The organism is Paraburkholderia sp. MM5496-R1 (assembly GCF_050436205.1).
GTDB lineage: Bacteria > Pseudomonadota > Gammaproteobacteria > Burkholderiales > Burkholderiaceae > Paraburkholderia > Paraburkholderia tuberum.
The window spans coordinates 3,958,109-4,013,955 of sequence record NZ_JBNDLT010000002.1 but is presented as its reverse complement, the minus strand read 5'-3'; the positions used below and the strand labels follow the sequence as shown (position 1 = coordinate 4,013,955).

The window sequence follows — 55,847 nt, the reverse complement described above, 5'->3', positions numbered from 1 at the left end:
GCAGCTTCGTTTAAGTCGAGTGCGCGCCATTCACCGAAAATTGAAAGAATATTGCCCATCGTCTCGGGGAATACCTCGATCCAGAAGATGCGCTCCAGTGTTGCATCGTCATAACCCGACTCGGCGCAACTGCGCGCGACGAATGGTACCTCCCAACGCGTCTCGGTATCGAGAAACAGGTCACTCATTGCCGCCCAAACTGGTCGGCGACGCGCAAAATTTTCGGGGGGCACGATACGATACACTCTGGCAAAATTTCACAATAAAGATTGGCTCGCAATAGTCTATTGCAAGCCGGCTATGGGATTTAATTGACAATAATGCTCTTAAAGCTTGTTAGAGCCGAATCATACCAGTCCTGTATGTGCTCTCCGACCTGACTGCCCATAGCCGCCCCGATAGACACCGTGGCTGCTGCGCATACCGGCTCTGCGGGGCCACACAAGAACGAAACCGCACCACCAGCAATAGCGCCACCAATGAAACCTGCGGCAATGATATCGCCTTGTTTTGCCGCCTCCCTAATTTTATCCTTTGCATCAATAATTGCGCCGACTGCATAGATGGCAACTACGATTATGGCCGTAACTCCAAGACCTTTTTGTATTTTTGTACCTTTGGTGACTTTTACGTTATCGCGACCAGCCGCAAGAATTGTTTCGAAATAAACCGTAGCTCGCTGATCGGCATTTAAAACTTTAAAGTCAACGCGATATTTCGCGTTTGCGTATTTATTAAGGTAGTATTCAAACCCCCTTGATTTCAGCTTTATAGCTTCCGCTCCCGCAATGCCAATGGCCGATGTATATTTACGATATTCAACGAATAATTGGTCTCGAACTTGGCTGCAATATTCAGCCGCCTCCTTTACGGACAAGTTTCCGTTTTCAACAGCCTGTCTAACCGAAGTGGAAATTCGCTTGATATGTGCCTTGTATTGCTGTCTTACGAATTCATCGGTAATAATGCCATGAGATACAAATAGCGCAGCCGCCTCAAAGGCATCTAATTGCGCTTTGAGAAAGTCCGCACCTATTTCATGACTTTGCTTGGTTTGGAATTGCCCATCGACTACGACGCTTTTCTTATCTCCTTGAATTTCTGACATATTTACCCCGCAATTGATGCAAGAATTGATTCGGTTACAGAGCCGGAAGCGTCCGCGTTATCGTCTAATACCAACTCAACGCGGTCCTGACCGTCCGGCCCTTCGATGGCGCAGTGAGGGGAACCGCCGATAATCTGGCCATTGCCGCCGCTATTAAGCGGATCGCCTTTGACAACCGGATAGTAGATGCCGGCCATGCCTATTCCGCCATCGCTGCCAGAAGAGACTCGGTAACTGAGCCCGAAATATCCGAGCCGCCGTCGAACAGGAATTCGATCCGGCTGCATGCAGTGCTATTGTTTGCACGTTCAAAACGCACCTTGTTTTTTGCGTCGAACACCCCGGCCTCCTGGCTTCCATCGGCGAAGTGGGCAACGCATTGCAAGCCCTCGCAGTTCCCCGGTTCAGTCAAAGTGAAACTGATCCAGTGATTGACGGCGGGCGAGGGGGTAGCCTGCCTGCTAATCGTGTCCGCATCTCCACGGTCGATAATTCTCCATTTCGTGCCATACATGGCGATGATGCGTGGAGGATTAGTGCACTTGCAGAGGACGATGTCACCGCCGACGGCCTGAAGCCGCCCACCATTCACCAAGTCGACCATCCGTTTGCGGTCGTTAACGCCAGCGCCGTACGTGACAGAGCCAGTGCTTTTACACTTCGCGCAATAGGCATCGTCTCCGATGAACACCATGCGGCGCGGCCGTCCGCTTTCGTCGGTGATGGTCCCCACCTTACCGCTTGCGTATACCTGGCCGCCTTCGCCACTCGTCAGTGGATCGCCATCTACTGCTGCATAGTAAATTCCCGGCATCTGTTACTCTCCAATTGCTAAGAGAAGCGATCCGGTTACTGAGCCTGAGCCGTTCGCGTTGTCGCCTGGTAATATCTCAAGGCGCGAACATGCACTGTCATTGTCAAAGCGCTCGAAGCGCACTGTATTATCTGCACTGAACGTGCCGTATTCTTCTGAACCGTCATTGAAGTACGCAACGCAGCGCAGACCCGCGCAACTTCCGCGCTCCTGTAGCGCAAAAGAAATCCAGTGACTGGCAACACCGTTCGTGCGTGCGGTGTTCGTCGAATCACTCGCCCTCGTACTGTCCGAGCCGGTGTTGAGATGAATGAACATTTCTGCATCTGCACCCGCAATTACACGGTTTTTTCCGCAAGGACATAGCACCTTGTCACCGTGTACAACGGCATTCCTGTTATTTTCTGACACGCCGTCACCGGTGCCGATGATCTTGAACACGCCCTTGCAGTTGCCACACGTCGCCTCCTCACCATGCAAGGCAATATGTTTTCCGCCATCAAACATCGTGGACGAAAGCGCGATAACGAATCCTCTGGTGGTTGTCGGGTCGCCATGTCGAACCAGTGCAAGCCTCATAGTCATTCACCCTGTTGAAAGTTTCTGGACTAGTCAAAATCGACAAAGTGCCAGTCACCCGATTCCGGGTCATAGATTGCGCACTGGTCCATAGAGGACTTGCCAAGTTCTTCCGCCGCAATGGTCGGCGGCATCCTGGCTATTGCCTGCTCAACTGCATCGTGAATCTGCGCAGTTGACCAACCATCCATTGCTTCGAGCGTTTCGGCGAAGTTTGACAAGCCTGCTTTCGTGAGGATGTCTTCAATCCGGTCAACGACGCGCCCCGTAAACCGGATGGAAAAGTGGTCCCATTGTTCACGCGGTATCTCAAACGCGTCACCGGTGTAGACCATGATGGGTTGCGCGCGCTTGCCGACGACAATCCGGCCGCGATCCGCAGCGAAAGCGTAGTTAACCGATACGTTCAGGCTTCCGTTCTGCTCAAGAAAATGACGGGTATCGACACACCTGAAATCAATCGGCCAGAAGTGATCTTCGTCATCGTGCAGGTCCATTGAGCCCAAGATCGCATCGAGCGGACTCAGATAGGTGCAGATCATGCGCCCGTGGTCTGTGCGGTGGCAAAGCATCTGCATGTCACCGCAGTAGTGACTGCCGGGAGAGACGGATGGAGCATCAAGTGGCTTGTTCACCATCGCATACAGGCGAAGCGAAGAATGTAACTGGTAGGGACAGGATTCATGTGTATCGGCAGACAAACGGATATCTCCTTGAAGTCAGGACGCGACTCAGCAAAAGGAACCTAACGCCCTCCGGTCAATGCCGGACTACGTAATCTCCTTTTCCTGAATCAGTTCGCAAAACCGATAACTGATCATTTAAATTCCAGCCGGTCAACGAAATTAAATCGAGATAACCTAGAATTAACAATCATTAACAGATGCACGATGCAATCGATTCATGATGCATGGTTCTGCATCGACACCCAGAAAAAAGGCGGCATTGAGCCGCCTTCTCCGTAAGTGATCGGCGCCAGTTAGTGCTTTGTCCACGAAGCGTCCATAGTCGCCAGTTTCCCGTTCGCGCCGTGCGCAGCGTCAGCGAGAATCGCTGCGGCGTCCTGCGGTGTCAGTTGGCGGTTAGGAAGCCCCTTGGCGTCGAGCGCAAGCACCGTGAACAGTTCCTGATCGCAGCGGTTGGTCGAGTGATAGTTCTCGCCGAGCTGGATCATCATCTCCAGCAGGTTGCGGTGTTCGTGTCTTTCCTCGACAGTCACAGCAGGACTCCTGAACATCGAGGTCGCAAGTGTAATCAGATGTCGGAGTTGCTGCCCCTGCCGGTCGCAAAGATGGAAGGCGGCAAGCGCGAGGCGTTCATACTGGACAGCGTCTACAGCGGGACGGGAGGGAGATTGCTGCTTTCGGGTGGGTTTGGTCATGCGCGGTCCTGGTTATCGTGAAGGATCGCCCGGACACATAGGGAGGTGGTGAGCGGGCACGGTGACAAGGTTGGCAGACCGGCGTGAAAGCCAAAACCGGCAGACCCGAGGGTCTCCTTGCCACGGCCCGCCCATTGACAATGGACGCGCAGAGGCAAACGCAAACCTGCCGAAGCAGGTATGCGGGCTTTCACCTTCCAGGCTGCCAAGCCTGAGCCGTCATTGTTTCGACGGCATTCCGATTATAAGCGGATGCTGGAGAATTGGCGATTATTGGGATTGTGCGCTGTCGCGAAGGCTTGACGGGACTTTCACCGTGCCCGTATGACCTTCAATGCCACTCACGGTGTTTGCGTTGCCTTCGATGTAAATCACGGTGCAGGCCGTCAGCATCGGGACCGCGAGAACGATCAGGGTCATTGCAACACGTCGCATGATGCAGTTCTCCTGCGCGGCAGGTAGGCGTGTACCGTCCGCGCCGTGGTCCTTATCAACTGTACTCACACATGACCAGCAGCCCGTCGCTGCCATTGCCAGCGTTGTACGAACCTGGCAGTCCGGTTCCACCCCCGTCGCCCGCTCCCCGACCCGAAGCGTCATGAACCGGGGTCGCCCCTGATGGACCATATAGGCCGCCCATCCCTCCAATGCCGTACATGGATTTGCCCCCTGGGGTGTAGTTCGATATCGTCGTGCTGACAACCGGCAGGGAACCCTCACCGCGCACGTTCAGGTCTCCGTTGACGCCGGTCCCACCGGGCGCACCAGGAGGCCGGCATTTGTCGCCGAACCGGTGCCACCCGCACCACCGGTCGCGTAGGCAACGGGTGATAGCGGCTCGCCCAGATAGGTATTCGCGCCCTGGCTACCCGAGTTACCCGAGGCCGGTACGATGCCGCCCGCGCCGATAATAATTGGAAGCTCGTCGGGCAGACTGGCAGCCAAGCGGCGCAGCCACCCATAGCCGCCCGCGCCGCCCCCTGTCGCCGTACCCGCGTTGGACGTCCGGCTCGCAATGCCGCCTGATCCGCCACCGGCCTGAATCGCGGTCTCCACAACGGCCGGACCGTGATCCGACTTGCGCCACGGCGGATTCGCAATCGAGTGCGTACCCGTCCCCGCGTCGGTCATCGATATGGCCGCGCCGCCCTGATCAGTGCCGATCTGGAACGTGCTCTGGTCGGCGGACACCTGAACCACGAAATAGGTCGCGCCCTGCGCAATGCTGCCCGGTAATGAGTCCGTACTGCTGAACGTCACCGGCGATCCGGTGAGAGGCGAATGGAGCGAGCATGTGATGACCGGCGAGCCGGCCGAGAACGTGACGCTTTGAGCTACGACGGAATAGACGGTGACCGCGAGCAGCGTCGAGCCGCGCTGCGGAGCCGGAATGTCCGGCCTGTTGAGTATCGCGGCGATGCCCGAGTCTGCATTCCAGTCGGCATTGACCTGACCAGGCGGAATGACAGGCTGGTCCCTCAGGTCGTCATAGCTGCCAGTGGTGGCAACCGTTGCAAGGCTGCGGGTAATCGTGCTGACTGTTGTGGCGAACGACTCAACGAGAACATCCGCAAGCTGGTTGACCTGCGTGAAGTCCGGTGTTCCACCAAGCGCGATGATGGCGTTGCGCAGTTCCTCGGTAACCGCGTGATACCACCATTCGCCGGGGACGGTCCCGGTAATACCCGCTGCCGGATTGCCATTGGCCGGAAAGCCCCCTGTATTTTCTGCGGGTGTTTCGGGCGCATTCTCGACCGCGTTGGCCTGCCAGTAGCGATCCATGTCATTCCCCGTCACCCGGTACAAAGTCGGCGATATCGCCAAAGTCCCCCGCGAGGCACGCCTCGAAAATGTCGCGACCGTGCTCGTGCGGATCGTCCGGCATGGCGATGAATGGCATGAAGTTGTCGAAGCGCTCGAAGTGGACCTCGCAACGAATGCCGGTGTGTTCCGCGTCGGCCCATGCGGGATTCCTGACAGCAACAATGTCCATCACGCGATCCTCGTCCATACGCACCAATAGTCGCCTGCAGCGGCCGCATTGCCGCTGCTAAGCCACGTTCCGGGGCGCCCCGGCAGCGCTGCGACCGTACCTTCCGGCGCGGACTGGCTGCTATCGCCTGCACGCACAATGAACGCTACCCACCCGATTCCATTTCCGCTGAGCGGTTGCAGGTTGGCCGGTGTCCATGCGCCGCCCACCTGGCCCCGCAGATCGTTCACCGCGTTGTTCACGTTGTTGATGTTGTTTTGCAGGTTGCTGACGTTGCCCTGCAGCTCAGCCTCGAAGACCACGTTGCCCTCGTCGGTCTGGTCAACCGTGACACCCAGGCCGCTACCGTTGGTTCGCCATCCGATATGCACCTTGTTTGCCCCCTGGCTCACGCCGCCGCCTTGCTCCACGGGCGTGAATCCGAGCGGTGCAGGCGTCCCGATCACGTCTTCATATCTGATTAGAAACGGCGAGATGCGCGAGCGCCGCAAGCAGCGCCTGCGCGAGTTGATCGACCTTCGTATAGTCGGGCGATGCGCCGAGCGCGACGATGGCATTCGCGAGTGAATCCGGCGAGCCTATCCAGTGCATAAAAAAAATCGTTTGCCGCCGTGCTCAAGGCGGCGCGCATCGAAGCATTCCGCTGGCATGATCTGCGCCATACGTTTGCATCGTGGCTCGCACAAAGTGGCGTTGACCTCTATATCGTGCGCGATCTGCTCGGCCATGCGTCGCTCGAAATGACGATGCGTTACGCGCACCTCGCGCCGAACAACAAGTTACGCGCCGTCGCCGCGCTGCAACTCGGCGGGCCGCAGATGACCCAGATTACGCAGGTTGCGAGCGTGCCACGGCTTGCTGCGTAGGCGCTTCGACATGGCTGAAGTAACGCGTGCCCGCCGTCCAACGTAGGCGTTACTGCGTCTGTGCCAAATTTTCCTGGTCGCGCTCGCACCAAGGTTGAATGCTGATAAATTCATTGGTTCGCTAACAATCAATTTTTATGCCACATGAATAATCCATTCGCCCATATGCAAAACGATACGGTCTACGTTCAGTCTTCCGACGGGGAGCGGTTTGGGCCATATAAGACGGCGGTCGGTTCGAAGAACTCGACCCATGTTGCGAGTATTTACGACACGTCCTTCCAGGGCCGCGAAGGCTGGACATTGATTCGGATGTTGCCAGGCTTAGGCGAGGAAACATACTTGATTCTGGAGTCCAACTTCTCGCACGGACTGGCCGCTATCGGACCTCACTGGTCGCTTAAGCTGCGAAAGGATGCGTCGCTCCTGCACAAGTCTCAACCGAAGGCCGCACCGAACATCACAATCAACAATTCACAGGGCATCCAGATTGGCGATCATAACGTCCAGCACATTGCGGGCAGCCTTCAGGGCCTTGTACAGATGATCGAACAATCGTCGGCGGCACATGAAGAAAAGGAAGCGGCCAAAGGGCTCCTCGTGAAGTTGCTGGAAAGCCCGGTCGTTGCCAGTGTTCTCGGCGGTGTTACGACCGGGGTCATGGCATACCTGAAGAACCCTAACTGAGCTAAGGCCGGTGGCACAGGCTCCCAACTGTCGAAAGGCCCGCGCGAAGCGGGCTTTCTTTTGGGCCGTACAATGTCCCCACAAGTTACCGGGTTACTTACTAAGCCGAAACAAAGTAACCGGACATGGGTCAAGCCGCGTAGCGGACTGACGGATGTTGAAACATGGATCGGACCAAAGCCGGAATCTTTTGCAACGAGCGCAGAACCGCTCGAACACGCTGCTTGAGATGCCCGGGACCTTTGATGGCAAGCTTGCCGATCTTGTGATGTTTGAGATAACCCCATACCAACTCGTCCGGGTTCAGGTCTGGCGAGTAAGCAGGAAGGAAGAACAGACAAAGGCGCCCATCTGATTCCGCGGCAAGCTGCCGGATCGCTTTGCAACGATGTACCGGATGACCATCGGCAATCAGGAAGACAGGCGCATCGGCGGTGAGCATCAGCCGTTTGACGAAGTCGACGTATACGGAGATCTTGAAGCTGCCTTCGAAACACATGAAGCGAAGTTGGCCACGCGGGCTGATCGCTGAGATCAGGTTCACCTTGAAGCGCGCGCCAGTGACTTCGACTACCGGAGTTTGACCGACCGGCGCCCAGGTCGTGCCGCTGTGATAGTCCGATCGTACCGTCGATTCGTCGACGAAGAAGATCTGTGCCCCGACGTGTTTGGCCTGCCCGACAATGGCCGGGTATTCGTCCCGCATCCACGACTCGACCAGTTCAGGGTCGCGTTGGTACGCACGCGCAAGCGGTCGCTGGGGCGAAAGCCCGAGCTTGCGCAGCAGTCGACCGACCGACACCTCGGAGAGCCTGACGTTGAAATGTTCGCGAATCAACTCCCGCACCATGTCTCGCGTCCACAATGCAAACTCGAACTTCATCTGCATGGGGTTCTTCGTTGTGACCGTCTGATAGACGAAGCGGATAGCCTCGGACGACAGCTTCATCGGTCGACCAGGGATTGCCTTGGCTCGTAACGCCTCGATGCCCCCTTCGCGCCAGGCCGCCAACCACTCGTAAATACGCGCCCTCGAGAATCCGAGCGTGCGGATCACGTCCTCCGGCGACTCGCCAGCTTCGACGCGCTTGACCGCACGAATACGGATCTCTTCAAGCGTTGCATGTGAAAGCTGCCGGCCGTCGTCCTCTCGCATCTCGCCTCTCCCTAAACCCCTTAAAGCTTAGACCATGGCGTCGATTTATGTTCGCTTACTTACGCACTGGTTAGTATGAATTGGTTAACACCGCTTGCATCGCTACTTGGTGCTGTCGTTGGTGCCAGCGTTGGCGCGTCGCTAACACACTTTTTGATCGCGAGGCGTGAAGCGGCAAAAATCACACGTGATCTGAAATATCTTGCTCTTCGGATCGCCTTTCTACTAGAACACTTCACCGTAGCGTGTGCCAGTAGCTTGCTGGATGCAAAGAATTACGATGGTTCGAACGGCGCAATAGGAACGAAGCTGGAAAACTTGCCGGAACTCGCGGCCTTTCCCCTGGACGGCGACTACTCTGTGTTCGAAAGACCGCTACTCACCCAGGTTTTGTCGTTTCGCCTCAAGGTTGAATCCGCGAATCACTCCATTGCCTTCGAACAGAACCTAAGCGGCGAACGTGAGGCACACGGCGCTTGCCAGGCTGTTTGTTTGCGAATGGGTTTAGAAGCAAGCAAGCTAGCTGACGCGGTGAGAAATGCCTACCATCTCGCACCGTTCGAACTCGAAACTACTCTCTGGGACTACAAAGCATATCTGAAGCGCCAACGCGGGCTAAAGAGAACAATAGACCTCGCGAACAGCGCTACAGATGCCTAACGCATTGAAGCCTTGCGCCACCAGTAAAAGCCCGCGCGATGCAAGCTTTTTTTCGTGCGTGGCATGGCTAGCCGTTCGCCTGCGCCGCTCGCGCGCCTTTCTGCTCCAAGGCTATCCGCCGTTCCCATACGCGGGCACTGGCGGCTGTTATCACGATCTTGCGCCCGACGCGGATTTCGGCGGGTGTTCGCCCCTGGCGTTTCAACTCGAAGTAATGCGAACGGCTCAGGGCGTAGCGCTTGCAAAATTCGTCTATCGTTAGTGTTGGCGCGTCCTTCGGCGGCGTTTTCTTCGGCGGCGGCTTCACGGCGGGCGGGAAAACATCGGCACGCGCGGCGGCGTTCATGGTGGCCCCCGCGCATCTTCAATAGCCGCTACCGATCGCGAGCGGCGCCGAGGCATCGGTATCGAGGCATTCGGCGCAGTGCGTCGCCTCGATAACCACAACGCCGCCGCTCACGCCAGCCATGCAAGGCGTTTGCCCGCACGCTTCGCAATTCTTCCCCCAGTCGGGCCGCCACTCGATTACCTCTTCGCCGTCTTCGTCAGGCGAAGGCGGAACCCCCATGCGCAGTGTTTCGCGCAACTTTGCATTCCTCGAAGACATCGCAGATTCTCCAGCGCAGCGGCCGGACTCGCGCGCGAGGCGCGGCCCTGTATCGCTTCGCAACATGGTGACTACTCGCCGGCCTCGCTTTCGTCGGCTGCCTCGCTCGCGTCAAGCGTGGCCGGTACTTCGTGTTTGAGTAGCGCGGCGAGTTTCGCCGTTACCGCTTCCGTACGCGGATGCAACTGGGCCCGCGCATCGAATGCAACCGTGCCGCCTTCGCGCGGGCGCATCGCGATGCTTGCCGAACGTGACGCCATCGAACGCCAGATCGTCACGCGGCTTTGCGCCCGTGTGCAGGTTAAGGCGCATCGCGTGCCACGTTTGCGACCATCGCAACACGCCCAGATGTGGATGCCGTACACGCGTAAGCGGTGGGCTATTTCGCGCATCTCGATCCGTGCCCGATGCTGCTGCTACAACCGAAGGAAGACGCGGCGGAACAGTTTTCCAAAGAGCGTATCGCGCCGATGGTGCGCGCCACGCCTGTACTACGTGACCTGATCGGCACTCGCCGCATGCGCAACAGCGAGGAAACGCTTCTCTTCAAGTCGTTTCCGGGCGGGTTCCTTGCGCTGGCCGGTGCCGGTTCGCCTGATAACCTCGCGCGCCGCCCCGTGCGTGTCGTGCTCTCGGATGAAATCGACAATACCCGCTGACGCGCGATGGCGAGCCGATCGCGCTGGCTGAAGAGCGCACCGCGACTTTCAGCAACTGGTTAAGCATTCGCGCGTGTTCGCCAACTATCTAAGAGCAAAGCCGCATCGCGAGCGCGTACAGTGAATCGGATCAACGGCGCGCGTCGGTGGTGTGCCCGCATTGCGGACATAGGCAGTTTCTTTCGTTCTTCGATCACGTCAAATGGTCCCGCGATCCGGCCGACGAATCGCGCCACCTGCCGAAGACCGCGCGCATTTACTGCGAGGCATGCGGGGCTGCGTGGAGTGAAGCGCAGCGCCTGCGTGCGCTCGCTACCGTGCGCTGGCATCAGACCGCGCCTTGCGTATGTTGCGGCTTGGCGCGCGAACCGCTCGAAGACTACAAGCGCGCATGGCGCGTTCGATGCGAACGCCGACCCCGCCGCGGCGATTTCGGCTGTGTGGGACTGGTGGGCGTCGGACCTGTACGCGGTCTATCGCGCACGGTGCCCGCAGTGTGGCGCGTGGGCGGTAGAGAACAGGCACGCAGGGTATACGGCCTCGAAACTCTACAGCCCGTGGGCGAAAGACCGGCCCGCCGAAATCGCCGCGAAATGGCTACGCGCGCGCGTAGACGAAACGCTTAAACAGGTGTGGTGGAACACCCAGGCCGGGCTACCGTACCGCGTGCGCGCGGGTAAGGAAGTCAAGCTCGAAGTACTCGCCGCGCGTGCGGAACGCTGGGCCGGTGAAGTGCCGGCCGGTGTCGGCGTGCTATCGGCAGGCATCGACGTTGAAGGCGACCGTGTAGAAATGGAAGTGGTCGGCTGGGGCCTCGATGAAGAGTCCTGGAGCATTGCCTACGAAGTCATCGAAGGCGATCCAGCTACGCCCGATCTGTGGCGCGAAGTGGATCTGGCATTGATGCAGAAATACCGGCGCGATGATGGGCGGCCGTTCTCCATCATGTGCGCGTGTATCGACTCAGGCGGGAACGCAACGCAAGCCGTGTACGCGTTCGCGAAAGAACGCATTGGCCGCCGCATCTGGGCAATCAAGGGCGAGTCGGCACGCACGGGGCAACGTTCGCCCGTGTGGCCGAACAGGAAGCCGACGCGCCGCGCGAAGGCGAGCTATCGGCCGGTGATTCTCGGCGTTAACGCCGCCAAGGATTCAATACGTGACCGCCTGGCGATCGACAAGCCCGGACCCGGTTACATGCACTTTCCCGCCGATCGCGATCTAGGTTACTACGCGCAGCTAACGGCGGAACGGATCGTGGTTAAGGAAGTCGCGGGGCATCGGTTCTATGTGTGGGAGTTGCCGCCCGGTCGCGCGAATGAAGCGCTCGACGCACGCGTGTACGCATACGGCGCACTATGCGGGCTTCTGCATTTCGGTTTGCGCCTGAACATTTTCGCGCAGCGCGCTGCCGCGCTCTATGGTGACGCGGCACGGCCGTACAATCCGGCGAGTCTCGCGGCTCGCGTGCGCTGCTTTCGCAGCTTGCCTAAGCGAGATCGTCACTAGCGCATCATCACTACAGGGAACTATCTAGCCAATCGATAACCTCTTTGCTGTGCCAGCCAAAGTATGGTCGCGTGGCCGTAAAGATAAGTAAATGATCGCGCTCGTGAAGAAACGGTTTTACTTGCTCGTAGACCGTCTGAGGCGTCTTGTCAGTACGAATTGCATAGCACGACTCGGAAAGTCTGGCCCAATTGCCTTCCTTTTTAATCACCCCCAATATATTCTCGTAATTTTCCTTGTGGGTTTCCTTTATCAGATCATATGTCACGATCAAAACGCTCATTTCTTCTTCACCTTTCTTTTCGTGTTTCTAATTAGAGATAGAACGGATTCCAAACGAACTGCTTGCAGCGCGCATGATATTGACCGAAATCACTTCAATTTTCAAGGCGGCCGATGCCACGTGCATCAATGAATGCAGTCTGAAATCGCTTCGTTTATGCCGACTGTATATTTTCAAAGCTACCGTGCTGCGGCTTGTCGCAGATGTCAGGCTCAATGCGCGTTCCAACCGTCGCCAAGTTGATCGCGCCCGCTCGTTCACGTAGTTGATTACTCTAGGTAGGGAGCAACCATCATGCGCGCCGGTAGTTGCTACGACTCGTCGCAATCCATCTTTGCGCGCATGACAACCGAACAGCTACAGGCCGCACTCGCGACGGCGCAGGCAGCATATGTGAAACTCATGGCGGGCGGGCAAGGCGTGTCATTCAGCTATACGCAGGGCGACGGCACGCGCAGCGTTACCTACGCCGCCGCGAACCCGGCGAACCTCGCGGCCCTGACACGGCAATTGCAGCAACGGCTAGGGATTGTTTGCAGGGGCCGCGCGCCGATCCATTTTCTTTATCGTTGACGCGTGTATTCGCCGTGGCTCTTCTAGGCGTTTTGAAGGTCTGAGTAAATTAGGTCGCCGCCGAACACAGCATCTGAATAGCCGGGCACAGTCACGTTACGCCGTGCAAACCAGTTATTAACGATACTCGCAACATCAGGATGCTTTGCGCGGTAGCCGTCAAACACCGTACGCGTCATCAAAATCGGGGGGGTTGCAGGTGTTGTCTGAACGTTACGAGCAGTGGGAATCGCCGCAAATACGTATGAATTGTTATGTCGGAAGCACTGGTTGCCGGGCAAACCTTCCACTTTGAGACTTCCCAAAAATTCGCTTACCGACACTGTTTGCCACTGGAACTCGTTTACTGCTGCAAAGTGATAGCCAACGCACACCGCTGGTTCGGACTGAAAGGTTGCATCCTTATTTGCAACGTCTGTTAGCTTCGACGCAACGTTTGCTGGTCGTCCCAACCACACAAGAGACCGGTAGTTATGTCGCTGCACCCCGTGCCGTCTAAAGCCAGTCTTTGTAACAAGCATCCGTCCAAAGTCGATTCCGATGCCACAGGAAACTTCGCCACGGCTAAAGTGCCGGTTAATGATGTGCTTCGAAACCGTGTTCATTGCGATAGCCGTATGAACGGCGTTGCTGAAACAATGGTGAGTATCGAACACGACCATAACCCGGTCGCCAATGATGCCGCGAACGTGCCCGTTGAACTGCTCTGCGCACCTCACCATCGCCCGGACAAAGGATGAATAGAGGCGGGAAACGGTTGATGGACGATGTTGTAGGTTCAATTGGGTCGAGCGGCGTATGTCGATGTACAGCACGCACGTTTCGATGATCTTGCATGACTGCCGCATGTCATCAAGGTTAGGAAAGGTGATCGCTGCGTCGTCCGAGTGAGGGACGGTTTGCGTATTGGTTACGCCAATAGCGAAATCCGATGAGAGAATTGCTTCTACCTCTGCCGCGATATCCGCACGAAGTTCTTTTAGATTCATGTCTTGAACTCAAAGTATCTGACCGATGGCTGGCGCAACCAGCATGAAAAGCGCCAACATGACGCAACGCGCGCCCCACGCGAACAGGCGAATTTTCCGCAGAACTATCCGGCTGTTTACCGCGATCTGTACCGATAAATCTACGATGTACTCGTCGCTAAAAGAACGGCTTTCCACCGGACGATAACGATCAATTGAATCGCGGGCGAATTGCTCTATTGACATCGCCGCAATGTCACCAAAGAAAAGCATGTTCGAGCCCGCAGGTGGTGACTTGACGAAAGCACGAATCGAAGTTTTCGGAAGAAATGAAATGATCGCGAACAGTGCGCCTAGTGCGAAGAAAATGAACGATAAGCGGAATCCGCTATCGACAAACAACGGAATTTTCTTGCCGGATGACAAGAGGTTGCCTATACCAAGAAGCCAAGCAGAGCAAAACGTAAGCAGAGCGGCATTCTTTGTTTCCGCGAACTTGAGGAAATCAACAGCGCGGGCCAGATTGGCCGACATCAACTTTTCGAACTGCTCTTCCTGATCGTTCTTTGCCATAAGTTTTCCGGGCGGAACGTTCCGGCTACTTGTCGCGCTAGCGAAATAGCAACCGGCCCTTTGGTTGGAGTCAACACAGCAGGATCGCAGAGCATCAATATCCGTGTCAACAGTCCAGATACTCGACGCCAACGGGCGGCCGATCCCTGAGCGCTCGCGCGTGGTTTCGATGCTCGCGGGCTCAGGCATGGTGCCATATGACGCGGCCGACGCGACTAACCCTGAACTAGCCTTCTGGACACCCTGGCTCGGCTCGCCTGATATCGAGCTAAACCCGTACCGCGATCGCATCGTATCGCGCGTGCGCGATCTGGTCCGCAACGACGGCTGGGCATCGGGCGGCGTTACACGGATTCTCGATAACGCGATTGGCGCAAACTTCCGCCCCGTATCGAAACCGGATTTTCGCGCTCTCGCGTACCTGAGCGGCAATCCCGCTTTTGATTCGAGCTGGGCCGATGAATTCGGCCGCGCACTTGACGCGCGCTGGCGTGCATGGGCGAACGACGTAGGGCGCTATTGCGACGTGCAGCGCAATCTGACTATCTCGCAGATTTTCCGGCTCGCGTTCCGCCACAAGCTCGTGGACGGCGACGCGCTCGCCATGCTGCACTGGCTACCCGATCGTGTGGAACCAGGACGCGCGCAGTATGCAACCGCCGTGCAACTGATCGACCCTGACCGGCTCTCGAATCCGTACATGATGTTCGATCAACAGACCACGCGCGGCGGCGTGGAAATCGATACGCGCGGCGCGGCCGTGGCCTACTGGATTCGCGAGGCGCATCAATCCTCCTGGTTCGAAGGGCCGAATGTTATGGAGTGGCAACGCGTACAGCGTGAGACCTCCTGGGGCCGACCCGTTATCGTCCACGACTTCGAACACGACCGCGCAGACCAGCATCGCGGGGGCGCCGGTATTTTTACGCCCGTGATTGACCGGCTAAAAATGCTCATCAAGTACGACGCGACCGAACTTGAAAGCGCCATTGTCAACGCTATCTTTTCGGCCTACATCGAATCGCCGTTCGATCCGTCGTTCGTGCAAGACGCTCTGGGCGACTGCGTGGAACTCAAGGGCTACCAGAAATTGCGCGCCGACTTTCACGACCAGCGGCGGCTTCTGCTCGGCGGCGTGCGTATTCCCTCGCTCTTTACCGGCGAGAAAATCAACACCGTTAGCGCAGTTCGTCCGACCTCGAATTTTCGCGACTTCGAAGGCGCAGCGCTTCGCAATGTCGCCGCGTGCCTGGGTGTGAGCGCGCAACAGCTTTCGCAGGACTGGAGCGATGTTAATTATTCGAGCGCGCGAGCCGGATTGCTCGAAGCGTGGAAGACGCTGAACCGTCGCCGCACTGACTTTGCGAACGGCTTCGCGTATCCGGTTCGCGCCGCCTTCGTGGAAGAAGTGCTCGAAGTAGACGATTTGCCGTTACCCAATAACGCGCCCGCGTTCATCGAGGCACGCGGCGCATACTCGCGCTGTACATGGATCGGCCCCGGCCGTGGCTGGATTGATCCGGTAGCGGAAAAACAAGGCGCGGTACTCGGCATGGATGCGGGTTTGTCTACCCTCGAAATGGAGGGCGCCGAAAATACGGGCGAAGACTGGGAAGACATTCTTGACCAACGCAAGCGCGAAGTCGATGCTTTCAGGGAACGCGGCCTGCCGCTTCCACAATGGGCGGGGCCGCTTCCCGCGAACACCGCCGCGAAATCACCCATAGCCCCGCAACCGCAGTAACGCGCGCTCATGGCTCGCACGGTTCATCCGCGCTTCGCGTTCCTCGCGCAACGGCTCTTTAATACCCCGCTCGCGATACACCCGGCTAAAGCCGAAATGCTGCTGGCCGTGCTTGCGGAACGCCTGGGCATCGTGAGTCTGCGCGGGCTCGAAGGCGAAGCGCGCGCGGCGGGTGCCCCGATGCTTCTGGCGTCAGACGGGGATATGTTGCGGCACGTCGCACCCGTGGGTTACGACGTGCTCGCGGGCGTAGCCGTGATACCGGTCTACGGCACGCTTGTTCATCGGCTCGGCACGTTGCAGCCTGAATCGGGAATGACCGGTTACGACAGCATACGCCAGAACTTTCTAACCGCGCTCGCAGATAGCGCGGTGCGCGCAATCGTGCTTGATATCGACTCGCCGGGCGGCGAAGTCGCGGGCGCGTTCGATCTTGCCGACGCGAGCCAGGCAACGCGCGGCACAAAACCTGTGTGGGCAATCCTGAGCGAAAGCGCCTATAGCGCGGCCTATGCGATCGCGAGCGCGGCCGATCGAATCACCGTGCCACGCACTGGCGGCACGGGTTCAATCGGTGTCGTATGGATGCACGTTGACTGGTCGCGCGCACTCGATAGCGCGGGCCTCGCGGTGACGTTCGTCACGTGGGGCGACCGCAAGCTGGACGGCTACCCCGAATTACCGCTATCGCCCGAAGCGCGCGAGCGCGCCCAGGCGGATATCGACGCAACCGGCGAGCTATTCGCCGCGACGGTCGCGCGCAATCGCGGGCTATCAGTTGACGCCGTGCGCACGATGCAGGCCGGAACCTTCGGGGGCTCGCAGGGTGTTGCCGTGGGCCTCGCGGATGAAGTGCAGGCACCCGACGAAGCCTTCGCGTCATTGCTTGAATCTCTCGCACAGTAAGGGGGACATCATGGGCTTGAATCTCACTGCTTCGCGCTTCGCGCATCTGCTGGGGCCGCTTGCGCGACCGCTCGCCGCCGCGCGTGCTGACGACAAAGACGACGACAAAAAGGACGACGACGGGCGCGCCGACGATGACGACGACAAAGACCGCAAGGACGACGACAAAGACCGCAAGGGCCGCAAATCAAAGCGCTCGAAGAAAGCCCGCGCCGAAGATGACGACGACGAAGCACGCGCCGAAGACGAAGGCAACGACGAAGCGAGCGCGGCCGACGATGACGAAGGCGACGACGACAGGAAAGACGATGCGCGCAAGGCACAGCATGCACGGCTCGCCGAGCGCGCGCGCGGCGCGCAGATTTTCCGGTGCAGCGCAGCCGGTGCCCGCCCCGATGTCGCGGCGCATCTCGCCTTCGAAACCGATATGCGCGGCCCCGATGCCGTGAACCTGCTTACCGCGATTGCATCAGGTGACGGCACGCGACTTTCGCGGGGCGATACGCTGCGTAGCCGCATGGCGGGCGTGAGTCTGCCCGCGCTCGGCAGTGACGGCGGCACGGCCGAAGATCGCGACGGGCCTCAGGCCGCCGCCTCGATGATCCTCGCCGCCGCACGTCGCGCGCGTGGCGAAGCGTAAAGGGAGTGCCGCGAAATGACTACGACCTATAGCGATAACCCGTTCATGCCGGGCATGGTGAGCGATGCCTACGTACCGGATCAACTCATAGCAGGCGATTTCAAGCTCGTCACCGAAGGGCAGGCGCAATTCCCAACCGGGCTCCAGCTCACGCGCGGAACCGTGCTGGCGCAGCAGGCAGACGGCACCTATGCCACCGCTACTTCGAGCGGTGCAGCGGCTAATGCAATCCTTGCCGATGACGTGGACACGACAGGCGGCCAGCCTGCGACGGGCGGCGTGTATTTCACGGGTGAATTCAACGCGCGCGCGCTGATTCTCGATGCGTCGCTCACGCTCGCCGCCGCAACAATCGCGCTGCGTCCGTTTTCGATTTTCGTGAAACCCAGTGTATCCGCCGCCGATCCGACGTAAGCCCGTTGCGTCGCTTGCCATTCCTTTTCTAACGTAGCGCGTTTCTCCCGAAGGTACGCCGCCAAATCGCGGTCCTCGTAAGCCCGCCCGGTTTCGACCGGCGCGGGCTTTTTTGTGCGCGCCGCCAGGAGTACAGCAAATGAATATCTACGATACGATTGCGCTGATTCTCGTTGTGCCGAATCTCAAGCGCCCGCAAAAATTCCTCCTCGATCGCTTCTTTACGAACGTCGTAACCAGCGATACGGAACAGGTGAGTATTGACGTTGACGTTGGCAAACGGCGTATGTCGCCGTTCGTCTCGCCCCTGCTCGAAGGGCGACTCGTTGAACAGCGCCGGTATCAAACCAACATGTTCCGGCCCGCGTATATCAAGGACAAGCGCGCGCCCGATCTGCGCAAGCCGATTCGCCGCATGATCGGCGAACGCATCGGCGGCGCATTCAGGGGCGAGGAACGCGCCGCCGCGAAAATCGCGGCCGAAATGACCGATCAAATCGATCTGCTCGACCGACGCCTCGAATGGATGGCCGCGCAGGCGTTGATGACCGGAACTGTATTGATTGAGGGTGACGGCTTCCCGTCTGCACTTGTCGATTTTGGCCGCGATCCGACGCTTACCGTTGCGCTCTCGGGTTCCTCGGCGTGGGACCAGCCGAACGGCACGCCAACGCACGATATCGAAGTATGGCAACACGCGATTCTGAAAAAGAGCGGCGCACAGGTCACAGACCTCATCTTTACGACCTCGCCGTGGGAATACTTCATTGCAGACGAACGCGTAAAAGCCGCCGTCTACTATCCGAAGCTTTCCGATTTCGGCAACGCGGTGGACCCCGGCGCGCGGATCACTACGGGCGCGGTGTACAAGGGCCGCTGGGGTCAATATTCGCTCTGGGTCTATAACGACTGGTACGTGGACGACAACGACGTGGAACAACCGATGTTGCCCGATGGGGTGGTCATCATGGCCGGTCCCGATTTGATGGGTACACGCGCATTCGGCCAGATCATTGACCCGAAATTCAATTATCAGGCGTTGCCCTACGCGCCGAAAATGTGGATTGCGGACGATCCGCCGCAGCGCTTCCTCATGATGCAGAGCGCGCCCATTGTCATTCCCTCGCGCGTCAATGCCGCGCTTTGTGCGACCGTATGCGCTGCCGAAGAGGACTGAGCCATGAACACTCCGAACACGACTTCGAAAGCCGGTGCGGGCGCGAGCGGCGCGCAGCCTCTGGCCGCAACGCAGGATAGCGCCAAAGGCGGCGCAACCGGAACGGTAACGGTTGCGCGCGGGCGCTCGATCCGCCACGACGGCAAGACCTACACGGCGGGCCAGTCCGTCACGCTTGCGGCCGCAGACGTTGCGCGCCTTCGCGCGCGTGGCTTCATTGCGCCAGATCGTGACGCGACGCAGGCCGAAGACGAAGAGAAGGCACGCACGCAGGGGCCAACCTTCGAAAGCACGGACGGCCCTGCCGTAAAGACAAAGCGCTAACGGTTTGCCTCGATGTCGCTTGCCGTTCCCGATGACTTCGACGGCCATATCCTCTCGCCCCTGTTCGATCAATTCGCCGAAGGCGTCACCTATGCGCACGCGAGCGGCGAAACGCTCGCGATTAACGGCATCTTTGATGAAGCGTATCGCGAACTGATCCCGCAAGGCGGCGTGCTTGCGTACACGACCGAACGCCCCGTGTGTGGGGTGCGGCTCGTTGAATTCGGCGACTCGCCGCCGCAACAGGGCGACGCGCTCACAGTGGATCGAACGGGCAACGTGTACGAAGTGCAGGAAGTGAGACTCGATGGGCACGGCGCGGCAATGCTCATGCTTAACTGGATCGACGCCGCCGCGTTGTAGCCGCTTTGTACCGCTCGCCATGCTTTACCGCTCGTTGCTGCGCGACATCGCGGCCGACGTGCTACGCCGCGCGCAGACCACCGCCGCCGATCGCGTGTACACGCCGCGCGACTGGCCTACAACCGCATGTTATCCGTGCATTCTCGTTGACTGGCTGAGCGACCGGAAGGAAGCGCTCGGACAGGAACCGCCCGCATTCACCGCAACAGCGACGCTCGACGTTACCGGCCGGGTGCAGGAAACCAGCGTGGCCGCCGCGCGCGATACCTGCGAGGCGCTATGCGACCAGATCGAATGCGCGTTACTGACCTGCCGCGATCTGCTCGCGCACATTCAACGTGTATCGACCATCGAAAGCACGATGGAGCTGAACGCTACCGGCCGCGTGCATATCGCCGATATGCGTATGGCGTTCGAACTCGAATATTTCATTACTTTCGATCCCTTCGCCGATACGCCGCTCGCGCTGCAACGCGTCGCGGTGCCGCTTGAATCGCTCGGCATCCACGCCGACACCGTGACGCCCGCCGACCCCTCTGGCACCTATCCGAATCCGCCATTTTCTGACGCCGTGACACCCGCGCCGCGCATGCGCGGCCCCGATGGTCGCGACGAGGGAACGCTCGAAATCACGCCTCAAGACCCGCCCGGCAGGAACCTCCGGCCCGTGTAGGTCCAGCGCACAGTCACCTTGCCGCTAGTTTGCCTGGCGCGTGCCATACTGAGGAAAGCACTCTCTGATGCGAGTTGCCATGCAAGACTGCCCCTTGAAAGATGATTTTCCCACCGGGTTTCATGAGGAACTCGGCGGCCTGCTCGTTGCGTGGGGCGGCGTCGAATATTTATTCAAGCTTTGCGGTAAGGATTTGTGCGGTGAGGGATTCACCGCAGGCATGCGCATCCAGATCGTCAAAGAGAAGAAATTCAATGATTTCTGTAAGCACTACGAGCCGCTCGCACAAGCCAAGCTTTCCGAGGAGCAAGCAAGCGTCTTTTCCGAGCTACTTGCTGAGGCACGCGAACTTCTGACCCTTCGCAATGACAACATCCATGCACTGTGGACCACAGACGACCGTGGTGAGCCGGTACGGCTGCCGCCCAAAAAAAATAAGCATAGGGACGATGTGGACTGGTTTAAAAACGTTGTGCCAGTTTGCCAAATCCGCGATACGCGCAAGCGGATTGAAAACTTGTTTCTGCGAATCGACAAAGAGCGGCGCACCTGGTCGATTCCGCGCGCGCACTAGCTATTCGATGGTGTAACAGAGAAATGCCGGGATGGGAGCCTTGGATCAACAGGCAACAAAAAACCCGCACAGGGCGGGTTCCAGTTTGATACGACTTCGCCTAAAATCAGCCGGTCTTGCCCTCAGTTTGCCCTAACGGTGAAACGGGGCAACGCACACGGGATACACAAACCGGCTGGAAGTCTTGATGCGTTTGGTTGCGGGGGTAGGATTTGAACCTACGACCTTCGGGTTATGAGCCCGACGAGCTGCCAGACTGCTCCACCCCGCGTCAGAGAAAAAAGAGTATATCGGATCGCTGACACAACGTCAAATGTTGGCGCGAAATACATATCGAGTGCGGTCGAGCAAGCGGCACATTCGCGCGGCGCGATGCGTCGCACGCGCTACGAAACATCGCAACGGCAAGTTGCACACTCCCCGCTCGCGCACGCGATAAGATGCGGGACTACCGCGAATCGGAGCAACTGGCCGGGACTTCATTCATCGAGCCTCGCCCGCGCGAACGCAACAACGCAAGAAGCTATCTTCATCGTTGAGCGGAACTTGATATGACGTATCCACCCGATGCAATTCTTGCTGCGCTGCCCGTGAAAACCTCTTTGCTCAAGTTGCGCAGGCATCGGCACCCATGCACGAGGAATCAACACGGCATTTAAATTTTTCTGCCGGGAGCACGGTCGCCCATGCTCATGCGTATTGCGCCATGAGTCGTCCCTTCGTGCTTCCAATCGATCATCTATTTGCGTAAGCAGGGATACCCGTTCACGCGATACACCATTTCTTTCAACCAAGACGGTCCATCTTGCTGCGCGCGGTGTGCGGCTTTCCTGCTCGGACGAACGCATCTTCCTGCGGCGGGTGCCGATAGTTGCCACATCAGTGAGACCGCCATGACACTTCTATCTTTGATCTCGCATCCTTCCAGGCGCGTCATCTCAGGTTCCCGGTATCGCGGCGCTTCGAAGGTCGCGGCTTCGCGCGCGAAGGGTTGAGCAACGCAATCGACCACGTCTTTAGCACGCTGCAACTGCATCGCGTAATGGCGAATTACCGGCCCGACAATCTGCGCAGCGCGCGACTCCTCGAGCGGCTCGGCTTCGAAAACGAAGGCCTCGCGCGTGCGTATCCGAAGATCGACGGCGCGTGAGCCGATCATGTGCTGACATCGCGAATCAACTCGCGCGACTGACGCCGATAGCCATGCAAGCGCCGCAGCGCGCCGCGCGGCCCTTGCTGCGCGACCACCGCCACCGCCTGAAACGCGACCGGCGCAAACACCAGCCCGAGCAAGGTCGCCGTCACGACGCCGCCGAACACGCCCGTACCGATCGACCGGCGGCTTTCCGCACCGCCGCCGCTCGCCAGCACCAGCGGCACGACGCCCAGCAGGAACGCCGACGACGTCATCACGATCGGGCGAAATCGCGCGCCCGCCGCGCGTATCACGGCGCGCGTCAGCGGCACGCCGCGTAGGCTCAGGTCGCGCGCGAATTGCACGATCAAAATCGCGTTTTTCGCGGACAAGCCGATCACTGTGATCATCCCAACCTTGAAGTAGACGTCGTTCGGCATGCCGCGCATCAGCATCGCCGCAATGGCGCCGACTACGCCAAGCGGTACGACCATCAACACCGCGAGCGGAATCGTCCAGCTTTCGTATAGCGCGGCCAGCGCCATGAACACCGCCAGCAGCGACAGTCCGAGCAGCAACGGCGTCAGCCGCGCCGCCGCGCGTTCTTCGCGCGCCGCATCGACCCAGTCGAACGCGATGCCCGCAGGCAAGCTCGCCGCGAGCCGCTCCATTGCCTCCATCGCCGCCCCCGAACTGACACCGCTCGCCGCACGGCCGTTCAGATCGAGCGACGGATAGCCGTTGTAGCGCGTCAATGCGACTGGCCCGATGGTCCAGCGGCGCGTCGCAACCGACGACAGCGGCACCATCGCGCCCGACTGGTTCGGCACCGACAAGGCCAGCAGATCGGTTTCCGTCATCCGCGTCGACGCATCGCCCGCCACCAGGACGCGGCGCATCCGGCCACCCGCCGGAAAATCGTCGACATAGTGCGAGCCAAAGGTGCTGCCGAACACGTCCGCAATCCGGTCGAACGATAAGCCGAGCGCGTACGCCTTCGCGCGGTCCACGTCGAGTTCGATACGCGGCGCGTCGGGCAGATCCTCGAAATGAATCGACGCCAGCGACGGATCGGCCTTCGCGCGCTCGGCAAGCTGGTCGCGGGCGGCCTTCAACGCGTCGCGGCCCAAGCCGCCGCGATCTTCGAGCCGGAACGTGAAGCCGTCCGAATGCCCGACGCCCGGCACCGACGGCGGCAATTGCGCCTGCACGTTGCCGTCGAGAATCCGGCTGAACGACCGGTTCAACGTGTCGCGCAGCGTCATCGCATCAACGCCGCGCCGGCCCCAGTCTTTCAGCGTGACGAATGACATCGCTACGTTCTGTCCGCTGCCCTCGAAACTCCAGCCGATCACGCTTGTCACGTTCGCCACCGCCGTTTGCATGCGCAAAATCGACTCGGTCGTTTCGACGACGGCGAGCGTGCGCGCCTGCGTCGCGCCGGCCGGCAACTGGATCATCACCTGCAGCTGGCCCTGGTCTTCGACGGGCAGGAAGCCGCCCGGCATCCGCCAGTACAACGCGCCGCACAGCAGCAGCAATACGGCATACACCGCGAGCAGCGGCCCGACCCTGCGCATCGCGGCGGCCGTCATGGCCCGGTAGGCGCGCGACGCGCGATCAAAGCCCTGTTCGAAACGCGTCGAGAGGCGCGCGGCAACGCCACGCAAACCGCGTCGCGCGTCACGCTGACGGACCGATTGCGCAGGCGCGCTCAGCAGGTTCGCGCACAACGCGGGCGTCAACGAAAGCGCCATGAAAGACGAGACCAGCATCGACGCAATCATCGCGACCGCGAATTGCCGGTAAATCCCACCGACGCCGCCAGGAAAGAACGCCATCGGCACGAACACGGCGGTCAGCACCGCCGTCACGCCGACGATCGCACCGCCGATCTGTTTCATCGCTTTCAATGTCGCGTCGCGCGGCGCCAGGCCCTCTTCGTCCATCACGCGATGCACGCTCTCGACCACCACGATCGCGTCGTCGACCAGAATGCCGATCGCCAGCACGAGGCCGAACATCGTGAACACGTTGATCGACAAGCCGAATGCGTACATCGTGACAAACGCACCCATCAGCGTGACCGGAATCACCACTGTCGGCACCAGCGCGTAGCGCAGATCGCGCAGGAACAGCCACATCACGAGAAACACCAGCAAGATCGCCTCGGCCAGCGTGATCAGCACTTCGCGAATCGCAACGTTGACGAAGCGCGCGCTATCGAACGGCACCTGAACCGCGACGCCCGGCGGCAAACGGCTCGCCAGTTCCGCGAGCCGCGCCCGAATCGCGTCCGATGTTTCGAGCGCGTTGCCGCGCGGCCCGAGTTGAATCCCGACCGTCGCCGACGGCTTGCCGTTCAGGCGCGACCAGAACGTATAGTTGTCGCGGCCGATCTCGACCCGCGCGACGTCGGCAAGCCGCACTGCCGAGCCATCGGGGTGTGCTTTCAGCACGATCTGGCCGAATTCCTCCGGCGACAGCAACTGCCCTTTGACGTTCACCGACGCGGTCAACTGCTGGCCGTCCACCAGCGGCGCGTCGCCGAGTGTGCCTGCCGCGACGCTCGCGTTTTGCGCGGCAATCGCGGCGTTGACGTCGGACGCGGCGAGGCCGAATTCGCGCAGCTTCATCGGATCGAGCCAGACGCGCAACGCTTCGTCGGCGTCCCACAGTTGCGCGGAACCGACGCCCGGCGCGCGCTTCAGTTCGCGCATGATGTCGCGGCTGAGGATGTCGCTCAGTTGCGCGGAATCGCGCGTGCCATCGGTGGACGTCAGCGCGACCAGCATCAGGAACGTGTTGGCGGCCTTGAAAACGCTGATACCCTGCTGCACCACCTGTTGCGGCAAACGCGGCTCGACCTGCTTGAGCCGGTTCTGCACGTCCATCATCGCGATATCGGGGTTGGTGCCGGGCGCGAAGGTCGCCGCGATTTCAAGGTTGCCGAGGCCGTCGCTGGCGGTTTCGTAGTACAGCATCCCGTCGGCACCGTCGAGACTTTCTTCGATGATGCTGCCAACGTTCGCATCCACGGCTTCCGTCGATGCACCCGGATAGACGGCGTCGATCACGATACGCGGCGGCGCGAGTCGTGGATATTGCGCGACCGGCAGTTGCGTCAACGCGAGCGCGCCCGCGATGATTACCGCAAGCGCCAGAATCCACGCAAAGACCGGTCGGTCGATAAAAAAGGCGGCCAAGGCATGCTCACGCGTGTGGGTTCGGTGCGAGCGCGACCGGCGAAGCGAACACCGGCGCATCGGCGAAACGGGCCATATGGAATGCATCGACCAGCTTGCCGTCGCGCATCGCGAACGCTGGCGAGCGTCCTTCCTCGACGAAGCCGAAGCGCTGGTACAGAGCGATCGCGCGGTGGTTGTCGACGAACACGGTCAACTCCAGCCGACGCAGGCCGAGCAGCGTATCCGCGCACTCGACGGCCGCCGCGAGCAGCGCCGTGCCGACGCCGCGCCCGACGTAATCGTCATGCACGCAGAGACCGATTCCCGCGCAATGCGCCATCCGGTGCATGCGCGGCAACACGTCGATCATCCCGACCACGCGACCGGCCGCCTGCGCGCACAGCCCGAGCGTGTTCGCGGGCATTTTTTCGAGCCAGCTCCCGACCGTCGCGTTCGAGCGATACGGCGTCTGCAACGTGCCATGCCGCGCGCCGGGGCAGTTCATCAACGAAGTGATCGCGTCGAGGTCGGACACTTCGCGGGCGCGGATAATCACATGCGCCGTGTCGGGTTTCAACGAGACGTTCATACGGCCGCCTCGATTTCCGCTTGCAGATGACCCATCGGCGCGCGTAAGCGGCCCATGAACACCGAGTCGATCAGCATGCCGTCGCGCAGCACGGCGCCGCGAAAGGTCGCTTCGTGCGAAAAACCGAACTTGCGATACAGCGCAATCGCGCGATGGTTGTCGGCGAACACGTTCAGCTCGAGACGGCGCAGCCCGTACCAGTTGTCGGCGGCATCGATCAGTTCGGCCATCAGCCGCGTGCCGACGCCCTTGCCCTGCCAGTCGTCGTGCACGCTGATACCCAGCCAGCCGCTATGCGCGCGGCGCAGCGTGCCCGGATGCAGATCGGCCGAGCCGACCAGCGTATCGCCCACCAGCGCTGCAATCGCCATCGACGGCGCCGCGAGCTTCGCGAGCCAGCCTTGAGTCTGCTGCAAGGTCGGATACGGACGCATCGGGTTCTGGCGCATCACACCGGGGCATGAACGCAGCGCGTGGAATTGCGCGGCGTCGTCCGGATCCAGCGGCCTGATGCTCATCTCGACCGGTTCGGCCCCGAACCGTGTCGTGCTCTCAAATATTGTCTTTGGTTCCGTCATTGTTATGGCCTTCAATCTGTCATCGGAAACTCACTCACAGCGTCAGTTCGAACGAGCGTGCCAGCAAGCCGGGTAGTTTCCAGCCGCCGGTCTGCCGCTCGCCCTCCGTTCCATCGTTCAGCAGCAGTTCCGGCTCGGCGTCGAGACGTTCGAGTTCGCTCGACAGCAAACGGTACAGGCTGTCGTCGAAACGCATCGCGTCGACCGGCGCGACGATCTGGCCGCGTTCGACCCAGAACGTCGCGAAACGCGTCATGCCGGTCAACCGGCAATTCATCCGGTCAGAAAAATTCACGTACCAGAGATTGCCGACATACAGCCCGGTATCGAGTGCGGCAAGGATATCGGCGGCGTCGAGATCGCCGCCAGCCATCGCCAGCGACTCGGGCGTTTCGCCGGCGAGCGCGCCGTTCGGCGTCAATCCGTATTCGCGCGCGCTACGGGCGTTGGTCAGTTGCCCGGCGTTGCGGCCGTCGTGAATCAACGGCACGCTGTCGCGCTGATAACCGTCTTCGTTGAAGCGCGGCGTGATATTCAGGCTCAGGTCTTCGGTCATCGACACGCGCGGATCGAGCGCGACTGCGCCGCTGTGCAGCCGGTAAAACGGGCTGCGCGCGGTGGCGTTCGCGCGCGCGGAAAACCCGCCCCACGACGCCGTGCCGACCAGTTCCAGCATCGCCGCCGGCGCCAAATACGTGCGATACCGCCCCGGCGACAACGCGCGCGGCGTGTGTCCGAGCACCGGCAAACGTGCGGCGGCCTGTTCGACCTTCGCGGCGAACACGCTGTCGTCCCAGTGGTCGCCGGTGTACGTGCTTTTGATCGCACGGCCGCTCGGGTCGTACAACGACCAGCTAAAGCTGAAGTTGCTGACTTCGTACCAGCCGCGACTGCCGCGCGACGACGCGAAGCCGCGCACCATCGAGCCACCGGCATAGAAGCCGACGAAATCGAGTCCGCGCGCGCTTTCGGTGGCGATCCGCAACAGTGCGTCGGGCGCGGGCAGCTTGCCGCTGCGGCGCGTCGATTGGGTCCATTGGGTGGCGTCGTACAACAGATGCGGGTCGTCGGGCGCATCGCGCAAGCCGTCGCGCAACGTATTCAGCGCATCGGCGATATCGCGCAGGTCCGTCGCCGGATCGCCGCATACCGTGAAGCTCGAATACGCCTGCCTGGCGCCGTCGATCAGGCGGACGGTCAGTTTGCCTTGCGACACCTGGCCGATCTGCCTAACCTTGCCACCGTTGAAGCGGATAAAGTCGGATCGCTCCGCCGACAGCCGCGTCAACGCCACTTCGTCGCCGCTGAGCAACGTGTCGATCGCATCGGCAAGCAGCGCGAAATGCGCGTGCCAATCCGGCGACTGCGCGTTCGAGGCGAAATCGAAGCCGCTCGATGCATTGACTGCATTGACTGCATTGGTTGTAGTCATCGCGCGCCTCCGAATACATCGACATGCGTGAACACGCACGGCGGCGACGCATGGCCGACGCGCACCACCTGCGTCGGTTCGCCTTTGCCGCACATCGACGTGCCGAACACTTCGCGCGTGCCGGCATTGCCGACCGCGCTCAGACTGCGCCAGAAATTCGCGGATATGCCGCGATAATTCGGTTGCCTGACGATTTGCGTGAGCTTGCCGTTTTCGATCAACTGGCCGAACTCGCAGCCGAATTGAAACTTGTTGCGGTGATCGTCGATCGACCACGACGTATTGGTGCGCATCAGGATGCCGTGTTCGATGCCGGAAATCATTTCGCCCAGCGTGCTGGTTCCCGGTTCGATATTCAGGTTCGCCATCCGGTCGATCGGCGCGCGATTCCAGCTCGACGCACGCGAATTCGCGACGCCCGCCATCTTTGCGCGCTGTTGCGACAGCGCGCCACCGAGCGGACGTTCGAGCACGCCATCGCGAATCAGATACTGTTTGCGCGCTTCAGTGCCGTCGTCGTCGAATGCGTACGACGCGGCTTCTTCGCGCAACGACGGATCGAATGTCACGTTGAGCAGTTCCGAGCCGTAACGGTAAGTGCCGAACATCTCCGGCTTCACGAAACTCCATCCGGCGAAGTTGCGTTCGTCGCCGAGAATCCGGTCGAGTTCGAGCGGATGCCCGATCGATTCGTGAATCTGCAACATCATCTGATCGGGCATCAGCAGCAGGTCGCGCGGACCAGCCGGACAGTTCGGCGCGGCCAGCAAGGTCAGCGCGTCGGTGGCGAGCCGCACGCCTGCGCCGTCGAACGCGTAGCGGTCCAGCACTTCGACGCCGCCTTGCGCGAGCGTGCCGTAATTGCCGCCGAGCGTGCGCACCTGCGTGTCGCCGTTCGCGTGCGCCGCGACGCTCATTTCCGGCATCACGAGGCAAAAGCGCTGGTCGATTCGCGCGCCGTCGCTGGTCAGATAAATCTGTTCGGTGCGCGTGATCTGCACGGATGCCGTGCGCTCGACAATCCGGTCGTCGATTTTCGCGGCGGCGCATTCGTGCGCGAGACGCGCGAGCCATTCGCCGCGCGTCGGCAGCGGTCGGTCGGCATTGGGCGAGACATACGCGCCGCTGAGCGCTTCGCGCGACACCGCGCGATGGTCGATCAGCGATGCGCCGGCGCTCGCCAGCGCACGTTGCGTCGCGATATCGAGCGCAGCCTGCAAGCCCGCGATGGACAGATCCGTGGTTGCCGCATAGCCTGCGCCCGCGCCGGCCCACGCGGTCAGCATGGCGCCGCGTTCGCGCTGCGTGCGCAGCGGCTGCGCGACGTCGTTGCGCACTTCGTGGTCGTCGATCTGTTCATCGACAATCCGTAAGGACCAGAACGCCGCGGTGCTCTTCAACGCGCGGGCGGCCTGCGTCCAGCGCGATTCGCTCATTGCAGCACCTCGGGTTCGTCGTGCTCCGGCGCGATCATCGACGCGGCGAGCAACGACTGCGTATAAGGATGTGACGGCGCATGCAGCACGTCGAGCGTGTCTCCCGCCTCGACCACGCGGCCGTTCTTCATCACGATCACGCGATGCGCCATCGCACGCATCACCGCCAGATCATGGGTGATCAACAGATAGCTTAACCGGTACTTCTTCTGCAAGCCCGCCAACAACTTAAGCACCTGTTGCTGGATCGACACATCGAGCGCGCTGGTCGGTTCGTCGAGAATCAGCACTTCCGGTTCGACCGCCAACGCACGCGCGATCGCTATGCGCTGCCGCTGCCCGCCGGAAAATTCGTGCGGATAGCGCAGCATCGATTCGTGCGGCATGCCCACTTCTTCGAGCATCGTCCCCACCCGCGCGCGGCGCGTGCGCGCGTCGATTTCCGGCCGGTGCACCTCGATCCATTCCCCGACGATCTGCTCGACCGTCATACGCGGCGATAGCGACCCGAACGGGTCCTGAAACACCACCTGCATCCGCGAGTACAACGCGCGGCGCGAGTTCGCGCCACGCAAAGCCGACAACGGCGCGCCGTCGACATGGATATGACCGGCGGCGGGCCGTTGCAGACCGAGCAGCGTCGCCGCCAGCGTCGATTTTCCGGAGCCCGATTCGCCGACCACGCCGAGCGTCTCACCGCGACGCAGCGTCAGATCGACGTCGTGCACTGCGCGAAACGTCGAACCGCTGAACAGCGAGCGCCAGCCTTTCGCGGCCGTCCGGTAATCGACCGCGAGGCCTTGCACCTCGAGCACCCGACGCGCGTGCGGTTCGATCGGCCCGATCTCGCGATGCGGTTCGCTGTCGAGCAATCGCTGCGTGTAAGGATGCTGCGGCGCTGCGAACAGCGCCTGGGTCGTATTGGTTTCGACCAGCACACCCTTTTCCATTACCGCCACGCGTTGGGCGAAGCGGCGCACGAGATTCAGGTCGTGCGTGATCAGCAGCACCGCCATGCCGCGATCGGCGGCTTCCTGTTCCTGCAACTCGATCAGCAGATCGACGATCTGCTGACGCACGGTGACGTCGAGCGCGGTAGTGGGTTCGTCGGCGAGCAGCAGGCGCGGACGGCACGCGAGCGCCATCGCGATCATCGCGCGCTGGCGTTGTCCGCCGGATAGTTGATGCGGGTAGCTGTCGATCCGCCGTTCCGGCTCGGGAATGCCGGTACGGCGCAGCAGTTCAATGCCGCGGGCGCGCGCCGCGTTCGACCGCAAACCCTCGTGCAGACGCAGGCTTTCGGCGATCTGCTGACCGATCGTGAACAGCGGATTGAGCGCGGTCATCGGCTCCTGAAACACCATCGCGACGTCGGCGCCGCGAATCCCGCGCATCTGCTGCTCGGTTTTCTGCAATAGATCGACGCCGTCGAGACGGATCTGGCCGCTGGTCTGCGCATGTTCGACGAGGCGCAGGATCGACAGCGCCGTGACGCTCTTGCCCGAACCGGATTCGCCGACCAGCGCAACCCGCTCGCCGCGCCCGATCGTCAGATTCAGTTCGCGAACCGCGACCTTGTCGCCGAAACGGATCGAGAACGTGTCGATTTCCAGCAAAGGCTTGTGCAACGTTGCATCGCTCATCACTTTCCCCCGCCGAACGCCGACCCGCGCGAACGCGTGTCGAGCGCATTGCGCAACGCGTCGCCCATGAACGTCAGCAGCAACAACGTGATCACCAGCGCGGCAAACGCAGATACCGAAATCCACCATGCGTCGAGGTTGTTCTTGCCTTCCTGAAGCAGTTCGCCCAGGCTCGGCGTGGGCGGTGCGACACCCAGCCCCAGAAAGTCCAGACTCGTCAGCGACAGAATCGCGGCGCTCATCCGGAACGGCAGGAAGGTGATCACCGGCGTCATGCTGTTCGGCAGCAGATGACGCCAGATGATCTGCCAGTTGCTCAAACCCATCGTGCGCGCGGCGCGAACGTAATCGAGCGAACGGTTGCGCAGGAATTCGGCGCGCACATAGTCGGACAGCACCAGCCAGCCGAACATCGACAGCAGGATAAACAGCAGCCACAAACTCGGCTCGAAGATCGACGCGAAGATGATCAGCAGATACAGGTCCGGCATCGAACTCCATACTTCGATCAGGCGCTGCCCGATCAGGTCGGTGCGGCCGCCGTAAAAGCCTTGCAACGCACCCGCCAGCACGCCCAGCACGATACCCGACACCGTCAGCGCAAGCGCCATCAACACCGACAGCCTGAAGCCGTACAGCAATCGCGACAGCACGTCGCGGCCGTATTGATCGGTGCCGAGCCAGTTGGTCGCGGACGGCGACGCCGGAAACGGCCGCGTCGCGAAGTAATCGATCGTGTCGTAGTGGTAGTGATTCGGCGGGTAGATCGCGAAGTTGCCTTTCTCCGTCAACTGCTTGCGGATAAACGGATCGAGATAGTTCGCGCGGGTCGGAAAATCGCCGCCGAACATCGTTTCCGGATAGTCCTTCACGATCGGAAAATAGTCATGGCCGTCGTAACGGACCATCAGCGGCCGGTCATTCGCGAGCACTTCGCCGAGCAGGCTCAGCACGAACAGCGTCGCGAACACGATCAGGCTCCAGTAACCGAGCTTCTGCCGGCGAAAACGCTGCCATACGCGTCGCCCAGGCGACACGGACACCGGCAACGCGCCAGGCGGCAGCTTATCGGTCCAGGCTGTTGAACTGGATGCGGGGGTCGACGAGGACATAGCAGACGTCAGCAATGAGTTTGGTCACGAGACCAATCAGCGTGAACAGGAACAGCGAACCCAGCACGACCGGATAGTCGCGGCGGATCACCGAGTCATAAGACAGTTGGCCCATGCCGTCGAGCGAAAACAGCGTTTCGATCAGCAGGTTGCCGTTCAGGAAGGCGCCGATAAACGCGGCGGGCAGTCCGGTCAGCAGCGGAATCGCGGCGTTGCGCAATACGTGCTTCCACAGCACGTCACGCTTGGGCGCGCCTTTCGCCCGCGCGGTCAGCACATATTGACGACCAATCTCTTCGAGAAACGTATTCTTGGTCAGGATCGTGACGATCGCGAAGTTGCCCACCACCGACGCCGTCACCGGCAACACGATGTGCCATAGATAATCGAGCACCTTGCCGAACGCGCTGAGTTCGTCGAAGTTATCGGACGTGAGGCCGCGCATCGGGAAGACCTGCCAGAACGTGCCGCCGCCAAACAGCATCAGCAGCAGCACGCCGAACACGAAGCCCGGAATCGCGTAGCCGGTCAGCACCATCACGCTGGTGGCGGTGTCGAAGCGCGAGCCGTTGCGCACCGCTTTCGCGATCCCGAGCGGCACCGACACGATGTAGGTCAGCACGACCGTCCATAACCCGAGCGTGATCGACACGGGCAGTTTCGAGCGGATCACCGCCCATACGCTCTGATGGTGATAGTAGGACTGGCCGAGATCGAAACGCGCGTAGTCCCTCAGCATCTTCAGATAGCGCGTCAGCGGCGGTTTGTCGAAGCCGAACTGCTTCTTGATCTGCTCGATCTGCTGCGGATCGACGCCCTGGCTGCCGTGATACGCGCTGCCGCCGCCTCCGCCTTCGCCGCCGCGCTGCTGGCCGTGACGCAACTGCGTCATCATCTGTTCGACCGGGCCGCCCGGCACGAACTGCGTCACGAAGAACGTCAGCGTAACGACGCCGATCAGCGTCGGGATCATCAGCAGCAGACGTTTGATGATGTAGATAAACATAAGCCCCTCACTTCGCCTCGGCGGTGTTGGCCGCAGCGGACGGCGTCTTGCGATACCAGTAGCTGACGATCCAGTCCTCGCCCTGGAAACTGACCGGCGTCACCGACGGGTAGCCGAGGGCGCTTTTGTACGCGATCCGCGTATCCGGCGCGAAATATTCGGGCACCAGGTAATAGCCGTTGATCAGCACGCGGTCGAGCGCATGGGTCGCGGTTTCGAGTTCGTTCAGCGTGCTCGCGCGCATCACCGCGCGCACCAGCGCATCGACCGCCCGCGACCTCACGCCCGGATAGTTCTCCGAGCCGACCTGCGATGCCGATGCGCTGCTGAAACGACGCTCCAGTTCGGAACCGGGAATCGTCACGCGCAGATAGATGAACGTCGTCATATCGAACTCGAAGTTGTCGATCCGCTTCTGATACAACGCACTATCTATCTCGCGCATATGCGCATCGATGCCGAGCAGTTGCAGGTTGCGCATATACGCCAGCAGTACGCGATCCATGCCAGGCTGATCGTCGATGATTTCGATCGACATCGGGTTGCCGTGCGCGTCGCGCAACTGGCCGTCGCGCACCGTCCAACCCGCTTCGGCGAGCAGGCCGCGCGCTTCGCGCAGGTTCTCGCGCAACGTGTGCGGCGCAATCGTGTCGGCCTGCCTGACCATTGGACCGAACACGGCCGCCGGCAAACTCGCGCGATACGGCTCGAGCAGCTCGAGTTCGGCATCGGTGGGCGCGCCTTGCGCGGCGAACGGGCTATCGTCGAAGTAGCTGTTGGTGCGCCGGTACTGGCCGTAAAAGGTCATCCGGTTCAGCCAGTCGTAGTCGAACGCGAGTGCAAGGGCGTGCCGCACCCGCACATCCGAAAACATCGGCCTGCGCGTGTTGAACATCAGCCCCTGCATCTGCGCGCCGTGATCCGGAAAGAGTTTGCGCTGCAACGCGCCGTTATCGAAGTTCTTGCCGATATAACGGCGCGCCCATTGCATCGAACTGTATTCGACCATCACGTCGGTATCGAGCGCTTTCAGCGATTCGAGCTGCGTGTAATGATCGTGATAGAGCTTGAACGCGACGCGCGCGAAATGGTACATGCCGCGCCGCGACGGCAAATTTGCGGCCCAGTATGCCGGATTGCGACTGTAGACGATCTGCGTGTCGTTCTTGCGCTGCTCGATCAGATACGGGCCGCTCGACACCGGCGGCACGTTGGTCAACTGATCGAATGCGATGCGCGTGCCGTTGGCTTGCATTGCCCACTTGCGCGAGAAAACCGGCAGGTCGCCTGCGATCAACGGCGCGTCGCGTTCCACGTGCCTGAAGTCGAAGCGCACCCGCGACGGGTCGAGCACCGTGGCGCGGCTGATCACCGCGAACTGCGAGTTGAACAGCGGCGATGCCTGCGGGCTGGTCAGCGTATCGAACGAATACTTGACGTCGTCGGCGGTAATCGGATCGCCGTTCGAAAAGCGCGCTCGCGGGTCGATATGAAACACCGCTGATTTGCCATCCGGCGCCACCTCGACGTCGTCGGCGATCAATGCGTATTCCGACGCGAGTTCGTCCCAGCTGCGCTGCATCAGCGTATCGAACATCAGATGCAGGATGTCCGGCGCCGGCGCACCACGCGTCAGGAACGGATTCAGCGAATCGTAGCTTTGCGCTTCGTCGTAGTTCTGGAAAACCAGCGTGCCATCGGTCGGCGCATTCGGGTCCGCGTAATCGAAATGCGTGAACCCGGATGGATACTTCGGCACGTCGTACTGCGCGATCGACGCCCTCGCGAACACGGGCGCGGTCGTCAACGGCACGACCAGCAGCCCCGCGACGAGCGTCACCGCAACCCGCGCCGCGAGCATCTTAACGACGTGCGCGCGCGGGCTTCGAAACCTGTCGGTTGTCATCATGCGTGTCTGGACGCAATCGGCTCGTAGCCGATGCGCGATGCTTCGAAACCGCGCGGGCGGCGGCGGGTAGCCACCGCTCGCGCGGTTCCGGGTTGAAGGCCGGATGGGTAAATTGCGAAGGCCGGAAGTTCGCGTCGAAGCTGAGCTTATTCGTCGTCGTTACTCGTCGTGGTTACTCGTCGTCGGACGGTGTGGTCTTGAACGAGAACTGAACTTCGCCAACATACGGCTCGGCATTCTTCTCGCACTTGTACGCCTTGCCTGCGGCAATCACGGCTTCGTTGAACACCGACGTCGGCGGCGTGACGCGCATGATCTTCACGTCGCTGACCTTGCCGTCCGTACCGATCGTCAGATGCGCGATCACGTCCGCCGAAATACCGTCCGTCAATGCCTTGCGCGGAATCACCGGCTGCACCGACTGGCAATGACCGCGGCCGTCCACCACGCCATGCAGCGCGGGCGGCGCCGGCGGCGCGGCCGGTGCCGGAGCGGGTGCCGGCGCAGGCGTCGGCGAGGCGATCGCCGGAGCGTTCGGAGCCGGATTCGCCGTGGGCTGGATCACCGGCTGCGGCGTCGGTCGCGGCGGCGGCGGCGTCGGGGTCGGCTTCGGTATTTCGTGCTTCGGCTGCGCTTTGGGCGGCGCCGGCGGCGGCTCCAGCTTCTTGACCTCGGGCGGCGGCGGTGGCGGAGGCGGCGGCGCAATCTGCACGCGCATCTCCTTCGGCGGGGGAGGCGGCGGCGGCTGGAACTTCATGTGCGACACGCCCAGAATCACCAGCGCCTCGACCAGCACCGCAACGCCGATCGCCAGCTTCATGGGCATGCGACCGTGATGCGCCGGCGTCGTCGATGCCCAGAGTGCACCGTCCAGGCGGTTTTGCGGATCTTTCATGTCGATGGCCGGTGAACTCATGTCGTCGGGTTCGTGGCCAATGCAACCGAACTGATGCCCGCCGCGCGCACCAGGTCCATCACCTTGACGATATTCTTGTAGCTCGTGCCTTCGTCGCCGGCAATCGCGACATCTACTTTCTTCGAGTCGTGAACCAGACCTTGCAGACGCGCGGTCAGTTCGTCGGGCGTCACGGGCTTCGAATCCAGATAGATTTCATCCGTCTTCGTCACGCCGATCGATAGCTTGACGGTCTGCTGCAACTGCTCGGCGGTGCTCGATTGCGGCAGGTCGAGCTTGATGCCTGTGCCCTGGATCATCTTCAGCGTCGCGAGCATGAAGAACACCAGCAGGAACATCATGATGTCGATCATGGGGATGATCTCGATGCGCGCTTTCTCTTCACCGCCGAGGTAATGGCTGCGATGGTTTCGCATGGTCCGTCTCCTTGAGTGCGGGCGTCAGACTGCGAAGCGCGATACGAGCAGCGACTTGATGAGGTCGAACTGGTTGACCGTCATCCGGATACGCTTGTTGAAGTAGTTCAGGAAGATCACGCAGATGATCGCGATGGTCAGGCCGCACGCGGTGGCCGTCAGCGCGTGACCGATGCCGCCCGTCACGCCGTTCGGGTTCGCGGTGCCGCTGGTGCCGAGCACGTTGAACGATTCGACCATGCCGATGATCGTGCCAAGCAGACCCAGCAACGGGCCGAGCGTCACGGCCGTGTCGAGAATCCACAGGTTACGGTCGAGACGCGGCAACTGGAACATGATCGTTTCCTCGATCTCGCGTTCGACCACGGCTTCACTCTTGCCCTTCACTTTCATCGCCGACTTCACGAGTTCGCCTTGCACGGTCTGCTTGTAGTGCTCGGCCACTTTGGCGGCATCTTCGGGATTGGCTGCATCGACGAGTTTCAGGTCATGTTCGAGGGTCTTGCCGGCACGCACGGCACGCGAGAAGAACATGAATCGTTCGATGATGATCGCGATGCCGAGCAGGAAGATGAACGCGAGGAGAGGGATCAGACCCATCGACTGGATCGAGTAGTTAATGAGGGTATTCAGCACTGCGGACTCCGGTTAGTACAGGCTCAAGCGGCCGTTGAATAACGGTAGGTTTCGAGATGCCGGCTGCCTTGTGAGTCGCCGGCTAAAGGCCCGCCACCTATGCAAAGCCCGTACCAGGTCAGGCGACTGGTTTCTCCGTAACGAGCGTCGCCAGTCCTTTACACGGGACGCTTTGCCTTTTATTTCATGGACTTGCCGAGCGCGACAAAGATCTCGCATGCCCGCGGCTTGCGTGGCGCCCGCGCACGCATATAGCAAAATAAATTGGTTTTTGTAATTGGAGTAAGTCCGCTTTCCAAGACTTATTCTGCCAAAGCCTTTAATTTCCTATTGCATAAATGGTGCGAAAAGTCGCACTTGAAGCGTTTTGGTGCAATCTCAGAATACCTATAGACAATTTCATTACATCTACCTTTCATATTACTTTCGATCTAGTATGATAATAGGCACCAATTGAAGACCAGCTACCAGCCAGAAATGCCTACACGTAGCGCGAAGCAAGCTTACAGAGTCAAGTTCTTACATTTATTACTGTTCATTTCAACGGCATATTGATCGCCCCGAATTAGGGAATTTAATTGCAACGGACCATTTGTTATTTAATGCACCAATTCTGTAATTAAGCATTCTTACGGTGCGTAAGCTGCACCAAATCGTAATTAAAATAAGCCGACTAACTTTATTTTTTTCTAATGGAAACTTTCCTGCGTTCTGTTACGCGCGAGGAATGCTTTATTTCCAGGCACTACCCGCGCGACACAATTTTTCGTAACTCTGAATTCCTAAGCAAATCAATCGCTTCGATGCATTTGCGGAGGCCGCTCAAGGCCTTTCCGACGGTCCGCGACCTCACACATGGCATATCTCGTGCTCTTGCTGCGCTCGCTTCAAGACCAAGGCGCGCGTCCGACACGATCGGCGACGCACCCTGGACGGGATGTGCGGGACGGCGCGGGGATGCGCCGGACAGCGAAGAACTCGCTGACGTCAACGCACTGCAGCGCACGCGCAACTCGCGCCTGCGTTTGCGTGATCGTTCAACGGAAGTGGCCTTAACAACAAGAAGGAGCGCAAGTGAAACAAAAGCGATTGGCCTCAGCCATCAAAAGAATCATCGGAGCCGAGCTGGTGTTGACAGCGGCGTTCGTCCCGCTGGCACACGCACAAAGCCAACCTGATACAGCGGCCGTTCCGACGGCCGCAAGCACGCCAGCGGCGGCTCCCCCCGCCGTCAGCAAGCTCGAAAAAGTAGAAGTCACCGGTTCGCTGATCCGCACATCGGACAAGACCGGCAACGTCGAAGTCCAGACCGTTACAGCAAGGGAAATCCAGCAAAGCGGCTACACGACCGTGGCCGATTTCCTGCGCGGCATGTCTGCCAACTCCGCGTCCAGTTGGGGTTCCACCACGATGAACGGCACGGCGCCGGGCGGCTCGGGGATCGCATTGCGCGGTCTGTCCGAGAAGTACACGCTGGTGCTGGTCGACGGCCAACGCGTCGCGAACTACGCACAGGCGGTGAACTTCACCGACACGTTCTTCGACGTCAACACGATCCCGCTGAACATCGTCGATCACATCGAAATCGTGAAGACGGGCGCCGTGTCCGCATACGGTTCCGACGCGATTGCCGGCGTGGTCAACATCATCACGAAGAAGAACTTCCAGGGTCTTCAGATCGACGGGCAGCTCGGCAAGGCACAGCATCCGGGTAACGCTCAGGGCAACTTCAGCGTGCTCGGCGGCTTCGGCGACCTGAACTCGGATCGTTTCAACGTGACGGCAGCCGCCAGCTACTATCGCGATTCCGGTTCGACGCTCGACCAGCGCGACATGACCAAAAACGAAGACTTCAGCCAGTACCCAGGCGGGTCGGCTGGTCCTCTGGGTCCGAACCAGCAGTCATTCTGGCAACTGCCCGACGGCTCGACCGCCGCGTTGAGCCCATGCCCTCCGGGCAGCACTAACGCGGCGGGCGCATCGTGCGTGTACAAGAACGCGAACACGTACTCGCTGATTCCACAGACGACGCGTCTGAACGCGAAGGTGCGTGGCACCTTCAAGATCAACGACGACATACAGGCTTACGCCGACCTGTGGGCGAGCCGCAACGAGACGGTCCAGTACTTCGGCAGCCCGGCCATCAGCAGCGTGTCGAACGTGTTCAATCCAGTGACCGGCTCGGTGTCGCAACTCGACCGCACGGTGTCGGCGCTGAATCCGTACAACCCGTACGGTGTCGATACGCCGATCAACCTGACCTTCCCGGGCATTGCGCAGCGCGCAGACACGGTATCGACGTTCTGGAAGGCCTCGACGGGCGTGAAAGGTTCGTTCACCACGCCGAAGGCCGGCGACTGGGACTGGTCGGTGGACTATGGTCATTCGCAGAGCACGGTCGACACGACGTACTCGAACATGATCAACACGGCCGCGCTTGAAAACCTCCTCGGCCCGAACGGCGGCTACAACTTCGCGAACCCGGCATCGACGCCGAACGGTCTGAACGGCCTGTTCCAGAACGACTACCAGCAGGCGATCTCGAAGCTCGACAGCGTGACGGCGAAGACCTCGACCGGCAATCTGTTCAACCTGCCGGCTGGCCCGGTCGGCATCGGTTTCGGTACGGAATTCCGTCACGAAAGCTCGCTGATCAACCCGCGCACGTACTCGTCGCAAGGGATCGTCGTGCCGGCGAACGTTCAGTCCGTCGACGGCGAACGCAACATCGCGGCCGTGTATTACCAGATCGATATTCCGATCATCCACAACCTGACGTTCACGCAAGCGGGCCGCTATGACCACTATAGCGACTTCGGCGGCGCGTTCTCGCCGAACTTCGCACTGCGCTTCCAACCGGTCCAGATGCTGACGACGTACGCGTCGTACAGCCGTGGTTTCCGCGCGCCGACGCTGATCGAAAACTCGCAGGCAACCTACCTGGCTCACCAGAACCTCGTCGATCCGAACGACCCGAGCGGCGTGCCGACCAAGCACTTCACGACGGAACAGATCAACGGCAATCCGAACCTCCAACCGGAGCACACCAAGAACTACAACATCGGCTTCGAACTGTCGCCGGATACGTCGACCGATATCGGTGCAGCGTTCTACAAGATTCATATCGACGGCGTGATCGGTACCGACGATCCGAATGCCGTGCTGGATGCCAACGACCCGTCGAGGGTCGTGCGCAATCCTGACGGCACGATCCGCTACATCTCGCAACAGTTCGTCAACCTCGGCTCGCTGGATACCGACGGCTTCGACATGAACTTCCGCAAGTCGGTCGGCACGAAGTACGGCACGTTCACGCTGTCGGGCGACTGGGCGTACGTGTGGCACTTCAAGCTGAACAGCCCGGGCGCTGCAACGCAGGACTTCGCGGGTAACAACCTCGCGCTGCTGCAACCGTTCGGTGCGTCGAATCCCCGCTGGAAGGGCAACACGAGCCTGACGTGGGATTACCGCAAGATGACCACGACGCTGAGCTGGCAGTACACGGGTCCGTACACCAACGCAGTGGCAGCCGAGTTCGGCGACGGTGGCACGGGTTCGGTGGCGTCGTATAGCCAGTTCAACCTGATGATGACGTATCGCGGCTTCAAGAACTGGACGATCTATGGCGGCATCCAGAACATCTTCGACAGGCAGCCGCCGTTCGACGTCGAGTGGCAATCAACGCCGGACATCACCGGCTACGACCAGTCGCTGTACACGAATCTGGGCCGCTTCTTCCAGATCGGTGCGACCTACCGCTTCTGATCGTCGCAGCGGGCTTTATCGCAGGACCGTAGGTCTCCTCTTGCCTCTTCTTCGTTGTTGAAGAGGATTGGCGGCGGTGCCTCGTGCACCGCCAGCTTTTTTGCTATTCGGATGCCACTTGAAATACGCAATGAAACCGATTCACGCCACTCGGGCGGCGTTGGCCGCGTTGGCGCTCGCCCTTCTCTCTCCCGCCCACGCCGTGACGATCCCGCCCGGCGTCACGCTCGCAGCCACCCAGGAACTGACGCGGCAAACACCCGTCGAGGCAGAATCGATCGACCCCGCGCATATCGAATCCTGGGCCGCTAATACCATCGGCCTCGACCTGTTCGAAGGCTTGACGCGAATCGCCGCCGACGGTGCGGTCGTGCCGGGCGTCGCGCAATCGTGGAGCCGCAGCGCGCCCGATACATGGATCTTCAAGCTGCGCCACAACGCGCGCTGGAGTAACGGCGAGCCGGTCACGGCCGCCGATTTCGTCTATTCATGGCAACGCGTGGTAGATCCGAAGACCGGCTCGAAATACACGATCCTGGTCGAGTTCGTGAAGAACGCGAAGGCGATTCTGGCGGGCAAGGCGCCGCTCTCCAGTCTCGGCGTGCGCGCGGTCGATCCGTACACGGTAGAGGTCAAGACCGAAGACCCGACCGCGTTCTTTCCGCAACTGACCGCAATGTCGACGATGGCGCCGGTGAACCGCGCGACGGTCGCGAAGTACGGCGACGAATGGACCCGTCCCGGCCACATGGTCAGCGACGGTGCGTATGCGTTGAGCGACTGGCAACCGGGCAACCGTCTCGTGATGGTGAAGAACGACAAGTACTGGGATGCGAGCCAGGTCGCGATCACGAAAGTCACCTATCTGCCGATCGAAAGCGACGAAACGGCAATGCGGATGTATCAGGCCGGCCAGTTCGATTACACGTATTCGATTCCGTCCGGCATCTATAACCACGTCAGCAAGCAGTTCGGCTCCGAACTGAAGACCGGGATGTTTATCGCCACCTACTACTACTCGCTGAACAACGCCGACCCGGCCTTCAGGGACAAGCGCGTGCGCGAGGCGCTATCGATGGTGATCGACCGCAACCTGCTGACGTCCAAACTGACCGCAAGCGGCGAGTTGCCGCTGTACGGCCTGATTGCAAAAGGCACGCAAGGCGCGGCGCAATTCCAGCCCGACTGGGCCGCGTGGCCGATGGCGAAACGCATCGAAACCGCGCGAGACCTGCTGAAACAGGCGGGCTATTCCGCTGCAAAGCCGTTGACGTTCACGCTGACATACAACACCAACGACCTGCACAAGAAGGTCGCGCTATTCACGACGTCGGAATGGCGCACCAAGCTCGGCGTCAACGTGAAGCTCGAAAACGTCGAGAACCGCGTGCTGCTGAAAATGCGCCACGACGGCAAGGTGCAGGCGTCGCGCGACGGCTGGTTCGTCGACTACAACGATGCGATGTCGTTCTTCGACCTGATCCGCTGCAACAGCGTGCAGAACGACCAGCACTACTGCAATCCGAAGGTCGATGCGTTGATCGATCAGGCGAACCAGCAGATGGACGAAGCGAAGCGTACCGCGATGCTAACGCAGGCGCACGACATCGCGATGAACGACTATCCGCTGATTCCGATGTTCCAGTACTCGGCGGTGCGGCTCGTGAAATCGTATGTGGGCGGCTATTCGCCGACCAACTACGTCGATCAGCGGCAGTCGCAGGACATGTACATCATCAAGCACTGAGCGCAAGGAGCCTTGCCATGCTGGCTTATACATTGCGCCGCGCGTTATGGGCGATCCCGACGATTCTCGCCGTGATCACCGCGTGCTACCTGCTGCTGCACCTGACGCCCGGCGGCCCGTTCGATTCGGAGAAGCATCTGTCGGCGGCCGTGCTTGCCAATCTCGACGCGAAATACCACATCGATCAGCCGCTGTGGAAGCAGTATTTGCTGTACATCGACTCGCTGCTGCACGGCGACCTCGGCGCGTCGTTCCGTTACACGGACTGGTCGGTCAGCGAACTGGTGTGGAAAGCCCTACCGGTCAGCCTCGGCGTCGGCGGCATTTCGGTGCCGATCGCGCTGGTGATCGGTGTGGCGCTCGGCACGGTTGCGGCGGTGCGCCGCAATGGCGTGATCGACTACGGCGTGATGTTGCTCGGCAATCTCGGCAGTGTGGTGCCGCCATTCATCCTCGGCCCCGTGCTGGTGTGGGTCTTCGCGATCCTGATCAAGCGCGGCGAGCATGGTCTGCTGCCCGCCGGCGGCTGGGGTGACGGCGACTGGCACTACCGCGTATTGCCGATCGTACTGCTCGTGATCATCAACGTATCGACGATTGCGCGCGTGATGCGCGGCAGCATGATCGAAGTGCTGTCCGGCAATTTCATCCGGACCGCGCGCGCGAAAGGTCTGGCCGGCCGCACCATCGTCTTGCGTCATGCGCTGAAACCGGCGCTGATGCCGGTCGTATCGCTACTCGGCTCGCTGTGCATTTCGTCGATCACCGCCGCGGTCGTCACCGAATCCGTATTCGCGCTGCCCGGTCTCGGGCAACTGGTCGTGAACGGCGCGATCAATCGCGACTACACGCTGGTGCTCGGTCTGGTCGCATTGATTACGGCATTCGCGGTCCTGTTCAATCTGCTGGTCGATCTTGCTTACGCATGGCTCGATCCGCGCATCCGGTACTGACATGAAGATTCGTCGATTCAACCTGGCCGCGCGTGCGTTCGTCGCGCCGCCGGCCGATGCGGCGTCCGCAGGCGGCTGTCTGTCCGGCGGCATCGTCACGAAGGCTTCGCGCGGACCGTTCGCGATTGCCGGCATGCGTTTTTTGCGTAATCGCGCGGCATTTGCAAGTCTCGTGATCCTGCTGCTGATCGTCGTCGCATGCTTTGCGGGGCCGCTGTTTCTGCCCAACAATCCGGTCGACAGCGACTGGGGATCGATCAGTCTGCCGCCGTCGTGGCTCGGCCTGCATCTGTTCGGTACCGACGAACTCGGTCGCGACCTGCTCGCGCGCACGCTGGTGGGCGGGCGCGTATCGCTCGAAGTCGGGTTGCTCGGCACGCTGGTGTCCGGACTGATCGGCGTCGCGTGGGGCGCGACAGCCGGCTTCATGGGCGGACGCGTCGATGCCGTTATGATGCGCGTCGTCGACGTGATGTACGCGATTCCGTACATGCTGATCGCGATCATGATGATGACGCTGTTCGGCCGCGCGTTCTATCTGGTCGTGCTGACCATCAGCGCGTTTTCGTGGCTCGATATGGCGCGCGTGGTGCGCGGTCAGACGCTGTCGCTGCGTTCGCGCGAATTCGTCGACGCGGCGCGTGCGACTGGCGTCAGCACCCGCGCCATCATCGCGCGGCATATCGTGCCGAACCTGATCGGCGTGGTGGTGGTGTATGCCACGGTCACAGTGCCGACGATCGTGCTGACGGAATCGGTGCTGTCGTTTCTCGGACTCGGCGTCCAGGAGCCGATGACGAGTTGGGGCGTGCTGATCGAAGACGGTGCCCAAAAACTCGAATCGATGCCGTGGCTGCTGCTCTGCCCTGCCGTCATGCTGTGCGTGACGCTGTATTGCGTGAACTTCGTCGGCGACGGTTTGCGCGACGCTCTCGACCCCAAGGATCATTGACATGGCGCTACTCGAAGTGAAGGACCTGAGTGTGCGCTTCACGCGCCGCGAAGGACCGCCGGTCGATGCGGTCCAACGCGTGTCGTTTTCGCTCGACGCGGGCAGCACGCTGGGCATCGTCGGCGAATCGGGGTCGGGCAAGAGTCAGACCGTGATGGCGCTGCTCGGTTTGCTGTCGTCGAACGGCAGCGTGTCGGGCACCGCACTGTATCGTGGCGAAGACGGCGGCGATCTGCTGACGATGAACAACGCAGCGCTGAACAGGATTCGCGGCAACCGGATCGGCATGGTGTTTCAGGACCCGATGACGGCGCTCAATCCGTTTTTGACCATTGAACGGCAGATGACGGAATCGCTGCAATTGCACAAGAAGCTGTCGCGTCGCGAAGCGCGTCGGCGTGCCATCGAGGTGCTCGACACGGTGCGGATTCCCGATGCCGCACGCCGCATCGGCATGTATCCGCATGAGTTTTCCGGTGGTATGCGGCAGCGCGTGATGATTGCGATGGCGTTGCTGTCCGAACCGGACATTTTGATTGCCGACGAACCGACTACCGCGCTCGACGTCACCGTTCAGGCGCAAATCATCGAATTGCTGCGCGAACTGAATCGCGAGCGCGGCACGGCAATCGTCCTCATCACGCACGACATGGGCGTGGTCGCCGGATTGTGCGACACCGTGATGGTGATGTATGCAGGGCGCACGGTCGAGCAGGCAGACGCGCGCGCGCTGTTCGCGGCGCCGACCCATCCGTACACGATCGGCCTGCTGAACGCGCTGCCGCGCATCACCGACGACGACCGCCCGTTGCAAACCATTCCGGGCAATCCGCCTTTGCCGGGGCAAATCGGCGCGGGTTGCGCGTTCGCACCGCGTTGTTCGTTTGCAGACGATACTTGCCGCACCACAGTGCCGTCGCTCGATGCGCGTAGCGATCTGGCGGGTGCATTGCGCGCGTGCCACCGTCCGGTTTCAGCCATTCTGGAGGCCGTTCGATGAACCAGCATTCCGCTTGCAACAGTACCGAACCGCTGCTGTCGGTGAACGAACTGAAGGTGCATTTCAGCGTGCCGCGCGGCAAATTACCGTGGTCTGGCAAGGCCACGCTGCGCGCTGTCGACGGCGTGTCGTTCGATGTACGGCGCGGCGAAACCGTCGGGCTGGTGGGTGAATCCGGCTGCGGCAAGTCCACGCTCGCGCGCGCGATCGTCGGTCTTGCGCCTGCGTCGGGCGGCAGCGTCAAGCTTCATGGCGTCGAAACCGTGCAAGGCGCGAAGCGCGATCTCGGCATCTTGCGGCGCGACGTGCAGATGATCTTTCAGGACCCGCTCGCGTCGCTCGATCCGCGCATGACGATCGAGCAGATCGTCGCGGAGCCGTTGATCACGCATCGGCCCGATGTCGCGCGCGCCGATGTGCGCGCTCGCGTGCTGACCATCCTCGAACGCGTCGGCCTGAATGCGCAGCATCTGCGGCGCTATCCGCATGAGTTTTCGGGCGGGCAATGTCAGCGCGTCGGAATTGCACGGGCATTGATCAGCGAGCCGCAACTCGTGATCTGCGATGAACCGGTGTCCGCGCTCGACGTGTCGATTCAAGCGCAAATCGTTAATCTATTGCGCGACTTGCAACGCGAACTGTCGTTGTCGCTGCTGTTCGTCGCACACGATCTGGCCGTGGTGAAAGCAATCAGCCATCGCGTGATGGTGATGTATATGGGGCGCGTGATAGAGTTCGGCGAAAAACGCGCGCTGTACGCGGCACCTGCGCATCCCTATACCCGTGCATTGCTGTCGGCCGTACCGGTTCCCGACCCGACCGTCGAGCGCGCGCGACGGCATCTGCTGCTTCAAGGCGAGATTCCGTCGCCCTTGCAACCGCCGTCGGGATGCGCGTTCCGCACGCGCTGCCCCGCCGCGATCGACGCATGCGGCGATGCGCAACCGCAAGCGGTTTCCCAGCAAGGTGATGCACGGCGGGTTGCGTGCATCCGGGTTCCCGTTCCTACCGAATAGCGCCTGTTTCATGGGCGGGAGTTCAACAACCGGGACAGCGGCGAAAGCCCACGCTCGACCGGCCCGAGCTGACGGCCTGGTGATGGGCCAAAAGCAAAGCCCGTTCAAGTTCCCATGAACGGGCTTTGTCCGGCGGAGTGGACGGGACTCGAACCCGCGCCCCCGGCGTGACAGGCCGTATCATATAGGCTGCGAGGCCGGACTGGCATGGCGTGTGACTCCTGAGTAACGGAACACCACTCGCGGAACACCACTCGCGAAATGGTATATCGATACGTATATCACGACCACATCAAGTCAAATATTTATTGAAAATCAACAAGTTGTGCAACTGATGAAAATCGCCACCTGGAACGTCAACTCCCTCAAAGTCCGCCAGCAACACGTCATCGACTGGCTCGCGAGCAGCGGCACCGACGTGCTGTGCCTGCAGGAACTGAAGCTTCCCGACGAAAAATTTCCGCGCGCCGAACTCGAGGCGGTCGGCTATCGAAGCTGGTACGCGGGTCAGAAAACCTATAACGGTGTCGGCATTCTGGTGCGCGAAGGTTTGAACGTCGACGAAAGCAGCATCGTGCGCAACATCCCCGGTTTCGAGGACCCGCAGCAGCGCGTGATCGCGGCAACCATCGACGGCGTGCGCATCATCTCCGCGTATTTCCCCAACGGCCAGGCGCCCGGCACCGACAAGTTCGCGTACAAGCTGCGCTGGCTCGACGCGCTGCACGACTGGCTCGCAACCGAGATGACGCTGCATCCGAAGCTCGCCTTGCTCGGCGACTACAACATCGCGCCCGACGATCGCGACGTGCACGATCCGAAGGCATGGGAAGGTCAGAATCTGGTATCGCCCGAGGAACGCGCGGCGTTCGTGCGGCTGATCGGCCTCGGTCTGCTCGACGCGTTCCGCCAGTTCGAGCAGCAGGAAAAAATCTATTCGTGGTGGGACTACCGGATGATGGCGTTCCGTCGCAACGCGGGACTGCGCATCGATCACATCCTGCTGTCGAAGGCATTGGCCGACATCTGCTCGGCGTGCGACATCGACAAGGTGCCGCGCAAGTGGGAGCAGCCGTCGGATCACGCGCCAGTGTTCGCGCAGCTGGGCTGATCCGGCATACAGCGACGAAACGAGGCAGCGCTGCCTCGCGTCCCTATTGCTTCAAGCGCCGCCCAGCACACCCCACAAGAACCCGAACACCATCGCATCATGCTCGGCCTGCTCCAACTCATCGGAGCCGCCGTGGCCGCCTTCCGTATTCTCCCGATACCACACGTGCTGCGCGCCCAGCGCCTGCATGCGCGCGGCCATTTTGCGCGCATGGCCGGGATGCACGCGATCGTCGGCGGTCGACGTCGTGAATAGCACCGGCGGATACGCGACACCCGCCGCGAGGTTGTGATACGGCGAATACGCGGCGAGCGCACGCGCTTCATCGGGTTCGTCGGGGTCGCCGTACTCGTCGATCCACGAGGCGCCCGCATGCAGCAGGTGATAGCGGCTCATATCGAGCAACGGCACCTCGCAGACGACCGCGCCGAATAGCTGCGGCCGCTGCACCATGCAGGCGGCCACGAGCAAACCGCCGTTGCTGCCGCCCTGAATGCCGAGCTGTGCGGCGCTCGTCACGCCGGTCGCGATCAGCGCCTCGGCGACCGCGATGAAATCATCGAACGCGCGCTGGCGATGCTCGCCTTGCGCCGCCGTGTGCCAGCGCGTGCCGAACTCGCCGCCGCCGCGAATATGCGCGACCACGTACACGCCGCCGCGTTCGAGCCAGCCGATGCCCTGCCCCGTCAGATAGCTCGGCAGCAGCGGAATCGCGAAGCCGCCGTAGCCGCTCAGCAGACATGGGCGCGTCGGGCTTTCATCGCCCGGCGATGACGGCGCTTCCTTCGGCCCAATCACCGTGTAGGGTACGCGCGTGCCATCGGCCGATACCGCATGTCCGCGCGTCACCGCGACGCGCGTCGCGTCGAACTGCGTCGGCCAGCGGTCGAGCAACTCCCATTCGCCGGGCTCCTCGAGCGCGAGATCGGAGAGCCAGTAGGCGGGCGGTTGCAGATAATCGTCGGTGTCGACAAACACCTCGTCGTTCAATGTCGACTCGACCGGCGACACGTCGATCTGCGCATCGCCGCGCGACGCGAACACGCGCTCACGCCACTGCCAGGTGCCGTCCTCGCGCCGCGACGGCGTCCAGATCAGCGTCTTGCCGCGCACGTCGTCGAGATACGACACGATCATATGATGGCGCGTATGCGACCACTCGCAGGCCGAGGTCAGCGGCGTCGGCGTGAAGAGCGGCGTCACGTCGCGCTCGCCGCGCAGAAACGCGTCCTCGCGAATCGCGAGCAGCGCGCCGCCCGGATAGCGCGCGAGATTACCGTCCCACTCGCACTCCCAATCGAGCCGCGGCTCGAGCAACAGCCAGCCCTGCCACGCCCCCACCGCGACGTGCGACGGCACTTCGTAACGATGCCAGGCGTCGCTAGCGTCGTCGAGGTAATACGTGTGCGAATCGAAAAAGTCGACGCTGCTCGTCACCGTATGCCGGCGATCGACCGGATCGTAATGCGCCTCCACGCCGATGTCGCCAAACTCGCCGCGAAACACGACGGGCGCATCGGCGAGCGCGGTACCGCGGGTCCAGCGCCGCACGTCGCGCGGATAACCGGAGCGCGTCAGCGTCTTGCGCCCATTGTCCCAGCCGAGGTACAGCGTATCGCGATCGATCCACGACACCGTGTGCTTGCCCGCCTTCGCAATCGCGAAGCCATCGTCGACGAAACGCCGGGCGTCGAGATCGAACTCGCGCACGACGAGCGCATCCGAACCGCCCGGCGACATCGTGATCAGCGCGCGGTCGCCGTCCGGATAAAGGATATCGAGATCGACGCACACCCACGGCGTGCCGTCGGCCGCGCCGAGCGCGTCGAAGTCGAGCAGGTTCTGCCACACCGGTGCGCCGTTGCGCCATGCGGCCCACGCAGTGCGTCGCCAGATACCGCGCGGATTGCGCTCGTCCTGCCACAAATCGTAGGCCCAGTCCTTCCAGCGATCCGGAATCACCGGACGCTCGCGCGGCAGATAGGCATCGGCGAGCCGCCGTCTGAGCGCGTCGAACGACTCGCCGCTGCACCACGCCACGCGGGTGCGCGCATTCTGCGCGTCGACCCATGCGAGAGCGTCAGCGTCGTACAGCTCTTCGAGCGACAGGAAAGGATCGGGGGAAAGCGGCCACTCGAACGGGGCGGGAGAAGCTGAAGAAGCTGGCATCGTCGGCTGTTGGATCGGAACAGCGTTGATTATGCCTCGTGCGCGGTGGTTGACGGTTGCCGCGGGGCGCGACGCAACAACGACGAAGGCGGCCTGAGCCGCCCTCGCCTGCCATGCAGCATCGCTCAGAACGAGCGTGTCAAGGCTCCAGATTGAGCTCTTGAATCTTGCGCGTAATCGTATTGCGCCCGATGCCGAGCCGCTCGGCCGCCTCGACCTTGCGGCCGCGCGTGAAGTCGAGCGCCTCGCGGATCACGGCCGCTTCGAAGCGGCGCGCGAGTTCGTCCATCACGTCGGCCGCGTTTTCGCGCAGCATGCGCGCGACTTCGGTGCGCAAGCCGCCTTCCCATGCGCTCAGCGCGGTGGCGACCGACGCACCGGCCGCCCCACCCGGATGCACGAGCGCGCCGCCGTTCGTGCCAGCGAGCGGCACGCCGCCCGCGATTCCCGCATTGGTCACCACGGTGCCATCCGTCGTCGCTCCGGCAGCGGCGCCCGCACCAAGCTCGCTCCCGGCGCCGTGCGCGGGACCGAGATCGGGCGGCAGATCCTTGGTTTCGATCGTCTGCGCGGGCGCCATCACCGTGAGCCAGTTCGCGAGGTTCTCGAGTTGCCGCACGTTGCCTGGAAACGGCAGCGACGCGAGATACGCGAGCGCCTCCTCGGACACGCGCTTCGGTTCGACGCCGAGATCGCGCGCACTCTTTTGCAGGAAATGCCGCGTCAGCAGCGGGATATCCTCGTTGCGCTCGCGCAACGCGGGCAAGCGCAGACGGATCACGTTCAGACGGTGATACAGGTCCTCGCGAAACAGTCCTTGCCGCACGCGCGATTCGAGATTCTGGTGCGTCGCCGCGATCACCCGCACATTCGCGCGCAACGGATTGTGGCCGCCTACGCGATAGAACTGCCCGTCCGACAGCACGCGCAACAAACGCGTCTGCAGATCGAACGGCATGTCGCCGATTTCGTCGAGAAACAGCGTGCCGTTCTCGGCCTGCTCGAAGCGTCCCTGGCGCATCGCCTGCGCGCCGGTGAACGCCCCGCGCTCATGACCGAACAGTTCGGACTCCAGCAAATCCTTCGGAATCGCGGCCGTGTTCAACGCGATGAAGGGGCCGTTCGCGCGTGGGCTATGTCGGTGCAGCGCGCGCGCGACCAGTTCCTTCCCGGTGCCTGATTCGCCGGTAATGAGCACGGTGGCCGCCGAATGCGACAGGCGGCCGATCGCGCGAAACATGTCCTGCATCGCGGGCGCCTGGCCGAGCATCTCGGGCGCTTCGGCGACGCGGTCGTCCCACGTCTGCTCGCCGCGCATGCTTTCGTCGACCGCGCGGCGAATCAGCTCGACGGCCTTGTCGACGTCGAACGGCTTCGCCAGATACTCGAACGCGCCGCCCTGGAATGCGGCGACCGCGCTATCGAGATCCGAGAACGCGGTCATGATGATGACCGGCAAGCCCGGCACCTTGTCGCGTACGGTTTGCAGCAGCTCCAGCCCGGAGCCGCCGGGCATGCGGATATCGGAGACCAGCACCTGCGGGCTGTCGTGATCGAGCGCGGCCGACGCTTCGCGCACGTTCGCGAAGCTGCGCGTCGCGAAGTTCTCGCGCGCCAGCGCTTTCTCGAGCACCCAGCGAATTGATTGATCGTCGTCTACTATCCAGATCGGCTTCATATAGGTCGGTCAGAAGTCTTGAGGTGCTTGTGTTATCTAGAGGTCGAGCGGCAGCAGAATCTGAAACTCGGTATGGCCCGGCCGGCTGTCCACCTCGATCAGACCTTCGTGCTGCTGCACGAAGGTCTGCGCTAGCGTGAGACCGAGACCGCTGCCGTCCTCGCGCCCCGACACGAGCGGATAGAAAATGCGGTCGCGAATCTCTTCGGGAATGCCTGGGCCGTTGTCGATGATATGCAAGTCCAATGCCAGCTTGCACAGGCGTTTTGAAATCGTGACCTTGCGCGCGATGCGCGTGCGCAATTCGATGCGCGCATCGCCCTGCGAGATCCGCTCGCGCAACGCCTCGGCCGCATTGCGCACGATGTTCAGCAGCGCCTGGATCAGCTGCTCCTTGTCGCCGCGCAGATCCGGCACGCTGACGTCGTAGTCGCGCTCGATCGTCAGGCCGCGCGGAAACTCCGCGAGAATCACCTGACGCACGCGCTCGCACACCTCGTGAACATTCACATCGCCGACGATATGCGGATGCCGGTGCGGTTCGAGCAAGCGGTCGACCAGCGTCTGCAGACGGTCCGACTCCTTGATGATGACCTGGGTGTACTCGCGCAACTCGTCGCGCTCACGTTCGCCGAGTTCGAACTCGAGCAGTTGCGCGGCGCCGCGAATGCCGCCCAGCGGATTCTTGATTTCGTGCGCGAGATTGCGGATCAGATGCTTGTTGACGGCGGTCAGGTCGTTGATGCGCTCTTCGCGGTCGGTGCGCAGATGCCGCTCGTTCTCGAACAGTTCGAGCAACACGTAGTCCTGCGCGCTTTCCAGAAAACCGACGATCGCATGCACGTGCAGCGGCTCGTGGCCGGGACGTTCGAGCACGGCGTCCAGATGCGTCGCGTGAAAACGGTGTGCGGCGATCGAGGTGATCGTCGCGACCAGTTCGTCCGCGTTCGAGAAGATGTCTGGCCACGCCATCTGCGTGAGTTGCTTGCGAGACATCTCCAGCATCGACTCCGCCGACGGATTCGCGAACGCGACGCGCAGCGTGCGCTTCTCGAGCACCAGCAAGACGGTCGGCAGCGCCTCGAAGCCTGGCAACAGGCCAGAACTCACGAGCTGCATGTCGTCCGACAGCGTCTGTTCGTGTCCTTTCCTTGCCTTGATCAGATTCTTGAGAACCATCTTGCAGTCTGGCCGGTAGGAGATGGTGATAAATCAGGAGTGCTGCTTTATTGTGCTGCACCGAATGCCGTGTTGCCCGCGCGCGGCCGGCCGTGCGTACGGCCTAACGAAAAAGGGACGGCGCCGCCGTCCCTTCGTGACCGATCGCGAGCGTCGGGCAAAGCGCTTCGCCGGGTGAAGGGCGAAGCGCCATGGCCCCTTACAGCGAGTAATACATTTCGAATTCGATCGGGTGCACCGCCTGACGATAACGCTGCAGTTCCGTCGTCTTCAGTTCGATGTACGCGTCGAGCATCGCATCCGTGAATACCCCGCCGCGCGTCAGGAACTCGCGGTCCGCGTCGAGCGAGTCGAGAGCCTGGTCGAGGCCCGCGCACACGGTCGGGATCTTTGCATCCTCTTCCGGCGGCAGGTCGTACAGGTTCTTGTCGGCGGCTTCGCCCGGGTGAATCTTGTTCTGCACGCCGTCCAGACCCGCCATCATCAGCGCGGAGAAGCACAGGTACGGATTCGCCAGCGGATCCGGGAAGCGCGTTTCGATACGGCGGCCCTTCGGGTTCGACACGTGCGGAATTCGGATCGATGCCGAACGGTTGCGAGCCGAGTAAGCGAGCTTGACCGGCGCTTCGAAGTGCGGCACGAGACGCTTGTACGAGTTCGTACCCGGGTTCGTGATCGCGTTCAGCGCGCGAGCGTGCTTGATGATGCCGCCGATGTAGAACAGCGCGAATTCCGACAGACCTGCGTAGCCGTTGCCCGCGAACAGGTTCTGGCCGTCCTTCCAGATCGACTGGTGAACGTGCATGCCCGAACCGTTATCGCCGACGACCGGCTTCGGCATGAACGTTGCCGTCTTGCCGTACGTGTGCGCGACGTTTTGGATGATGTACTTCAGTTGCTGCGTCCAGTCAGCGCGCTGCACCAGCGTCGAGAACTTCGTGCCGATTTCATTCTGGCCCATGCCCCCCACTTCGTGGTGATGCACTTCGACCGGAATGCCGATCTGTTCGAGCAGCAGACACATTTCCGAACGGATGTCCTGGAACGAATCGACCGGCGCGACCGGGAAGTAGCCGCCCTTGGTGCCCGGACGGTGGCCGGTGTTGCCGCCTTCGAATTCCTTCGCCGACGACCACGGTGCTTCTTCCGAACCGATCTTCACGAAGCAGCCCGACTGGTCCGTGTTCCACTGGACCGAGTCGAAAATGAAGAATTCCGGTTCCGGACCGAAGTACGCGGTGTCGCCGAGTCCCGAGCTCTTCAGGTACGCTTCGGCGCGCTTCGCGAGCGAGCGCGGGTCGCGCTCGTAGCCCTTGCCGTCAGCCGGTTCGACGACGTCACAGGTCAGCACGAGGGTCGATTCTTCGTAGAACGGGTCGATGAAGGCCGTGTTCGCGTCCGGGACCAGCAACATGTCCGATGCTTCGATGCCCTTCCAGCCGGCAATCGACGATCCGTCAAACGCATGGCCGCTTTCGAACTTGTCTTCATCGAATGCCGACACCGGCACCGAAACGTGTTGTTCCTTGCCGCGCGTGTCGGTGAAACGGAAGTCGACAAACTTGACGTCTTCGTCCTTGACGAGTTGAATGACGTCGGCCACGGATTTACTCATAACCTATCTCCTGATTAACAATTTCGGCGGATTCAGCCGCCGCCCAATCTAGCTGACCCATCCCGGAACGTCCACTTATATGGCGTCGCGGGCGGAAAATTCTGCCGGGATAAATCGATCGGCACCTATAAAGCAGATAGTGTGCCACCTCTGGGCCTCGTATGGGCAAATCCGGCGCACACCATTACGCTGCTTACGTTTGCCGGCCACGCACGAGGCGCGAGCAGCCTCGCAAACAAACGTGCGGGCATCGCAACGCACCAATTTCGCTCATTCACCGCTTTGGAAATGACGATCCATACCATTTTGGTGCATTCAGCAGGAAATGCACCATATTTGAGCATCGAGGTTGGGACGGCCGCCCGCGACTGCCTGGCGCCGTCCAGTCTACACAGGTCTGTGCGCTGCCTGCAGCGCGCTAGAATGATCATTTGGTCCGAAGGAGATTGACACTCATGAGCACGCTCGAACAGCTTTACGCGAAGGCGGACGCCCGCCGCACCGAGAACCAACTGCCCTACGCGGGCGCGGTATCGCCGGCCGAGGCGTTCGAACTGCTGGAACTCGATCCGCGCACGCGTCTCGTCGACGTGCGTACCCGCGCCGAACTCGACTGGGTCGGCCGGCCGGTGATCGGTGATGGCCAATACGCGCATGTCGAATGGACGCGCTATCCGGGCGCGGTGCCCAATCAGGAGTTCGTGCAGCAACTCGCGAAGGTCGCCTCGCCCGACACGCCGGTGCTGTTCCTGTGCCGCAGCGCCGCGCGCTCGAAGCTCGCCGCGATCGCCGCGACCCAGGCCGGCTTCACGAAGGCGTATGACCTGCTGGAAGGCTTCGAAGGCGACAAGGACGGCCAGGGGCATCGGAAGACGGTGTCGGGATGGTGTTTTCGCGGCTTGCCGTGGATCGGAGCCTGATGGCGCGTGCCGCACTGCCCGCGTCTGCGGAAGCCCGTGGCGCGGCGCTGAAGCACGCCGATTGAAACGGTTCGCGCCGACCACGCATTGATTGCAATGCGTCGGCGCGGGTTGTGACACTGCGATGTCGCGGTTCGCGCCAACCTAACCCTCAGGCGCGGACCGCTTGTTTCGTCGAGCGCCGCGCGCGGCGCTCCATTGTGTTCAGCGCGCGGCCGAAATCCCGAACCCGTGCAACTTGCCCGCGCTGACCTGTTTCGGCAGCCCGACGCTCGTCACGAGCTTGCCCGGCGGCATCGCGATGGTCTGCCCCACACCGCCACCGCGTTATCGAGCGGGCCGCCAGACAAGACGCAGCTCGCGCCGCCGAATGAGAACGGTTTGCCCGGCGCCGCGCCCGCCGCCGTCAAGGCCTGCGACGAGTAGCTGAACAGCGAGCCGTCGAAGTCGGGACCCTGACCATCGGTATCGGTGCTGCCGTCGCTGCCGATGCCGTGGTTGTTTGTACTGCCCGG

Annotated in this window: 59 protein-coding genes, 2 tRNA genes and 2 pseudogenes (2 of these 63 running past the window's edge); 25 read left to right on the top strand and 38 right to left on the bottom strand. The window is 61.3% G+C overall.

Going from position 1 to position 55,847, the window contains the following annotated elements:
• The 12 genes from OKW38_RS25765 to OKW38_RS25710 form a co-directional block, all read right to left on the bottom strand.
• Positions 1 to 233, bottom strand: the 5' portion of a protein-coding gene (locus tag OKW38_RS25765) for a DUF7079 family protein (RefSeq protein WP_429363634.1). Its footprint begins 376 nt before the window's first position; only the first 233 of its 609 coding nucleotides appear in the window; the start codon lies at positions 231 to 233; its stop codon lies off the left edge, out of view.
• Between the two features lie 74 nt (positions 234 to 307).
• A complete protein-coding gene (locus tag OKW38_RS25760) occupies positions 308 to 1,108 on the bottom strand; it encodes a hypothetical protein (RefSeq protein ID WP_429363633.1) in 801 nt (266 codons plus the stop codon).
• Between the two features lie 2 nt (positions 1,109 to 1,110).
• Positions 1,111 to 1,305 (bottom strand): hypothetical protein, encoded by a 195-nt coding sequence (locus OKW38_RS25755; protein WP_187617059.1) that lies wholly within the window; start codon positions 1,303 to 1,305, stop codon positions 1,111 to 1,113.
• 2 nt (positions 1,306 to 1,307) lie between these two features.
• The gene (locus tag OKW38_RS25750; RefSeq protein WP_429363631.1) at positions 1,308 to 1,922 is read right to left on the bottom strand and encodes a hypothetical protein; all 615 of its coding nucleotides are present in this window, start codon (positions 1,920 to 1,922) and stop codon (positions 1,308 to 1,310) included.
• A 3-nt stretch (positions 1,923 to 1,925) separates the two neighbouring features.
• Complete coding sequence (locus OKW38_RS25745; RefSeq protein WP_429363630.1) at positions 1,926 to 2,501, bottom strand: PAAR domain-containing protein; 576 nt, start codon at positions 2,499 to 2,501, stop codon at positions 1,926 to 1,928.
• 29 nt (positions 2,502 to 2,530) lie between these two features.
• Entirely contained in the window at positions 2,531 to 3,202 is a 672-nt protein-coding gene (locus OKW38_RS25740; protein ID WP_429363629.1) for a hypothetical protein, read from the bottom strand.
• 278 nt (positions 3,203 to 3,480) lie between these two features.
• Positions 3,481 to 3,882, bottom strand: a complete 402-nt coding sequence (locus tag OKW38_RS25735) for a hypothetical protein (protein WP_429363628.1) — start codon at positions 3,880 to 3,882, stop codon at positions 3,481 to 3,483.
• 270 nt (positions 3,883 to 4,152) lie between these two features.
• Positions 4,153 to 4,317 carry a hypothetical protein gene (locus OKW38_RS25730; RefSeq protein ID WP_429363626.1) on the bottom strand — a complete coding sequence of 55 codons (165 nt, stop codon included), beginning with the start codon at positions 4,315 to 4,317 and terminating at the stop codon, positions 4,153 to 4,155.
• A gap of 294 nt (positions 4,318 to 4,611) precedes the next feature.
• A complete protein-coding gene (locus tag OKW38_RS25725; protein WP_429363624.1) occupies positions 4,612 to 5,664 on the bottom strand; it encodes a hypothetical protein in 1,053 nt (350 codons plus the stop codon).
• 1 nt (position 5,665) lies between these two features.
• On the bottom strand, positions 5,666 to 5,893 hold the full coding sequence (locus OKW38_RS25720) for a hypothetical protein (protein ID WP_187617054.1): 228 nt from the start codon (positions 5,891 to 5,893) through the stop codon (positions 5,666 to 5,668).
• Positions 5,875 to 6,285 carry a hypothetical protein gene (locus tag OKW38_RS25715; protein ID WP_429363623.1) on the bottom strand — a complete coding sequence of 137 codons (411 nt, stop codon included), beginning with the start codon at positions 6,283 to 6,285 and terminating at the stop codon, positions 5,875 to 5,877. Before OKW38_RS25715 ends, OKW38_RS25720 begins: the two co-directional genes overlap by 19 nt.
• Positions 6,286 to 6,325: 40 nt before the next feature.
• Positions 6,326 to 6,466, bottom strand: a complete 141-nt coding sequence (locus tag OKW38_RS25710) for a hypothetical protein (RefSeq protein ID WP_429363622.1) — start codon at positions 6,464 to 6,466, stop codon at positions 6,326 to 6,328.
• Between the two features lie 20 nt (positions 6,467 to 6,486).
• Between OKW38_RS25710 and OKW38_RS25705 the strand changes: the two genes are divergently transcribed.
• Together OKW38_RS25705 and OKW38_RS25700 are read left to right on the top strand one after the other, a co-directional pair.
• Positions 6,487 to 6,741, top strand: coding sequence for a tyrosine-type recombinase/integrase (locus OKW38_RS25705; protein ID WP_311734944.1), 255 nt, complete (start codon positions 6,487 to 6,489; stop codon positions 6,739 to 6,741).
• A 144-nt stretch (positions 6,742 to 6,885) separates the two neighbouring features.
• Positions 6,886 to 7,428, top strand: coding sequence for an RIP homotypic interaction motif-containing protein (locus OKW38_RS25700; RefSeq protein WP_184069062.1), 543 nt, complete (start codon positions 6,886 to 6,888; stop codon positions 7,426 to 7,428).
• 130 nt (positions 7,429 to 7,558) lie between these two features.
• On the opposite strand, the gene OKW38_RS25695 is transcribed toward OKW38_RS25700, so the two are convergent.
• Positions 7,559 to 8,584 (bottom strand): IS630 family transposase, encoded by a 1,026-nt coding sequence (locus OKW38_RS25695; protein ID WP_429359560.1) that lies wholly within the window; start codon positions 8,582 to 8,584, stop codon positions 7,559 to 7,561.
• 75 nt (positions 8,585 to 8,659) lie between these two features.
• On the opposite strand from OKW38_RS25695, the gene OKW38_RS25690 reads away from it, so the two are divergent.
• On the top strand, positions 8,660 to 9,244 hold the full coding sequence (locus OKW38_RS25690; protein ID WP_184069059.1) for a hypothetical protein: 585 nt from the start codon (positions 8,660 to 8,662) through the stop codon (positions 9,242 to 9,244).
• A 67-nt stretch (positions 9,245 to 9,311) separates the two neighbouring features.
• Here OKW38_RS25690 and OKW38_RS25685 read toward each other — a convergent pair whose 3' ends face one another.
• The 3 genes from OKW38_RS25685 to OKW38_RS25675 all read right to left on the bottom strand — a co-directional run bounded on the left by OKW38_RS25685 (position 9,312) and on the right by OKW38_RS25675 (position 10,111).
• A complete protein-coding gene (locus OKW38_RS25685) occupies positions 9,312 to 9,590 on the bottom strand; it encodes a hypothetical protein (RefSeq protein ID WP_429363621.1) in 279 nt (92 codons plus the stop codon).
• An 18-nt stretch (positions 9,591 to 9,608) separates the two neighbouring features.
• Positions 9,609 to 9,851: a hypothetical protein gene (locus OKW38_RS25680; protein ID WP_184069053.1), complete on the bottom strand. Its 243-nt coding sequence runs from the start codon at positions 9,849 to 9,851 to the stop codon at positions 9,609 to 9,611.
• Positions 9,852 to 9,922: 71 nt separating this feature from the next.
• Entirely contained in the window at positions 9,923 to 10,111 is a 189-nt protein-coding gene (locus OKW38_RS25675) for a hypothetical protein (RefSeq protein ID WP_429363620.1), read from the bottom strand.
• Between the two features lie 114 nt (positions 10,112 to 10,225).
• On the opposite strand from OKW38_RS25675, the gene OKW38_RS25670 reads away from it, so the two are divergent.
• From OKW38_RS25670 to OKW38_RS25660, 3 genes and pseudogenes are all read left to right on the top strand, one after another.
• Entirely contained in the window at positions 10,226 to 10,510 is a 285-nt protein-coding gene (locus tag OKW38_RS25670) for a phage terminase large subunit family protein (protein WP_429363618.1), read from the top strand.
• Between the two features lie 146 nt (positions 10,511 to 10,656).
• Positions 10,657 to 10,776: pseudogene (locus OKW38_RS25665) on the top strand (hypothetical protein); the annotation flags it as partial.
• Positions 10,777 to 10,813: 37 nt separating this feature from the next.
• Positions 10,814 to 12,019, top strand: a complete 1,206-nt coding sequence (locus OKW38_RS25660) for a terminase gpA endonuclease subunit (RefSeq protein ID WP_429363617.1) — start codon at positions 10,814 to 10,816, stop codon at positions 12,017 to 12,019.
• 10 nt (positions 12,020 to 12,029) lie between these two features.
• On the opposite strand, the gene OKW38_RS25655 is transcribed toward OKW38_RS25660, so the two are convergent.
• Positions 12,030 to 12,302, bottom strand: a complete 273-nt coding sequence (locus OKW38_RS25655) for a hypothetical protein (protein ID WP_429363616.1) — start codon at positions 12,300 to 12,302, stop codon at positions 12,030 to 12,032.
• Between the two features lie 342 nt (positions 12,303 to 12,644).
• Here OKW38_RS25655 and gpW point away from each other — a divergent pair, with 342 nt between their 5' ends.
• On the top strand, positions 12,645 to 12,875 hold the full coding sequence (gene gpW, locus OKW38_RS25650) for a gpW family head-tail joining protein (RefSeq protein WP_429363614.1): 231 nt from the start codon (positions 12,645 to 12,647) through the stop codon (positions 12,873 to 12,875).
• Between the two features lie 23 nt (positions 12,876 to 12,898).
• On the opposite strand, the gene OKW38_RS25645 is transcribed toward gpW, so the two are convergent.
• Positions 12,899 to 13,864 carry an adenylate/guanylate cyclase domain-containing protein gene (locus OKW38_RS25645; protein WP_429363612.1) on the bottom strand — a complete coding sequence of 322 codons (966 nt, stop codon included), beginning with the start codon at positions 13,862 to 13,864 and terminating at the stop codon, positions 12,899 to 12,901.
• Between the two features lie 9 nt (positions 13,865 to 13,873).
• Positions 13,874 to 14,416: a Pycsar system effector family protein gene (locus tag OKW38_RS25640; protein WP_429363611.1), complete on the bottom strand. Its 543-nt coding sequence runs from the start codon at positions 14,414 to 14,416 to the stop codon at positions 13,874 to 13,876.
• Between the two features lie 169 nt (positions 14,417 to 14,585).
• On the opposite strand from OKW38_RS25640, the gene OKW38_RS25635 reads away from it, so the two are divergent.
• From OKW38_RS25635 to OKW38_RS25595, 9 genes are all read left to right on the top strand, one after another.
• Complete coding sequence (locus OKW38_RS25635) at positions 14,586 to 16,160, top strand: phage portal protein (RefSeq protein ID WP_429363817.1); 1,575 nt, start codon at positions 14,586 to 14,588, stop codon at positions 16,158 to 16,160.
• Positions 16,161 to 16,169: 9 nt separating this feature from the next.
• Positions 16,170 to 17,066, top strand: coding sequence for a S49 family peptidase (locus tag OKW38_RS25630; protein WP_429363609.1), 897 nt, complete (start codon positions 16,170 to 16,172; stop codon positions 17,064 to 17,066).
• A 10-nt stretch (positions 17,067 to 17,076) separates the two neighbouring features.
• A complete protein-coding gene (locus OKW38_RS25625; RefSeq protein ID WP_429363607.1) occupies positions 17,077 to 17,706 on the top strand; it encodes a hypothetical protein in 630 nt (209 codons plus the stop codon).
• A 15-nt stretch (positions 17,707 to 17,721) separates the two neighbouring features.
• The gene (locus OKW38_RS25620) at positions 17,722 to 18,120 is read left to right on the top strand and encodes a head decoration protein (RefSeq protein WP_221309400.1); all 399 of its coding nucleotides are present in this window, start codon (positions 17,722 to 17,724) and stop codon (positions 18,118 to 18,120) included.
• Between the two features lie 139 nt (positions 18,121 to 18,259).
• The gene (locus tag OKW38_RS25615) at positions 18,260 to 19,297 is read left to right on the top strand and encodes a major capsid protein (protein ID WP_429363605.1); all 1,038 of its coding nucleotides are present in this window, start codon (positions 18,260 to 18,262) and stop codon (positions 19,295 to 19,297) included.
• A 3-nt stretch (positions 19,298 to 19,300) separates the two neighbouring features.
• Positions 19,301 to 19,621 (top strand): hypothetical protein, encoded by a 321-nt coding sequence (locus OKW38_RS25610; protein ID WP_429363603.1) that lies wholly within the window; start codon positions 19,301 to 19,303, stop codon positions 19,619 to 19,621.
• A 12-nt stretch (positions 19,622 to 19,633) separates the two neighbouring features.
• Positions 19,634 to 19,984: a head-tail joining protein gene (locus OKW38_RS25605; RefSeq protein ID WP_429363602.1), complete on the top strand. Its 351-nt coding sequence runs from the start codon at positions 19,634 to 19,636 to the stop codon at positions 19,982 to 19,984.
• 19 nt (positions 19,985 to 20,003) lie between these two features.
• Positions 20,004 to 20,657 (top strand): hypothetical protein, encoded by a 654-nt coding sequence (locus tag OKW38_RS25600; RefSeq protein WP_429363600.1) that lies wholly within the window; start codon positions 20,004 to 20,006, stop codon positions 20,655 to 20,657.
• 79 nt (positions 20,658 to 20,736) lie between these two features.
• The gene (locus tag OKW38_RS25595) at positions 20,737 to 21,231 is read left to right on the top strand and encodes a hypothetical protein (RefSeq protein WP_429363599.1); all 495 of its coding nucleotides are present in this window, start codon (positions 20,737 to 20,739) and stop codon (positions 21,229 to 21,231) included.
• A 194-nt stretch (positions 21,232 to 21,425) separates the two neighbouring features.
• Here OKW38_RS25595 and OKW38_RS25590 read toward each other — a convergent pair.
• Positions 21,426 to 21,502: transfer RNA gene (locus tag OKW38_RS25590), tRNA-Met, on the bottom strand.
• Between the two features lie 633 nt (positions 21,503 to 22,135).
• Between OKW38_RS25590 and OKW38_RS25585 the strand changes: the two genes are divergently transcribed.
• Positions 22,136 to 22,381: a GNAT family N-acetyltransferase gene (locus OKW38_RS25585; RefSeq protein ID WP_429363815.1), complete on the top strand. Its 246-nt coding sequence runs from the start codon at positions 22,136 to 22,138 to the stop codon at positions 22,379 to 22,381.
• Between the two features lie 5 nt (positions 22,382 to 22,386).
• Here OKW38_RS25585 and OKW38_RS25580 read toward each other — a convergent pair whose 3' ends face one another.
• The 12 genes from OKW38_RS25580 to OKW38_RS25525 form a co-directional block, all read right to left on the bottom strand.
• Entirely contained in the window at positions 22,387 to 25,572 is a 3,186-nt protein-coding gene (locus tag OKW38_RS25580; RefSeq protein WP_429363597.1) for a multidrug efflux RND transporter permease subunit, read from the bottom strand.
• A 7-nt stretch (positions 25,573 to 25,579) separates the two neighbouring features.
• Positions 25,580 to 26,143, bottom strand: coding sequence for a GNAT family N-acetyltransferase (locus tag OKW38_RS25575; RefSeq protein WP_429363596.1), 564 nt, complete (start codon positions 26,141 to 26,143; stop codon positions 25,580 to 25,582).
• Positions 26,140 to 26,661, bottom strand: coding sequence for a GNAT family N-acetyltransferase (locus tag OKW38_RS25570; RefSeq protein WP_429334886.1), 522 nt, complete (start codon positions 26,659 to 26,661; stop codon positions 26,140 to 26,142). Before OKW38_RS25570 ends, OKW38_RS25575 begins: the two co-directional genes overlap by 4 nt.
• Before the next feature lie 94 nt (positions 26,662 to 26,755).
• Complete coding sequence (locus OKW38_RS25565; protein WP_429334887.1) at positions 26,756 to 28,153, bottom strand: TldD/PmbA family protein; 1,398 nt, start codon at positions 28,151 to 28,153, stop codon at positions 26,756 to 26,758.
• Complete coding sequence (locus OKW38_RS25560) at positions 28,150 to 29,589, bottom strand: TldD/PmbA family protein (protein ID WP_429363595.1); 1,440 nt, start codon at positions 29,587 to 29,589, stop codon at positions 28,150 to 28,152. Before OKW38_RS25560 ends, OKW38_RS25565 begins: the two co-directional genes overlap by 4 nt.
• A complete protein-coding gene (locus tag OKW38_RS25555; protein ID WP_429363593.1) occupies positions 29,586 to 31,232 on the bottom strand; it encodes an ABC transporter ATP-binding protein in 1,647 nt (548 codons plus the stop codon). The genes OKW38_RS25560 and OKW38_RS25555 overlap by 4 nt, the downstream gene beginning before the upstream one ends.
• Positions 31,232 to 32,344, bottom strand: coding sequence for an ABC transporter permease (locus OKW38_RS25550; protein ID WP_429363592.1), 1,113 nt, complete (start codon positions 32,342 to 32,344; stop codon positions 31,232 to 31,234). The genes OKW38_RS25555 and OKW38_RS25550 overlap by 1 nt, the downstream gene beginning before the upstream one ends.
• Positions 32,298 to 33,350 (bottom strand): microcin C ABC transporter permease YejB, encoded by a 1,053-nt coding sequence (locus tag OKW38_RS25545; protein WP_090800838.1) that lies wholly within the window; start codon positions 33,348 to 33,350, stop codon positions 32,298 to 32,300. Before OKW38_RS25545 ends, OKW38_RS25550 begins: the two co-directional genes overlap by 47 nt.
• 7 nt (positions 33,351 to 33,357) lie before the next feature.
• Positions 33,358 to 35,256: an extracellular solute-binding protein gene (locus OKW38_RS25540; RefSeq protein WP_429363813.1), complete on the bottom strand. Its 1,899-nt coding sequence runs from the start codon at positions 35,254 to 35,256 to the stop codon at positions 33,358 to 33,360.
• A 175-nt stretch (positions 35,257 to 35,431) separates the two neighbouring features.
• Complete coding sequence (locus OKW38_RS25535) at positions 35,432 to 36,175, bottom strand: energy transducer TonB (RefSeq protein ID WP_187612970.1); 744 nt, start codon at positions 36,173 to 36,175, stop codon at positions 35,432 to 35,434.
• A complete protein-coding gene (locus OKW38_RS25530) occupies positions 36,172 to 36,591 on the bottom strand; it encodes an ExbD/TolR family protein (RefSeq protein WP_090800842.1) in 420 nt (139 codons plus the stop codon). Before OKW38_RS25530 ends, OKW38_RS25535 begins: the two co-directional genes overlap by 4 nt.
• Positions 36,592 to 36,615: 24 nt before the next feature.
• The gene (locus OKW38_RS25525; RefSeq protein ID WP_090800844.1) at positions 36,616 to 37,227 is read right to left on the bottom strand and encodes a MotA/TolQ/ExbB proton channel family protein; all 612 of its coding nucleotides are present in this window, start codon (positions 37,225 to 37,227) and stop codon (positions 36,616 to 36,618) included.
• Between the two features lie 1,074 nt (positions 37,228 to 38,301).
• Between OKW38_RS25525 and OKW38_RS25520 the strand changes: the two genes are divergently transcribed.
• The 6 genes from OKW38_RS25520 (at position 38,302) to OKW38_RS25495 (ending at position 46,660) form a co-directional block, all read left to right on the top strand.
• Positions 38,302 to 40,992, top strand: a complete 2,691-nt coding sequence (locus OKW38_RS25520; RefSeq protein WP_429363590.1) for a TonB-dependent receptor plug domain-containing protein — start codon at positions 38,302 to 38,304, stop codon at positions 40,990 to 40,992.
• Positions 40,993 to 41,122: 130 nt separating this feature from the next.
• Positions 41,123 to 42,739, top strand: coding sequence for a peptide ABC transporter substrate-binding protein (locus tag OKW38_RS25515; protein WP_429334894.1), 1,617 nt, complete (start codon positions 41,123 to 41,125; stop codon positions 42,737 to 42,739).
• Positions 42,740 to 42,756: 17 nt separating this feature from the next.
• Positions 42,757 to 43,692 carry an ABC transporter permease subunit gene (locus OKW38_RS25510; RefSeq protein WP_018417493.1) on the top strand — a complete coding sequence of 312 codons (936 nt, stop codon included), beginning with the start codon at positions 42,757 to 42,759 and terminating at the stop codon, positions 43,690 to 43,692.
• 1 nt (position 43,693) lies between these two features.
• The gene (locus OKW38_RS25505) at positions 43,694 to 44,644 is read left to right on the top strand and encodes an ABC transporter permease (RefSeq protein WP_429363588.1); all 951 of its coding nucleotides are present in this window, start codon (positions 43,694 to 43,696) and stop codon (positions 44,642 to 44,644) included.
• A 1-nt stretch (position 44,645) separates the two neighbouring features.
• Positions 44,646 to 45,644 carry an ABC transporter ATP-binding protein gene (locus OKW38_RS25500; protein ID WP_429363586.1) on the top strand — a complete coding sequence of 333 codons (999 nt, stop codon included), beginning with the start codon at positions 44,646 to 44,648 and terminating at the stop codon, positions 45,642 to 45,644.
• Positions 45,641 to 46,660: an ABC transporter ATP-binding protein gene (locus OKW38_RS25495; RefSeq protein ID WP_184006046.1), complete on the top strand. Its 1,020-nt coding sequence runs from the start codon at positions 45,641 to 45,643 to the stop codon at positions 46,658 to 46,660. Before OKW38_RS25500 ends, OKW38_RS25495 begins: the two co-directional genes overlap by 4 nt.
• A 133-nt stretch (positions 46,661 to 46,793) precedes the next feature.
• Here the strand turns inward: OKW38_RS25495 and OKW38_RS25490 are convergent.
• Positions 46,794 to 46,916 (bottom strand) — tRNA-OTHER (locus OKW38_RS25490).
• A gap of 78 nt (positions 46,917 to 46,994) precedes the next feature.
• Between OKW38_RS25490 and xth the strand changes: the two genes are divergently transcribed.
• A complete protein-coding gene (xth, locus tag OKW38_RS25485) occupies positions 46,995 to 47,771 on the top strand; it encodes an exodeoxyribonuclease III (protein WP_090800854.1) in 777 nt (258 codons plus the stop codon).
• A 51-nt stretch (positions 47,772 to 47,822) separates the two neighbouring features.
• Here xth and OKW38_RS25480 read toward each other — a convergent pair whose 3' ends face one another.
• From OKW38_RS25480 to glnA, 4 genes are all read right to left on the bottom strand, one after another.
• Complete coding sequence (locus tag OKW38_RS25480) at positions 47,823 to 49,940, bottom strand: prolyl oligopeptidase family serine peptidase (RefSeq protein WP_429363584.1); 2,118 nt, start codon at positions 49,938 to 49,940, stop codon at positions 47,823 to 47,825.
• Positions 49,941 to 50,079: 139 nt separating this feature from the next.
• Positions 50,080 to 51,618 (bottom strand): nitrogen regulation protein NR(I), encoded by a 1,539-nt coding sequence (gene ntrC / locus OKW38_RS25475; protein WP_090800858.1) that lies wholly within the window; start codon positions 51,616 to 51,618, stop codon positions 50,080 to 50,082.
• Between the two features lie 36 nt (positions 51,619 to 51,654).
• Positions 51,655 to 52,797, bottom strand: coding sequence for a nitrogen regulation protein NR(II) (glnL, locus tag OKW38_RS25470; RefSeq protein WP_090800860.1), 1,143 nt, complete (start codon positions 52,795 to 52,797; stop codon positions 51,655 to 51,657).
• A gap of 199 nt (positions 52,798 to 52,996) precedes the next feature.
• On the bottom strand, positions 52,997 to 54,412 hold the full coding sequence (glnA, locus tag OKW38_RS25465) for a type I glutamate--ammonia ligase (RefSeq protein WP_090800862.1): 1,416 nt from the start codon (positions 54,410 to 54,412) through the stop codon (positions 52,997 to 52,999).
• Between the two features lie 455 nt (positions 54,413 to 54,867).
• Here glnA and OKW38_RS25460 point away from each other — a divergent pair, with 455 nt between their 5' ends.
• On the top strand, positions 54,868 to 55,332 hold the full coding sequence (locus OKW38_RS25460) for a rhodanese-like domain-containing protein (RefSeq protein WP_090800864.1): 465 nt from the start codon (positions 54,868 to 54,870) through the stop codon (positions 55,330 to 55,332).
• 267 nt (positions 55,333 to 55,599) lie between these two features.
• Here the strand turns inward: OKW38_RS25460 and OKW38_RS25455 are convergent.
• Positions 55,600 to 55,847, bottom strand: a pseudogene (locus tag OKW38_RS25455) (glycoside hydrolase domain-containing protein) (its annotated part continues 748 nt past the right edge of the window); the annotation flags it as partial.

Bases quoted from the DNA above. Each gene is read 5' to 3' on its own strand.
- OKW38_RS25635 (WP_429363817.1), top strand. From the start codon at position 14,586: ATGCTCGCGGGCTCAGGCATGGTGCCATATGACGCGGCCGACGCGACT.
- OKW38_RS25505 (WP_429363588.1), top strand. From the start codon at position 43,694: ATGAAGATTCGTCGATTCAACCTGGCCGCGCGTGCGTTCGTCGCGCCG.
- OKW38_RS25745 (WP_429363630.1), bottom strand. From the start codon at position 2,501: ATGAGGCTTGCACTGGTTCGACATGGCGACCCGACAACCACCAGAGGA.
- ntrC (WP_090800858.1), bottom strand. From the start codon at position 51,618: ATGAAGCCGATCTGGATAGTAGACGACGATCAATCAATTCGCTGGGTG.
- OKW38_RS25755 (WP_187617059.1), bottom strand. From the start codon at position 1,305: ATGGCCGGCATCTACTATCCGGTTGTCAAAGGCGATCCGCTTAATAGC.
- OKW38_RS25750 (WP_429363631.1), bottom strand. From the start codon at position 1,922: ATGCCGGGAATTTACTATGCAGCAGTAGATGGCGATCCACTGACGAGT.
- OKW38_RS25730 (WP_429363626.1), bottom strand. From the start codon at position 4,317: ATGCGACGTGTTGCAATGACCCTGATCGTTCTCGCGGTCCCGATGCTG.
- OKW38_RS25735 (WP_429363628.1), bottom strand. From the start codon at position 3,882: ATGACCAAACCCACCCGAAAGCAGCAATCTCCCTCCCGTCCCGCTGTA.
- OKW38_RS25620 (WP_221309400.1), top strand. From the start codon at position 17,722: ATGACTACGACCTATAGCGATAACCCGTTCATGCCGGGCATGGTGAGC.
- OKW38_RS25595 (WP_429363599.1), top strand. From the start codon at position 20,737: ATGCAAGACTGCCCCTTGAAAGATGATTTTCCCACCGGGTTTCATGAG.
- OKW38_RS25615 (WP_429363605.1), top strand. From the start codon at position 18,260: ATGAATATCTACGATACGATTGCGCTGATTCTCGTTGTGCCGAATCTC.
- OKW38_RS25530 (WP_090800842.1), bottom strand. From the start codon at position 36,591: ATGCGAAACCATCGCAGCCATTACCTCGGCGGTGAAGAGAAAGCGCGC.
- OKW38_RS25555 (WP_429363593.1), bottom strand. From the start codon at position 31,232: ATGAGCGATGCAACGTTGCACAAGCCTTTGCTGGAAATCGACACGTTC.
- OKW38_RS25685 (WP_429363621.1), bottom strand. From the start codon at position 9,590: ATGAACGCCGCCGCGCGTGCCGATGTTTTCCCGCCCGCCGTGAAGCCG.
- OKW38_RS25605 (WP_429363602.1), top strand. From the start codon at position 19,634: ATGTCGCTTGCCGTTCCCGATGACTTCGACGGCCATATCCTCTCGCCC.
- OKW38_RS25625 (WP_429363607.1), top strand. From the start codon at position 17,077: ATGGGCTTGAATCTCACTGCTTCGCGCTTCGCGCATCTGCTGGGGCCG.
- OKW38_RS25600 (WP_429363600.1), top strand. From the start codon at position 20,004: ATGCTTTACCGCTCGTTGCTGCGCGACATCGCGGCCGACGTGCTACGC.
- OKW38_RS25645 (WP_429363612.1), bottom strand. From the start codon at position 13,864: ATGAATCTAAAAGAACTTCGTGCGGATATCGCGGCAGAGGTAGAAGCA.
- glnL (WP_090800860.1), bottom strand. From the start codon at position 52,797: ATGGTTCTCAAGAATCTGATCAAGGCAAGGAAAGGACACGAACAGACG.
- OKW38_RS25535 (WP_187612970.1), bottom strand. From the start codon at position 36,175: ATGAGTTCACCGGCCATCGACATGAAAGATCCGCAAAACCGCCTGGAC.
- OKW38_RS25695 (WP_429359560.1), bottom strand. From the start codon at position 8,584: ATGCGAGAGGACGACGGCCGGCAGCTTTCACATGCAACGCTTGAAGAG.
- OKW38_RS25640 (WP_429363611.1), bottom strand. From the start codon at position 14,416: ATGGCAAAGAACGATCAGGAAGAGCAGTTCGAAAAGTTGATGTCGGCC.
- OKW38_RS25610 (WP_429363603.1), top strand. From the start codon at position 19,301: ATGAACACTCCGAACACGACTTCGAAAGCCGGTGCGGGCGCGAGCGGC.
- OKW38_RS25500 (WP_429363586.1), top strand. From the start codon at position 44,646: ATGGCGCTACTCGAAGTGAAGGACCTGAGTGTGCGCTTCACGCGCCGC.
- OKW38_RS25495 (WP_184006046.1), top strand. From the start codon at position 45,641: ATGAACCAGCATTCCGCTTGCAACAGTACCGAACCGCTGCTGTCGGTG.
- OKW38_RS25630 (WP_429363609.1), top strand. From the start codon at position 16,170: ATGGCTCGCACGGTTCATCCGCGCTTCGCGTTCCTCGCGCAACGGCTC.
- OKW38_RS25710 (WP_429363622.1), bottom strand. From the start codon at position 6,466: ATGCACTGGATAGGCTCGCCGGATTCACTCGCGAATGCCATCGTCGCG.
- OKW38_RS25560 (WP_429363595.1), bottom strand. From the start codon at position 29,589: ATGAGCGAATCGCGCTGGACGCAGGCCGCCCGCGCGTTGAAGAGCACC.
- OKW38_RS25515 (WP_429334894.1), top strand. From the start codon at position 41,123: ATGAAACCGATTCACGCCACTCGGGCGGCGTTGGCCGCGTTGGCGCTC.
- OKW38_RS25550 (WP_429363592.1), bottom strand. From the start codon at position 32,344: ATGTCCTCGTCGACCCCCGCATCCAGTTCAACAGCCTGGACCGATAAG.
- OKW38_RS25510 (WP_018417493.1), top strand. From the start codon at position 42,757: ATGCTGGCTTATACATTGCGCCGCGCGTTATGGGCGATCCCGACGATT.
- OKW38_RS25725 (WP_429363624.1), bottom strand. From the start codon at position 5,664: ATGGATCGCTACTGGCAGGCCAACGCGGTCGAGAATGCGCCCGAAACA.
- OKW38_RS25720 (WP_187617054.1), bottom strand. From the start codon at position 5,893: ATGGACGAGGATCGCGTGATGGACATTGTTGCTGTCAGGAATCCCGCA.
- OKW38_RS25575 (WP_429363596.1), bottom strand. From the start codon at position 26,143: ATGAACGTCTCGTTGAAACCCGACACGGCGCATGTGATTATCCGCGCC.
- OKW38_RS25540 (WP_429363813.1), bottom strand. From the start codon at position 35,256: ATGACAACCGACAGGTTTCGAAGCCCGCGCGCGCACGTCGTTAAGATG.
- glnA (WP_090800862.1), bottom strand. From the start codon at position 54,412: ATGAGTAAATCCGTGGCCGACGTCATTCAACTCGTCAAGGACGAAGAC.
- gpW (WP_429363614.1), top strand. From the start codon at position 12,645: ATGACAACCGAACAGCTACAGGCCGCACTCGCGACGGCGCAGGCAGCA.
- OKW38_RS25680 (WP_184069053.1), bottom strand. From the start codon at position 9,851: ATGTCTTCGAGGAATGCAAAGTTGCGCGAAACACTGCGCATGGGGGTT.
- OKW38_RS25655 (WP_429363616.1), bottom strand. From the start codon at position 12,302: ATGAGCGTTTTGATCGTGACATATGATCTGATAAAGGAAACCCACAAG.
- OKW38_RS25480 (WP_429363584.1), bottom strand. From the start codon at position 49,940: ATGCCAGCTTCTTCAGCTTCTCCCGCCCCGTTCGAGTGGCCGCTTTCC.
- OKW38_RS25700 (WP_184069062.1), top strand. From the start codon at position 6,886: ATGAATAATCCATTCGCCCATATGCAAAACGATACGGTCTACGTTCAG.
- OKW38_RS25565 (WP_429334887.1), bottom strand. From the start codon at position 28,153: ATGACTACAACCAATGCAGTCAATGCAGTCAATGCATCGAGCGGCTTC.
- OKW38_RS25675 (WP_429363620.1), bottom strand. From the start codon at position 10,111: ATGGCGTCACGTTCGGCAAGCATCGCGATGCGCCCGCGCGAAGGCGGC.
- OKW38_RS25570 (WP_429334886.1), bottom strand. From the start codon at position 26,661: ATGAGCATCAGGCCGCTGGATCCGGACGACGCCGCGCAATTCCACGCG.
- OKW38_RS25760 (WP_429363633.1), bottom strand. From the start codon at position 1,108: ATGTCAGAAATTCAAGGAGATAAGAAAAGCGTCGTAGTCGATGGGCAA.
- xth (WP_090800854.1), top strand. From the start codon at position 46,995: ATGAAAATCGCCACCTGGAACGTCAACTCCCTCAAAGTCCGCCAGCAA.
- OKW38_RS25545 (WP_090800838.1), bottom strand. From the start codon at position 33,350: ATGTTTATCTACATCATCAAACGTCTGCTGCTGATGATCCCGACGCTG.
- OKW38_RS25690 (WP_184069059.1), top strand. From the start codon at position 8,660: ATGAATTGGTTAACACCGCTTGCATCGCTACTTGGTGCTGTCGTTGGT.
- OKW38_RS25460 (WP_090800864.1), top strand. From the start codon at position 54,868: ATGAGCACGCTCGAACAGCTTTACGCGAAGGCGGACGCCCGCCGCACC.